55 protein-coding genes, 1 pseudogene and 1 riboswitch (2 of these 57 running past the window's edge) are annotated in these 57671 nt (G+C 66.6%); of the genes and pseudogenes, 32 read left to right on the forward strand and 24 right to left on the reverse strand.

Going from position 1 to position 57671, the window contains the following annotated elements:
* Positions 1-721: the 5' portion of a metal-dependent hydrolase gene (locus BST47_RS19135; protein WP_083127284.1), read on the reverse strand. 173 nt of this gene lie to the left of the window's left edge; 721 of the gene's 894 nt are visible here — the first part of the coding sequence; the start codon lies at positions 719-721; its stop codon lies off the left edge, out of view.
* A gap of 121 nt (positions 722-842) precedes the next feature.
* Here BST47_RS19135 and BST47_RS19140 point away from each other — a divergent pair, with 121 nt between their 5' ends.
* Together BST47_RS19140 and BST47_RS19145 are read left to right on the forward strand one after the other, a co-directional pair.
* Positions 843-1688 (forward strand): lysophospholipid acyltransferase family protein, encoded by an 846-nt coding sequence (locus tag BST47_RS19140; RefSeq protein WP_083127219.1) that lies wholly within the window; start codon positions 843-845, stop codon positions 1686-1688.
* Positions 1688-2122, forward strand: a complete 435-nt coding sequence (locus BST47_RS19145; protein WP_083127220.1) for an SRPBCC family protein — start codon at positions 1688-1690, stop codon at positions 2120-2122. Before BST47_RS19140 ends, BST47_RS19145 begins: the two co-directional genes overlap by 1 nt.
* Here BST47_RS19145 and BST47_RS19150 read toward each other — a convergent pair.
* The 3 genes from BST47_RS19150 to lysA form a co-directional block, all read right to left on the reverse strand.
* Entirely contained in the window at positions 2119-2541 is a 423-nt protein-coding gene (locus BST47_RS19150; RefSeq protein WP_083127221.1) for a hypothetical protein, read from the reverse strand. The two genes, BST47_RS19145 and BST47_RS19150, sit on opposite strands and share 4 nt — an antisense overlap.
* A gap of 93 nt (positions 2542-2634) precedes the next feature.
* Complete coding sequence (gene malQ / locus BST47_RS19155; RefSeq protein ID WP_083127222.1) at positions 2635-4767, reverse strand: 4-alpha-glucanotransferase; 2133 nt, start codon at positions 4765-4767, stop codon at positions 2635-2637.
* A 19-nt stretch (positions 4768-4786) separates the two neighbouring features.
* Entirely contained in the window at positions 4787-6064 is a 1278-nt protein-coding gene (lysA, locus tag BST47_RS19160) for a diaminopimelate decarboxylase (protein ID WP_083127223.1), read from the reverse strand.
* 77 nt (positions 6065-6141) lie between these two features.
* Between lysA and BST47_RS19165 the strand changes: the two genes are divergently transcribed.
* Together BST47_RS19165 and BST47_RS19170 are read left to right on the forward strand one after the other, a co-directional pair.
* A complete protein-coding gene (locus tag BST47_RS19165; RefSeq protein WP_083127224.1) occupies positions 6142-6759 on the forward strand; it encodes a TetR/AcrR family transcriptional regulator in 618 nt (205 codons plus the stop codon).
* Entirely contained in the window at positions 6756-7709 is a 954-nt protein-coding gene (locus BST47_RS19170) for an SDR family NAD(P)-dependent oxidoreductase (RefSeq protein WP_083127225.1), read from the forward strand. Before BST47_RS19165 ends, BST47_RS19170 begins: the two co-directional genes overlap by 4 nt.
* On the opposite strand, the gene BST47_RS19175 is transcribed toward BST47_RS19170, so the two are convergent.
* Both BST47_RS19175 and BST47_RS19180 read right to left on the reverse strand, forming a co-directional pair.
* Positions 7647-7943 (reverse strand): DUF202 domain-containing protein, encoded by a 297-nt coding sequence (locus BST47_RS19175; protein WP_083127226.1) that lies wholly within the window; start codon positions 7941-7943, stop codon positions 7647-7649. The genes BST47_RS19170 and BST47_RS19175 overlap by 63 nt on opposite strands.
* 3 nt (positions 7944-7946) lie before the next feature.
* Complete coding sequence (locus tag BST47_RS19180; RefSeq protein ID WP_083127227.1) at positions 7947-8288, reverse strand: YidH family protein; 342 nt, start codon at positions 8286-8288, stop codon at positions 7947-7949.
* Positions 8289-8337: 49 nt separating this feature from the next.
* Between BST47_RS19180 and BST47_RS19185 the strand changes: the two genes are divergently transcribed.
* The gene (locus BST47_RS19185; protein ID WP_083127228.1) at positions 8338-9537 is read left to right on the forward strand and encodes an MFS transporter; all 1200 of its coding nucleotides are present in this window, start codon (positions 8338-8340) and stop codon (positions 9535-9537) included.
* Here the strand turns inward: BST47_RS19185 and BST47_RS19190 are convergent.
* Genes BST47_RS19190 through BST47_RS19205 form a run of 4 tightly spaced genes read right to left on the reverse strand, consistent with a single transcriptional unit; the run spans position 9506 to position 11788 of the window.
* Positions 9506-9829 carry a DMT family transporter gene (locus BST47_RS19190; RefSeq protein WP_083127229.1) on the reverse strand — a complete coding sequence of 108 codons (324 nt, stop codon included), beginning with the start codon at positions 9827-9829 and terminating at the stop codon, positions 9506-9508. The genes BST47_RS19185 and BST47_RS19190 overlap by 32 nt on opposite strands.
* Positions 9829-10197 carry a DMT family transporter gene (locus BST47_RS19195; RefSeq protein WP_083127230.1) on the reverse strand — a complete coding sequence of 123 codons (369 nt, stop codon included), beginning with the start codon at positions 10195-10197 and terminating at the stop codon, positions 9829-9831. Before BST47_RS19195 ends, BST47_RS19190 begins: the two co-directional genes overlap by 1 nt.
* A gap of 23 nt (positions 10198-10220) precedes the next feature.
* Positions 10221-10850: a TetR/AcrR family transcriptional regulator gene (locus tag BST47_RS19200; protein WP_083127231.1), complete on the reverse strand. Its 630-nt coding sequence runs from the start codon at positions 10848-10850 to the stop codon at positions 10221-10223.
* A complete protein-coding gene (locus BST47_RS19205; protein ID WP_083127232.1) occupies positions 10847-11788 on the reverse strand; it encodes an oxygenase MpaB family protein in 942 nt (313 codons plus the stop codon). The genes BST47_RS19200 and BST47_RS19205 overlap by 4 nt, the downstream gene beginning before the upstream one ends.
* 87 nt (positions 11789-11875) lie before the next feature.
* On the opposite strand from BST47_RS19205, the pseudogene BST47_RS19210 reads away from it, so the two are divergent.
* The 6 genes and pseudogenes from BST47_RS19210 to BST47_RS19235 all read left to right on the forward strand — a co-directional run bounded on the left by BST47_RS19210 (position 11876) and on the right by BST47_RS19235 (position 18625).
* Positions 11876-13464: pseudogene (locus tag BST47_RS19210) on the forward strand (carboxylesterase/lipase family protein).
* 146 nt (positions 13465-13610) lie between these two features.
* Complete coding sequence (locus tag BST47_RS19215; RefSeq protein WP_083127285.1) at positions 13611-14495, forward strand: sterol desaturase family protein; 885 nt, start codon at positions 13611-13613, stop codon at positions 14493-14495.
* Positions 14496-14524: 29 nt separating this feature from the next.
* Positions 14525-15007, forward strand: coding sequence for a cation:proton antiporter regulatory subunit (locus tag BST47_RS19220; protein ID WP_083127233.1), 483 nt, complete (start codon positions 14525-14527; stop codon positions 15005-15007).
* A 2-nt stretch (positions 15008-15009) separates the two neighbouring features.
* Complete coding sequence (locus BST47_RS19225) at positions 15010-16191, forward strand: cation:proton antiporter (RefSeq protein ID WP_083127234.1); 1182 nt, start codon at positions 15010-15012, stop codon at positions 16189-16191.
* Between the two features lie 104 nt (positions 16192-16295).
* Positions 16296-17702 (forward strand): NAD(P)/FAD-dependent oxidoreductase, encoded by a 1407-nt coding sequence (locus tag BST47_RS19230; protein ID WP_083127235.1) that lies wholly within the window; start codon positions 16296-16298, stop codon positions 17700-17702.
* 242 nt (positions 17703-17944) lie between these two features.
* Positions 17945-18625, forward strand: coding sequence for an Rv1815 family serine proteinase (locus tag BST47_RS19235; RefSeq protein ID WP_083127236.1), 681 nt, complete (start codon positions 17945-17947; stop codon positions 18623-18625).
* Here BST47_RS19235 and BST47_RS19240 read toward each other — a convergent pair.
* On the reverse strand, positions 18622-19062 hold the full coding sequence (locus BST47_RS19240) for a nitroreductase/quinone reductase family protein (RefSeq protein ID WP_083127286.1): 441 nt from the start codon (positions 19060-19062) through the stop codon (positions 18622-18624). The two genes, BST47_RS19235 and BST47_RS19240, sit on opposite strands and share 4 nt — an antisense overlap.
* Positions 19063-19163: 101 nt before the next feature.
* On the opposite strand from BST47_RS19240, the gene BST47_RS19245 reads away from it, so the two are divergent.
* Genes BST47_RS19245 through BST47_RS19265 form a run of 5 tightly spaced genes read left to right on the forward strand, consistent with a single transcriptional unit; the run spans position 19164 to position 22884 of the window.
* Positions 19164-19841, forward strand: coding sequence for a TetR/AcrR family transcriptional regulator (locus BST47_RS19245; protein ID WP_083127237.1), 678 nt, complete (start codon positions 19164-19166; stop codon positions 19839-19841).
* 43 nt (positions 19842-19884) lie between these two features.
* Positions 19885-20232: an ArsR/SmtB family transcription factor gene (locus tag BST47_RS19250; protein ID WP_083127238.1), complete on the forward strand. Its 348-nt coding sequence runs from the start codon at positions 19885-19887 to the stop codon at positions 20230-20232.
* A complete protein-coding gene (locus BST47_RS19255; protein WP_083127239.1) occupies positions 20225-20863 on the forward strand; it encodes an SRPBCC family protein in 639 nt (212 codons plus the stop codon). Before BST47_RS19250 ends, BST47_RS19255 begins: the two co-directional genes overlap by 8 nt.
* Before the next feature lie 45 nt (positions 20864-20908).
* Complete coding sequence (locus BST47_RS19260; protein ID WP_083127240.1) at positions 20909-21406, forward strand: VOC family protein; 498 nt, start codon at positions 20909-20911, stop codon at positions 21404-21406.
* The gene (locus BST47_RS19265; RefSeq protein WP_083127241.1) at positions 21403-22884 is read left to right on the forward strand and encodes an FAD-binding protein; all 1482 of its coding nucleotides are present in this window, start codon (positions 21403-21405) and stop codon (positions 22882-22884) included. Before BST47_RS19260 ends, BST47_RS19265 begins: the two co-directional genes overlap by 4 nt.
* Here BST47_RS19265 and BST47_RS19270 read toward each other — a convergent pair.
* Genes BST47_RS19270 through BST47_RS19280 form a run of 3 tightly spaced genes read right to left on the reverse strand, consistent with a single transcriptional unit; the run spans position 22881 to position 28366 of the window.
* Positions 22881-24797, reverse strand: coding sequence for an ABC transporter ATP-binding protein/permease (locus tag BST47_RS19270; RefSeq protein WP_083127287.1), 1917 nt, complete (start codon positions 24795-24797; stop codon positions 22881-22883). The genes BST47_RS19265 and BST47_RS19270 overlap by 4 nt on opposite strands.
* Before the next feature lie 58 nt (positions 24798-24855).
* The gene (locus BST47_RS19275) at positions 24856-26754 is read right to left on the reverse strand and encodes an ABC transporter ATP-binding protein/permease (RefSeq protein WP_083127242.1); all 1899 of its coding nucleotides are present in this window, start codon (positions 26752-26754) and stop codon (positions 24856-24858) included.
* Positions 26755-26773: 19 nt separating this feature from the next.
* A complete protein-coding gene (locus BST47_RS19280) occupies positions 26774-28366 on the reverse strand; it encodes an FAD-dependent monooxygenase (RefSeq protein ID WP_083127243.1) in 1593 nt (530 codons plus the stop codon).
* Positions 28367-28386: 20 nt separating this feature from the next.
* Here BST47_RS19280 and BST47_RS19285 point away from each other — a divergent pair, with 20 nt between their 5' ends.
* The 12 genes from BST47_RS19285 (at position 28387) to gcvP (ending at position 41610) form a co-directional block, all read left to right on the forward strand.
* Positions 28387-30045: an acetolactate synthase gene (locus BST47_RS19285; RefSeq protein WP_083127244.1), complete on the forward strand. Its 1659-nt coding sequence runs from the start codon at positions 28387-28389 to the stop codon at positions 30043-30045.
* A 65-nt stretch (positions 30046-30110) separates the two neighbouring features.
* Positions 30111-32435, forward strand: a complete 2325-nt coding sequence (gene secA2 / locus BST47_RS19290) for an accessory Sec system translocase SecA2 (RefSeq protein ID WP_083127245.1) — start codon at positions 30111-30113, stop codon at positions 32433-32435.
* A 9-nt stretch (positions 32436-32444) separates the two neighbouring features.
* Positions 32445-33029: a CDP-alcohol phosphatidyltransferase family protein gene (locus BST47_RS19295; protein WP_083127246.1), complete on the forward strand. Its 585-nt coding sequence runs from the start codon at positions 32445-32447 to the stop codon at positions 33027-33029.
* Positions 33030-33046: 17 nt separating this feature from the next.
* Positions 33047-33946: a DUF881 domain-containing protein gene (locus BST47_RS19300; RefSeq protein ID WP_083127288.1), complete on the forward strand. Its 900-nt coding sequence runs from the start codon at positions 33047-33049 to the stop codon at positions 33944-33946.
* Positions 33947-33967: 21 nt separating this feature from the next.
* On the forward strand, positions 33968-34300 hold the full coding sequence (locus BST47_RS19305) for a small basic family protein (RefSeq protein WP_006243660.1): 333 nt from the start codon (positions 33968-33970) through the stop codon (positions 34298-34300).
* A gap of 4 nt (positions 34301-34304) precedes the next feature.
* Positions 34305-35126 (forward strand): DUF881 domain-containing protein, encoded by an 822-nt coding sequence (locus BST47_RS19310; RefSeq protein ID WP_083127247.1) that lies wholly within the window; start codon positions 34305-34307, stop codon positions 35124-35126.
* A 71-nt stretch (positions 35127-35197) separates the two neighbouring features.
* Entirely contained in the window at positions 35198-35593 is a 396-nt protein-coding gene (gcvH, locus tag BST47_RS19315) for a glycine cleavage system protein GcvH (protein ID WP_083127248.1), read from the forward strand.
* A 164-nt stretch (positions 35594-35757) separates the two neighbouring features.
* Complete coding sequence (garA, locus tag BST47_RS19320; protein ID WP_083127249.1) at positions 35758-36237, forward strand: glycogen accumulation regulator GarA; 480 nt, start codon at positions 35758-35760, stop codon at positions 36235-36237.
* Positions 36238-36296: 59 nt separating this feature from the next.
* Positions 36297-37037, forward strand: coding sequence for a transcriptional regulator FtsR (gene ftsR, locus BST47_RS19325; protein WP_083127250.1), 741 nt, complete (start codon positions 36297-36299; stop codon positions 37035-37037).
* 48 nt (positions 37038-37085) lie between these two features.
* On the forward strand, positions 37086-37580 hold the full coding sequence (locus BST47_RS19330) for a bifunctional nuclease family protein (protein ID WP_006243655.1): 495 nt from the start codon (positions 37086-37088) through the stop codon (positions 37578-37580).
* A 241-nt stretch (positions 37581-37821) separates the two neighbouring features.
* The gene (locus BST47_RS19335; RefSeq protein WP_006243654.1) at positions 37822-38445 is read left to right on the forward strand and encodes a MerR family transcriptional regulator; all 624 of its coding nucleotides are present in this window, start codon (positions 37822-37824) and stop codon (positions 38443-38445) included.
* Positions 38446-38513: 68 nt separating this feature from the next.
* A riboswitch (glycine riboswitch) is annotated at positions 38514-38612 on the forward strand.
* Between the two features lie 154 nt (positions 38613-38766).
* A complete protein-coding gene (gcvP, locus tag BST47_RS19340; protein WP_083127251.1) occupies positions 38767-41610 on the forward strand; it encodes an aminomethyl-transferring glycine dehydrogenase in 2844 nt (947 codons plus the stop codon).
* A gap of 77 nt (positions 41611-41687) precedes the next feature.
* Here gcvP and BST47_RS19345 read toward each other — a convergent pair whose 3' ends face one another.
* Positions 41688-42548 (reverse strand): haloalkane dehalogenase, encoded by an 861-nt coding sequence (locus BST47_RS19345; RefSeq protein WP_107529021.1) that lies wholly within the window; start codon positions 42546-42548, stop codon positions 41688-41690.
* 41 nt (positions 42549-42589) lie between these two features.
* Here BST47_RS19345 and BST47_RS19350 point away from each other — a divergent pair, with 41 nt between their 5' ends.
* Positions 42590-43459, forward strand: coding sequence for an alpha/beta fold hydrolase (locus BST47_RS19350; protein WP_107529020.1), 870 nt, complete (start codon positions 42590-42592; stop codon positions 43457-43459).
* Here BST47_RS19350 and BST47_RS19355 read toward each other — a convergent pair.
* The 9 genes from BST47_RS19355 to BST47_RS19395 all read right to left on the reverse strand — a co-directional run bounded on the left by BST47_RS19355 (position 43456) and on the right by BST47_RS19395 (position 55778).
* On the reverse strand, positions 43456-45591 hold the full coding sequence (locus tag BST47_RS19355) for a vWA domain-containing protein (protein ID WP_083127253.1): 2136 nt from the start codon (positions 45589-45591) through the stop codon (positions 43456-43458). The two genes, BST47_RS19350 and BST47_RS19355, sit on opposite strands and share 4 nt — an antisense overlap.
* A gap of 38 nt (positions 45592-45629) precedes the next feature.
* Positions 45630-47837 (reverse strand): malate synthase G, encoded by a 2208-nt coding sequence (locus BST47_RS19360; RefSeq protein ID WP_083127254.1) that lies wholly within the window; start codon positions 47835-47837, stop codon positions 45630-45632.
* A 49-nt stretch (positions 47838-47886) separates the two neighbouring features.
* Positions 47887-48861 carry a 3-methyladenine DNA glycosylase gene (locus tag BST47_RS19365; RefSeq protein WP_083127255.1) on the reverse strand — a complete coding sequence of 325 codons (975 nt, stop codon included), beginning with the start codon at positions 48859-48861 and terminating at the stop codon, positions 47887-47889.
* Entirely contained in the window at positions 48839-49903 is a 1065-nt protein-coding gene (locus BST47_RS19370; RefSeq protein ID WP_083127256.1) for a hemolysin family protein, read from the reverse strand. The genes BST47_RS19365 and BST47_RS19370 overlap by 23 nt, the downstream gene beginning before the upstream one ends.
* Positions 49903-51264, reverse strand: a complete 1362-nt coding sequence (locus tag BST47_RS19375; RefSeq protein ID WP_083127290.1) for a hemolysin family protein — start codon at positions 51262-51264, stop codon at positions 49903-49905. The genes BST47_RS19370 and BST47_RS19375 overlap by 1 nt, the downstream gene beginning before the upstream one ends.
* 200 nt (positions 51265-51464) lie before the next feature.
* The gene (locus BST47_RS19380) at positions 51465-52901 is read right to left on the reverse strand and encodes a GuaB1 family IMP dehydrogenase-related protein (RefSeq protein WP_083127257.1); all 1437 of its coding nucleotides are present in this window, start codon (positions 52899-52901) and stop codon (positions 51465-51467) included.
* 12 nt (positions 52902-52913) lie between these two features.
* Positions 52914-54374: an NADP-dependent phosphogluconate dehydrogenase gene (gene gndA, locus BST47_RS19385; protein WP_083127258.1), complete on the reverse strand. Its 1461-nt coding sequence runs from the start codon at positions 54372-54374 to the stop codon at positions 52914-52916.
* A 52-nt stretch (positions 54375-54426) separates the two neighbouring features.
* Positions 54427-55347, reverse strand: coding sequence for a M56 family metallopeptidase (locus tag BST47_RS19390; RefSeq protein ID WP_083127259.1), 921 nt, complete (start codon positions 55345-55347; stop codon positions 54427-54429).
* Positions 55348-55361: 14 nt separating this feature from the next.
* Positions 55362-55778: a BlaI/MecI/CopY family transcriptional regulator gene (locus BST47_RS19395; protein ID WP_083127260.1), complete on the reverse strand. Its 417-nt coding sequence runs from the start codon at positions 55776-55778 to the stop codon at positions 55362-55364.
* 237 nt (positions 55779-56015) lie between these two features.
* On the opposite strand from BST47_RS19395, the gene BST47_RS19400 reads away from it, so the two are divergent.
* From BST47_RS19400 to BST47_RS19410, 3 genes are all read left to right on the forward strand, one after another.
* Entirely contained in the window at positions 56016-56804 is a 789-nt protein-coding gene (locus tag BST47_RS19400) for an iron reductase (protein ID WP_083127261.1), read from the forward strand.
* A gap of 178 nt (positions 56805-56982) precedes the next feature.
* Positions 56983-57387 carry a PaaI family thioesterase gene (locus BST47_RS19405; protein ID WP_083127262.1) on the forward strand — a complete coding sequence of 135 codons (405 nt, stop codon included), beginning with the start codon at positions 56983-56985 and terminating at the stop codon, positions 57385-57387.
* Between the two features lie 54 nt (positions 57388-57441).
* Positions 57442-57671: the 5' portion of an urease subunit gamma gene (locus BST47_RS19410; protein WP_083127263.1), read on the forward strand. It continues 73 nt past the right edge of the window; the window shows 230 of its 303 coding nt (coding positions 1-230); it begins with the start codon at positions 57442-57444; its stop codon lies off the right edge, out of view.

The raw sequence follows: 57671 nt of genomic DNA on the forward strand, positions 1-57671 counted from the left end.
GCTGCATCTTCCACCACGACATGTCGTTGGCGGGATCGGACTTGAACAGGTACCACGTACCGCGCTGGAAGAACGCGAAGATCGCCGACGCGGACAGTGCCATGGCCCTGATACGGGCGGGGTAGCTGTCGTGGAAGTACACCGCCACGTCGTGCGCGACACTGCGATGCTCGACCTCCTCGCTGCCGTGCCACCGGAACAGGTCGACCATCGTCGGGTCGGCCCGGTGCTCGTCCCAGGTGGAGTTGAGCGCGAAGTCGCCGAGCACGGCGGTGTAGTGCTCGATGGCGGCGATGATCCAAAGACGCTCACAGAGATTGCTCAGCCGACGCTTCGGATTCGTGGAAGTCGTTGGTGCCAAGACCTTTCCGAACAGATACTCGACCATCTCGAGGATCGGCGCGGGGTCTACGCCGTTGCCGACGAGGAAGTCGCGGATCACGTCGTCGTGGGCGGCGGCATGCGTGGCTTCTTGGCCGATGAAACCGCGGATGTCCTCGGCGAGCTTGGGATCCTTGACCAACGGCAGCGCCTCGTTGAACGTCTCGACGAACCAATGTTCGGCGGAGGGCAGCACGACGTTGAAGAGGTTGATCATGGTGGACGCGACCGGGTGAGCGGGGATCCACTCCAGCGGGACCTCCGCGAGGTCGAACCGCACCTTGCGGGCCTGGATCTGTACCGGTCCCGGGTCGATCTCCCGAGCAGGCAACGTTGCCATGGCGGACTCCTTCACGAGAAGGTGGTGCATGGGAGCTTACCGGAAGTAGGTGGGAACGCCGGTATCGGGTTCTTGGCGGATTTCGAGTTTCAAGCGCCCGTCTGCGGTCAATAAGAGCGCTATGGCGGTGCTCGGCGACGTATTGAACTGGACCCGGCACCAGGTTGTCTCCCGGGTGCCCAGGGCCGACCTGGACCAACGCGATCCCGACTACATCCGCGAACAGCTGCCCGGGCTGTGGCTGCTGGCGTCGTTGTACTTTCGTGCCGACGTCCGCGGTCTGGACCGGATTCCGGCTGACGGCCCCGTGCTGATGGTCGGCAACCACAGCGGCGGCAACCTCCCGCCGGACACGTTCGTCTTCACGCTGGCGTTCTGTTCGTACTTCGGTGTCGAGCGACCGTTTTATCAACTCGCCCACAACCTCGTCGTGTCGATGCCGGGACTCGGCTCGCTGCGCAAGTTCGGCACGGTGGCGGCCAACCACGAAAACGCCGAGTTGGCTTTGAAGTCCGGCGCCGCGCTGCTCGTGTACCCCGGCGGTGATTATGAAGTCTTCCGGCCGTCGTGGCAGCGGCACGAGGTGGATTTCGGGGGGCGCAAGGGCTACGTCAAGCTCGCCCGTGAGGCCGGGGTCCCGATCGTGCCGATCGCAAGCGTTGGCGGACAGGAGGCGGCGCTGTTCCTCGACCGTGGGCAGTGGCTGGCCAAGCTGCTGATGGTCGACAAGATGGCCCGGTTGAAGAGCGTCCCCATTCTGCTGGCGCCGCCATGGGGTCTGACGGTCAGCGACATGGTGCCGCGGTTGCCCCTGCCGACGAAGATCGCCATCGAGGTGCAGGACCCGATCGAGCCCGACGACATCGCTGGCAGCGACGACGACGTCGTGCACGAAAAGGTGGAGGCCGCGCTGCAGGCCGGGGTGGACAGGCTCGCGGCCGAACGACGATTCCCGGTGCTGGGCTGATGAGGGTGCAACGGCAGTGCGTGGTCGACGCCGATCGCGAAGCGGTGTGGAAGGTCGTCAGCAGCCCCGACTGTTACCCGGAGTTCATGGCCAGCCTCGAACGGTGGGAGATCGCCGACGACCAGCCGGCCAGTCTCGGCGCCCGCTACACCGTGCATTGGAAGGTGGGGTCGGTGCCCATCGGCGGTGTCATCGAGGTCGTCGAGTTCGATCCGCCACGCGAATTGTCGTGGGTGGGGCTCACCGGTGTCTCACAGCGCGGACGGTTTCGGTTGCGCGAAACGGCCGACGGCCGCACAAAAGTCACCTTCCGGCTGGCCTATGAATCGGCGGGCAACGTCCTCGGGCTGATCGCGGACCGCGTGGCCGCCGGCCAAGTCGGCCGCAACATGGGTGAGACGCTGAAGAACCTGCGTCAGATGGTCGAAGGCTAGGCCGGCGGAGGCGCGGCCGGAGCACCTGCGCCGGGAGCGCCCTGGATCGGCACGACCGGCGTCGGGGTCACGGTGGTGACGCCGTTACCGCCGACCCGGGGACCGCCCGAGGGGCCCATCTGCTCGAGCTGCTCGGCTGCTGCCTGGCTGCAGTCCAGCATCAGCAGGATGCGACCGCCCGAGGTGACCTTCTGGCTGTCGACGAGGCAGTTGGCCTGGGAGAGCACGCTGCCGAATGATCCGCCGAAGTAGCCCTTGTAGCCCTGCGACTTCAAAATTTGCAGCGCCTTGTTATAGGGCTCACCGACGACGTTCATGTAGTTCGAGCCGCCCGGCTGGGACATGGCGATTCCCGCTCCGACCAGCGCGACGGAACCGACTGCCACGAGCCCTCCGCTCAGCACAACGAGCTTCTTCACGTGAAATGTCTCCCTATGTCGATGCGGTGCGAACATATCGCAGACGTGACAAATGTGAAACCGGAGAAGAAGCGCTCCGTGTTACATCTGGGGTTACCCCTGGGTGTTCGCCGCGGCGCGCATGACCTGGCCCAACGCGGCCGCCCGCGGATCGACGAAAACGTCCTCCAGCAGCATTTTCTTGCCGTCCGGGCCCGTCAGCGGCACTCTCCAGTTCGGGTATTCGTCCGTCGTACCCGGCTGATTCTGGGTGCGCAGGTCCCCGACCGCGTCGGCCAGCGAGAGCGTCAGCAGTCGCGACCGCGTCCGGCCCAGGTACTTGTAGAGCGCGCTGACCACCTGATCGACTCCGACCTCGTCCAGCTCGCCGCTCAACAACCCGACCCGACGCAGCTCGTCGAGCCACGCGGCCTGCTGGCGACGATCGGCGGCCAGTTCCTCCTCGGCGGGCCGCGTCAGCAGCCCGAGCTCGTCGCGCAGCCGGACATGTTCGCCCGCGAGGTAGCCGGGGGTCGGGGGGAGGTCGTGGGTGGTCACCGAGGACAGGCAGAACTCACGCCAGCGCTCGGCCCGCAGCGGCGCGCCGTTACCGTCTCGGTCGAACTCGAACCACAAGATCGATGTGCCGAACAACCCGCGCTCGCGCAGATAGTCGCGCACCCAGGGTTCGACGGTGCCTAGATCCTCGCCCACGACGACGGCGCCGGCTCGGTGGGCCTCCAGCGCGACGATCCCGATCATCGCCTCGTGGTCGTACCGCACATAGGTACCCTCCGTCGGCGGGGCGCCCTTCGGAATCCACCACAGCCGGAACAGTCCGATGATGTGGTCGATCCGCACGCCACCCGCATGCCGAAGCAGCGTGTTGACGAGCGCGCGGACCGGCTCGTAGGCCTGGTTCGCGAGTTCGTCGGGTCGCCAGGGCGGCTGTGACCAGTCCTGGCCGAGCTGATTGAACTCATCCGGCGGCGCGCCTGCGGTGACGCCCAACGCCAGCACGTCCTGCAGGGCCCATGCATCGGCCCCGTTGGGGTCGACCCCGACGGCGAGGTCATGCATGATGCCCAGCCCCATGCCCGACGCCACCGACGTCGCCTGCGCCGCGGTCAGCTGATCGTCGAGTTGCCATTGCAGCCAGCGATGGAAATCGACGGCCGCCGCGTTGTCGGCGGCGAACCGGGCGACGGCCGGGCTTTCGGGGTGACGCACCTCCTCGGGCCACTCGTGCCAATCGCCGCCGTGTTTCTCGGCCAGGGCGCACCACGTCGCGAAATCATCGAGGTTGCGACCCTGCCGCTCGCGGTAGGCCTGGTATGCCAGTTCCCGGCCCGCGGATCGCTGCACACGGTAGACGGCCTCCAGGGCGGCGCGCTTGTACTTCCAGACGCGGTCACGGTCGATGAGGCGCGACTTGTGTGCGCGCGCCTGCGCATTCGCCCGGGCCTTGACGATGCGGCCCCGGTTCTCGACGTACGCGAACTCGGGGATCGCCTCCACCCGCAGGTATATCGGGTTGACGAACCGCCGTGAGGTCGGCAGGTAGGGCGACGGCTCCATCGGCGGGGTGGGCGAGGCGGCGTGCAACGGGTTGACGAGGACGAAGCCCGCACCGTGCCGAGACGCCGACCATACGGCGAGATCGGTGAGGTCGGTCAAATCGCCGATGCCCCAAGAGGTTCGCGATCGAACGCTGTAGAGCTGGGTGGCCAGCCCCCACGTCCGTCCCGTCGGCGGCTCCAACGATGCGGGGGAGACGACGATCGGTGAACTGATGTCGGACGTTCCCAGTTGCAGATGCAGTTCGTGATAACCGAGCGGCAGGTCGGCGGGTAACTCGAAGCTTGCTTCGCCGACCAGTCGGCCACCGAGATCATAAGGGGGACGGTTGTTTTCGAGCTGGCGCAAACCCGTCCGGACGGATCCGTCCTCGAGCCGGATCCACAACCTCACCGGATCGCCGTGTGTGACGTGTACCCAGAACGACGACGTCGACCCGGCGCGGCCGACGATCACCGGCGGCAGCGGGCGAGACCAGTGGTCACGATCGTGTTCTGCCAATGCCGCGGTGCGCCGATAGTCGGTGGTGGCCTGCACGCCGAGGGCGTCGAGCACGCCGACCAGTGTGGATTCGGAAACCGTGATGCGCCTTCCGGTCCAGTCTTCGTATTCCGTTGCGACGCCGTACCGTCGCGCCAACTCGACGAGCGACTCGGGGAGTTCGGTCATGCGACTATCTTGCCCGCAATCACTCGACGTCACGCATCAGCAGGTCATCCCAGGTGTCGCGGCGGACCACCAGCCGCGCCGCACCGGCGCGGGTGAACACCACCGGAACCCGGCGGGCACCGTTGTACTGATTGGACATCGTGTAGCAGTAGGCCCCGGTGACGGGCACCACGAGCAGGTCGCCGATCGATGGTTCTCGTAGTGCGACGCCGTCGACCAGTTGGTCGCCCGATTCGCAGTGCCGTCCGACGACGCTGACGGTTTCGCCGCCACCGACCCGGTTGACGATCGTCGCCTCGAACCGCTGACCGGTGAGTGAGACCTCGAGATTGTCACCCATGCCGCCGTCCACCGCGACGTGCGTGACGACGCCGCGTTTGAGGGTCGTGATGCGGTAGATCGTGCACGCGCTGTTGGCGACCATGCTGCGGCCGGGTTCGACGATGATGCGGCTGCCCGCCGGTAGCAGCGCCGTCGCCTGAGTCACCATCGCGTCGGCATAGTCGTCGAGGGTCGGCGGGTGCTCCGCGTAGGTGTAGCGCACGCCGAGCCCACCGCCGAGGTCATACACCTCGAAGGTGCCCAGCTTGGCGATCGGCTCGACCGCCTGCGCGAGCTGCTCGACGTTCAGCAGCTGTGAGCCGACATGGGTGTGCACGCCATCGAGGCGCATCTTGGCGCTGCGCTCGATCCGTGCGATCGCGGCACGGGCATCGTCGGGCGCCAGGCCGAACTTCGACCCAGCGTGCCCCGTCGCCTGCGAGGCATGTGTGGCGGCCTCCACGCCCGGGATGACCCGGACCAGGCACGGCTGCTGATGTCCCGTCGGAACGATGCGCTCGAGGCGGTCGATGTCGTCGAAGTTGTCGACGACCACCAGTCCGATTCCGTGCTTCACAGCCATGCCGAGTTCGTCGTCGGATTTGGCATTGCCGTGCAGCAGAATCCGGGCCGGGTCGACGCCCGCCTTGAGAGCGGTCCGGATCTCGCCGCCGCCCGCGACGTCGAGGTGGAGACCCTCATGGGCCATCACCCGCTGAACGGCCGTGCATGGGAATGACTTCGACGCGAACGCCACGTCGCAGCGCGGCCAGCGACTGCGGAAGGCGCTGAGGTAGTCGCGGGCCCGCTGACGCAACGCGTCTTCGGAGACGACGATGGCCGGCGTGCCGAACTGCGCGGCCACGTCGTCGAGGCGGCATCCGCCGACCACGAGGGTTCCGTCGCTGTCGGTGCGGGTGCCCGGTGGGAAGAGGCCGACCAACTCGTCGGCCGTCGCCTCGGTGTGGATCGTCATCGCCCCAGCGTCTCACCGCGTGTGCGCGCGTGAATGCAGTCGACAAAGTTCGCGAACTCACCTATGGTATGTCTGTAATGATCCTTACAGAGCGAACGCCGACGAAAAAGCAGCAGCAGGGCGAGCAGTCCCGCGAGCAGATCCTCGACGCGACGGAAAAGCTGATGGCCTCACGCGGCTACGCCGCGACGTCCATCAGTGACATCCGCAAGGCCTGCGGCCTTCCGGCGAGTTCGATCTACTGGCACTTCGCATCCAAGGATGGCGTGCTGGCGGCCGTCATGGAACGCGGTGCCCAGCGGTATTTCGCGGCCATACCCGCCGACGCCACCGTCGAACGACAGCTCGACGCGGTGATCAACCAGCAGTCACAGCATCCGGACTTCCTGCGGCTGTTCCTGCTCCTGTCACTGGAGCGCAGCGACGATCCCGCGGTCGCCGAAGTGGTGCGACGGGTCCGCGACACCGCGATCGCGCGGTTTCGCGACGCGATCGCACAACTGCTTCCCGACGACATTCCCGACCGCACGGCGCAGCGCGTCCTGGATGAACTCGCCGCGGTGGCCGTCGCACTGTCGGACGGCATCTTCCTCGCGGTCCATCTCGAGCCCGAGACCACCGACGTCGACCGGATGTACCGGCGGCTGCATCAGACCGTAACCGCCTTGATCCCGGCTCTCTTGGAGGAGAAGTGACCGCAACACCGAACAAGACAGCGATCATCACCGGTGCCAGCGCCGGTCTCGGATTGGAATGCGCGACAGCGCTTCTCGCGAGTGACCCAACCTGGCACGTCGTGTTCGCGGTGCGCGACGTGGCGCGCGGCGCGCACTCGGTCGAACAGGCCGGCCACCCGGCGCGGTGCACGGTTCTCGAAATGGACCTCGCGTCGCTGACGTCGGTCCACGCCTTTGCCGACGACTTCGGCGGCCGCGGACTGCCGCCGCTGCATGCGATCGTCTGCAATGCCGGCCTTCAGGTGGTGTCGGGCACCGAACGCACCGCCGAGGGCGTGGAGATGACGTTCGGAGTGAACCATCTCGGACACTTCGCCCTGGTGCGGGACCTGCTCGCGGACCTGGCCCACCCGGCGCGCATCGTGGTCGTCGCCAGCGGTACCCACGATCCGGCGAAGACCACGGGTATGCCCGCACCGCGGTACACCAGGGCCGCCGACCTCGCGCACCCCGCGGATGACGAACCGGTCGACGGCCGCCGCCGGTACACCACGTCGAAGCTGTGCAACGTGCTGTACACGTACGAACTCGATCGCCGGCTCGGCTGCGGCGTCAACGGTGTCACGGTCAACGCGTTCGATCCCGGCCTGATGCCCGGCTCCGGCCTGGCCCGCGATTACTCGGCGATCGGGCGGTGGGCCTGGCGGTACGTGTTCCCACTGCTGCGGGTGCTGCCGAATGTCAACAGCGCCCGGGCCTCGGGCGCGCGCCTGGCGGCGCTGGTCTGCGATCCCCGGTTCGACGACGTCACCGGCTCGTATTTCGAAGGGGAGCGGCCGATCGCATCGTCGGCCGACTCCTACGACCGTGCAAAGGCGCTCGACCTGTGGGAGACGAGCGAGCGACTACTCGAACGCACCGAACATCAGGATCAGCCCGGCGAACCCCGCGGTCGCGCAGCCAAGTAGGACGATCTCCGTCTTCGCCGCGACCGTGAAACGGTGCGCCCGTCGGCGGGCCAGCCAGACGACAAGGACCGCCAACAGGGCTCCCACCACGGGCAGTGCGATCCGCCCGTCATCCAGTGGACCCCGACCGAACAATGGCAGCGCTCCGGCGACCAGGAAGCTGATCGCGGTTCGCTCCCAGGACAACTGGGTGCGTTCGGCCTGTAACCCTGGCTTCTCCGGTCGAGGCGGCATGGTTTACGGCTGCACCGCGATCACGACGATCAGTGCGATGGTCAGTACGACGATGGCGCCGCCGAGCAGCGCCGGCATCCGGGATCGGGGCAGTTCGCCGCCCTCATGCATGGCGGTCTGCACAGCACGCCAACGCAGAACCGCCAGCACCGCAAGGACGCCGCCAGATGCAGTCAGCACCATCCCGAGGCCGTGGCGCACTCCGGGAATGGTCAGGGCAGGCACCAGTTGCACGACCGCGACGCCGCCGGCGATCAGTGCCAGCGCGGTGCGGATCCACGCGAGGAAGGTGCGCTCGTTGGCGAGCGTGAAGCGATAGTCCAGATCCTCGTGATCGTCGGTCACTGCCACGACCAGTCAGCCTAGAGTCCGGGGGTCGGTAGTGTCGCCGGACATGGCGCCTGAATCGGTCGACGTCGTTGTGGCGCAGCACCGAAGGGCCAGAATCGCGGTCGCGGCCCTGTTCCTGAGCAACGGAGCGTTGTTCGCCAACCTGTTGCCCCGCTACCCGGAGATCAAGACCGACCTGCAGTTGTCCAACACGATGTTCGGAATCGCGATCGCGGCGTTCTCCGCGGGCGCGTTGGTGGCAGGCCTCTCCGCGGGGGCGTTGATCCGCAGGTACCGATCGTCGCGCGTGGCGGTCGTCAGCACCCTCGGCCTCGCGGGATTCGTCGTCGCTGCGGCCCTGGCAGGAACCCCGTTGATTCTCGCCGCCGCGTTGTTCATGGCGGGAGCGTGCGATGCGGTCACCGACGTGGCGCAGAACGCGCACGGGCTGCGGTTGCAGCGCAATTACGGCCGGTCGATCATCAACTCGCTGCATGCGGTCTGGGCGGCGGGAGCCATCATCGGCGGTGTGATGGGTGCCGGCGCGATCGCGCTGGGCATTTCCCGGGCAACGCATTTGGCGATCGCGGCGGTCCTGTTCGGCGGCGTCGTGCTGATCGCCTACCCGTACCTGTTGAAGGGGGCCGATCACAGCGACCATCCGGCGCGGCCGGCAGGGCAGGGATCTGGTGCGGGTTTGGCGGTGTACGGGACACTGGTCGCGCTCGTCGTGCTCGCCATCGCGGGAGCGACCGTCGAGGATGCGGGAAGTTCCTGGGCGACACTGTATTTGCGTGACAGCCTCGGTGCGCCCGGGGCGGTCGCGGTGTTCGGCTATGTCGCGCTGGTCGGATTCATGTTCATCGGCCGGCTGATCGGGGACCGTCTTGTCGACAGGTTCGGCGAACGCGCGGTGGTTCGCGCCGGTGGCGTCCTCGCGGCCGCGGGAATGGGGGCGGCGCTGACCTTCCCCTCGATTCCAGGCACCATCGCGGGGTTCGCTGCGGCGGGCTTCGGAGTGGCGACCCTCATCCCGGCGGCGATGCACCGCGCCGACCAGCTGCCTGGCCTGCGCCCGGGCAGCGGATTGACGGTGCTGACGTGGCTGATGCGGATCGGTTTCTTCGGCGCGCCCCTGATCGTCGGCGTCATCGCCGATGCGACGAGCCTTCGGATCGGCCTGCTGTCCGTGCCTGTCGCCGGGCTAGTGGCGATCGCACTGGCCGGAGCGCTCAGTGCGCGACCCCGACCATCTCGATCGTGAGCACGCCGCCGATGATGAGCACGATGCCCAGCCCCATCATCGGAGTCAGGGCTTCGTTGAACAGGAACCGCGCGATGACCGCAACCAGCGCGATGCCGCACGCCGACCACACGCCGTACGCGATGCCGACCGGCATGCCCAGTCCCAGCGACACGTACAGCAGATAGAACGACAGTAGGTAGCCGGTGATGATCGGTGCGATCCACGCCTTCTTGCGGAAACCGTCCGACGCGCGGAGCGACAGGGTCGCGACGACTTCGACGAGTATGGCGCCGGCGAGCGCGAGCCACATCACCGAGCCGCCCCGGCGGCGACATCCGGTTCCGGCTCGGCGGTCGCGGCGCGATGCGAACCGAACTCGATCAGCAGCACCCCGGCGATGATGAGCCCGATGCCCGCGACGATCGGCCAGGTGAACGGGTCGCCGAAGAGTACGGCGGCCAGGACCGCGGTGACCGCTGTGCCCAGCGCGCCCCAGATTCCGTACGCGATGCCGACGGGTACGCCGGCGCGCAGCACCATCGTCAAGAACACGAACGAGGTGAGGTAGCCGGCGACCACGACCGCGAGCCACGCCGAATGATCCTGGGAGGCACGCAGAGACAGCGTGGCGGCGACCTCGGTCGAGATTGCGCCCGCAAGTAGCGCCCACTTCAGCACGGCACCAAGCTATGCCATGGGCCTCAGACCGCGCGTTCGACCATGGGTGTGAGCACCTCGTGCGCGAACTGCCGGAGTTCGGCGTCGTCGCTGAAGTCGGGGTCGTCCGGCGGCATCGAGATATAGGTGATGAACAACCGGGCGAACACGTCGGCGACCCAGCGGACCTGCCGTGGCGGCGTGCCCGGCATGTCACCGTGAATGCAGTTGGCGATGAACGCCGACCCCATCTTCAGCAGTTCCGCCGAATCGATCGGTGCGGGTTCGACGTGACCGGCGCGGCGCAGCATCGGATGCTCGCGGGCGAACGTGACCGCGGCGATGAACGCCGCGGCCACCCCTTCGTTCGGATCTTCGGTGGCATCGATGGCATCGGCGACGGCGCCGAGGAACCGTTGCGTCTCACGGCGAACCAGCGCTCCCACCAGATCGTCGCGACGGGGGTAGCGGCGGTAGGCCGTCATCCGTGACACACCGGCGCGGCGCACCACGTCCTCGACCGTAATCCGTTGCAGCCCAACTGCGGCCGCCTCCTGCAGGGCGGCGTCGAGTATGCGTTGGCTGGTCCGGTCGGCCGCTTCGCCCACGTTGCCGCCCGCCTTGGCGGTGGACGCGGCGCCGCCGATGACCTCGATGAGCTGGGCGTCGATCACGACACCGCGACCTTCGGACGCGCACCAGCCGCACGTTCGCGGGCGAGCTCGGCGTACCGCGGTGTCCCGAATGCCCACCGCAAGTGCCGGGCGTCGAGGTGCAGGGCGGGCTCGATGAGCCGGCGGGTCAGCGCGGACGGGCGGTCATAGCCGATGAGCTCGCGTGCCCACGCCGGGGCGCGGCTCATGCCCGCGTAGATCGCGAACCGGTGCAGTTGCCGGTCCACCGGCCCTGGCAGGTCGGGGAAAAACGGCGAAGTCGCCAAGAAATCGATGAACTCACGCGTCTGCGCGTTCACGCTCAGCCTCGGTCGCATGGTCTCGACGTAATCGAAGAGTTCGGCGGCCGTCGTCGGCACCCAGTCTGCGCCGCCCAACTTGCCGATCACCGCCTGTTCGGCCAGATACCGGTCTTGCTCCTCGCGGCTCAGCGGGCGTTTGGTGTGTTCATAGGTCCGCAGAATCATCCACGGGATGCACGTGTGCACCCAGGCGATCAGCTCGGGATCCAGGGCGCGGTACGGCACGCCGTCGGGGCGAGTGCCGTTGACGAACGAGTGCACGTGCTTGACGCGTTCGATGACGCGGGTCGCGGCCTCGGTGTTGCCGAACGTCGTGGTCAGCACGTAGCCCAGGGTGGCGCGGGCCCGCTGGAATGGGTCTTCGCGGTAGTTGGACAGATCCTGAACACCCGCCACCACCGACGGATGGAGGATCTCCAGCACGATCGCCGGCAAACCGGCCTGCGAGACGGATGCGAGGTCGGCGTTGATCTCCCACGAAATGCTGCCGGGCCCGATCAGCCCGGGATCGCCTGGTGGCCCACCGTAGACCGCCGGATCATCATGACGACCAGCGCTCTTCTCGAAATCCTGCACGATGCGGTTGCGAAGCTTCTCGGCGGCGACGACCCGCTGCGGTACAAATGTGACACTCACACCACCATATATACCAGCTGGCCGCGGAGGGATGCGGTACGCGCGCGTACTGTGGAGTGGTTGTTTTCCCATCGAGGAGGTCAATCGGTGACAGCAGAGGCCAATACGCGACGCGCTGCCGACGACCGGCGACCGGCGGTGCCGGCAGTCGAGCCCATCGTCGTCGACACCAGCTACGGACCCGTACGCGGCGTCGACAACGGAATTGTCAAGGTGTGGAAGGGCATTCGCTATGCCGCGGCGCCGACCGGCGACCTGCGGTGGCGGGCACCCCAGGCGCCCCAGCGGTGGTCGGAACCGGCCGATGCGACGCGGGTGGGACCCGTCTGCCCCAGCCCACCGATCCGAGGATCCCGATCGACCTCGGCGCGCTGCAGGGTGACGACTGCCTGACGTTGAACGTGTGGGCGTCGTCGGATACCGAGGCCGGCGACGGCAAACCGGTGATGGTATGGCTGCACGGCGGCGCCTACATCCTCGGCTCGTCGGCGCAATCGCTGTATCACGGTGCTGCACTGGCGAGCGGCGGCGACGCGCTGATCGTCACGGTCAACTATCGGTTGGGCGCACTGGGGTTCCTGGACCTGTCCTCCTTCGGCGCCGGGTTCGATACCAATCTCGGCTTGCGCGACGCGCTGTTCGCACTGCAATGGGTGCGCGACAACATCGCCGGATTCGGGGGCGACCCGGCCCGCGTCACATTGTTCGGCGAGTCGGCCGGCGCAGGCATGGTGACCACGCTGCTGGCGAGCCCCGCGGCCGCGGGACTGTTCTCGGCGGCCATCGCCCAGAGTTCGCCGGCAACATCGATTTACGACTCCGAGCGCGGCCGTCGCTTCGCCGAACTGTTCCTCGATGCGCTGGACATCGGGCGGGGCGAAGCCCGACGCCTGCCCGCCATTCCGATTGACGCCGTGTTGGCGGCCTCCAAGAAGGTTTTCGACGAAGTGCCGGCCCGCTGGCCGGGAACACTGGCCTTCGCCCCGATCATCGACGGTGACATCATCCCCGCGCACCCGGTGAAGCTGGCCCGAGAAGGAGGCACGCATCCAGTCCCGTTGATCATCGGCACGAACAAGCACGAGGCCGCGCTGTTCCGGTGGATGAAGTCGCCGTTGATGCCGATCTCGCCGCAGGCGCTGCGGGCGATGTTCACCGAGATCGCCGCCGAGCAGCCGGCGCTGCAGCTGCCCGATGAAGCGCAGATCCGCACCGCATACCGGGGCCGGCCCAAGACGATCGGCATGGGGGTGGCCCGCGACATCGGTTTCCGGATGCCGTCGATCTGGTTCGCCGACGGCCACCGGAAGGTCGCACCCGTCTACCTCTACCGGTTCGACTTTGCGCCTCCGATGCTGCGCCTATTGCGCCTCGGCGCGGCGCACGCCACCGAGTTGCCGTATGTATGGGGCAACCTGGTCGGCGGGCCCAAGGACCCGACGTTCAAACTGGGTGGGCTCAAGGCCGGCAAGACGGTGTCGGCGCGGCTGCGCAGGCGCTGGGTGAGCTTCGCGGTGGACGGCACGCCGTCCGCCTCGGCCGGGGATCCCGAGTGGCGTCCGTACCGCAAAGAGGATCGGGCGTCGCTGATCATCGACGCGTCCGAACGGGTGGTCGACGATCTGGACCGTGACCTGCGGCTGGCCTGGGGCGACGAGGTGCTCAGCTTCCGCTGAGTATCTCCGAGTTCCCTTCGTCCCCTGCCCTTCGGGCGTGGGCCCATCGCCCGCCCCGCTTCGTCGTAAACTTTCCCACCGGAGGTGTCACCTTGGACGTGAACGTGGCCTGGACTCCGAATTTGACCGACGTGCTACCGCCGCTGATGCACGACCCGGTGACGTTCGCGATCCCGTTCTTCCTCATCATGCTGATCATCGAATGGGTCAGTGCGGGAAAGCTGGTGCATGACGAGGCGGAACGGGCACCGGCGGGCGCCTATCTGAAGCCCGACGCGTGGGCGAGCATCAAGATGGGGCTGGTCTCGATCGTCACCAGTGGCGTCCTCAACGCCGCCGCCCTGCTGGCCTACGCCGCGCTCTACGTTTACGTGGCACCGTGGCAGCTCCCGTCCACCGCCTGGTACACCTGGGTGATCGCCATCGTCGGCGTCGACGTCCTCTACTACTTCTATCACCGGATCGCCCACCGCGTCCGCCTGATCTGGGCGACCCATCAAGCACATCACTCCAGCCAGTACTTCAACTTCGCGACCGCGCTGCGCCAGAAGTGGAACATCAGCGGCGATGTGTTCCTGCGGGCGCTGCTGCCACTGCTCGGCGTGCCGCCGTGGATGGTGTTCGCCAGCTTCTCCATCAACCTCATCTACCAATTCTGGATCCACACGGAGCGCATCGGAAAGCTCTGGCGGCCAATCGAATTCGTCTTCAACACACCGTCGCATCACCGCGTTCACCACGGCATGGACCAGCAGTACCTCGACAAGAACTACGGCGGCATCTTCATCCTTTGGGACCGGCTGTTCCGCAGCTTCAAGGAAGAGAACGTGCGCCCGAACTACGGGCTGACCAAGCAGGTCGACACCTACAACATCTGGACGCTGCAGACCCACGAGTACGTGTCGATCTTCCGCGACGTCCGGCGGGCCACGCGGTGGCGCGACAAGCTGGGCTACGCCTTCGGCCCGCCGGGGTGGGAACCCGCCCGGCGGCGACTTATCGTCGACGAATCGCCCCAAGTTCGCATATAGATCGGCGCTCGACCCCGCAGTATTGACCCATGGATGTCAGAGAGGTTCTGCTGCCCGGCGTCGGGTTGCGCTACGAATTCGACAACCGTGACGGCGACCGCATCGGCGTGGTCGCACGACGCACCCGTGACTTCGAAATCGTTGTGTACCCCAAAGAGGATCCCGACCAGGCACGGCAGGTCTTCCGGTTGACCGAAGACGAGGCAGAAGCCCTCGCTCAGATCCTGGGTGCACCGCGTATCGCTGAACGATTCGCCGACCTCACCCGTGAAGTCCCGGGCCTCGATGCCGGACAGGTTGTCCTCGAGCCCGGAAGTCCCTTCGTGAACCGCCCACTGGGGGAGACCCGGGCTCGGACGCGCACCGGCGCATCCATCGTCGCGATCGTGCGCAACGACGCGGTCATCGCTTCGCCAGGTCCGGCCGAGACTCTCAGCGCCGGTGACGTTTTAGTGGTGATTGGCACCGCGGAAGGCATCCTGGGCGTCCAAGACATCGTGGCCAGAGGCTGACGGTGCAGATTTCCGCGACACTGCTGCTGGAGCTCGGCGTCATCCTCACAGTGCTGACCGTCCTGGGCAGCGCTGCGCGTCGGTTCGCACTGTCGCCGATTCCGCTGTATCTCCTGGTGGGCCTGGCGCTCGGGGACGGCGGCGTTGCACCGATACCGGCTGCCGGGGAATTCGTCCAGGCCGGGGCATCTATCGGTGTGGTCCTGCTGCTGCTGGTGTTGGGTCTGGAGTTCTCGATCGGCGAGTTCGCCAGCAGCTTGCGCAGACACCTGCCGTCGGCGTGGGTGGATCTGCTTCTCAATGCGATACCCGGAGCGATCGCGGGCTGGCTGCTCGGCCTCAACCCCGTCGGGATCCTCGCGTTGGCCGGCGTTACGTATATTTCGTCGTCGGGGGTCATCGCCAGGCTGCTCTCCGACCTACGTCGGCTCGGCAACCGCGAGACCCCGGCCGTCCTGTCGATTCTCGTGCTTGAGGACTTCGCAATGGCGGCATACCTGCCACTGCTGGCGGTCCTGGCGGCAGGCGGAACCTGGTGGCAGGCGGTTCTCGGCGTGACGTTCGCCGTCGCTGCGTTGGGTGTGGCGTTCACCGCCTCCCTTCGCTGGGGACATCACCTCGGCCGGCTGGTCGCGCATCCGGACAACGAGCAGCTCCTACTCCGCATCATGGGCCTGACGTTGATTGTTGCTGCGCTGGCCGAGTTCGTGCACGCGTCGGCCGCGGTCGGTGCGTTCCTGGTGGGCCTAACGTTGACCGGTGAAGCCGCGGACCGTGCGCGGATCGTGCTGAGCCCGCTGCGAGATCTGTTCGCGGCAATCTTCTTCCTGGCCATCGGGTTCTTCGTAGACCCCGCCGAATTGGTTCCGATGTTGCCTGCGGCGGTGGCGCTCGCGGCGGTGACCGCCCTGACAAAGGTATTGACCGGCCGGTTCGCCGCCCGTCGCGACGGGGTGGCCGGGCCTGGACAGTTGCGTGCGGGTATGGCATTGATCGCTCGCGGTGAATTCTCACTGGTCATCATCGGCCTGGTCGCGACGTCGATCCCACAGGTCGGTGTGGTGGCGACTCCCTACGTATTCATCCTCGCGATAGTCGGGCCGGTGCTGACCCGCGTCAGCGGAAGCGGCCAACGCACGGCGTTGCGGCAGATCGGCGAAACACCGGCGACCGACCGGCAATAGCGTCGCCGGTCGACCACAGACAGCGGACCCGTCTCTGCCACCCACGCGGGCCCGGCACTAGGTTTTTCCGACGCCGTAGCCCGCAGCCCCGTAATGTCCGCCGTGTGCACACGGTGTTCGATGCCCCCGTAGATCCCCGGTTGATCGAACATTCCCTTGCGGCAAGCTCCTTCGGTTCGATGTGGCTGGACATTCCCCGGCCCGCCTACCCCCAGCTGAGCGCACCGATCACCTGCGACCTGCTCGTGGTCGGCGGCGGCTACACCGGGCTCTGGACGGCACTGCATGCCGCCGAGCGCAATCCGGACCGGCGCATCATCCTCATCGAGGCGAACCGCATCGCGTGGGCGGCATCGGGACGAAACGGCGGATTCGTCGACGCGAGTCTGACTCACGGAGCCGAGAACGGAAAAGCGCGCTGGCCCAACGAGATCCACGCTCTGGACGAGATGGGCATCCAGAACCTCGACGGCATGCAGGCCGACATCGAGCGGCTGAGGCTGGATACGGAGTGGCAGCGCACCGGGATGCTCTCCGTCGCCACCGAACCGCATCAGGTCGACTGGCTGCGGGACGCCGCGAACGGGGGAGAGGGCCGCTTTCTCGACACGGAGCAGGTGCGCGCCGAGGCGAACTCACCGACCTACCTGGCGGGGCTGTTCAGTGCCGACACGTGCGCCATCGTCCACCCGGCCAAGCTGGCGTTCGAGCTCGCCCGCGCGTGCACGGATGCGGGCGTGCAGATCTACGAGCGCGCCAACGCCACCCGGTTGGAGTCCGCGTGCCCTGCGCTGCGCGTACACACCGCCGCCGCGGCCATCACCGCGCGCCAGGTGGTGCTGGCGACGAACGTCTACCCGAGCCTGTTGCGCCGCAACCGGTTGCACACCATTCCGGTCTACGACTACGTGCTGGCGACCGAGCCGCTGACCGACGCGCAGCTGGACCGCATCGGGTGGCGAAACAGGCAGGGAATCGGCGACTGCGCCAACCAGTTTCACTACTACCGGTTGACCGTGGACAACCGCATCGTGTGGGGCGGTTATGACGCGGTGTATCACTTCGGAGGCAAGGTCGATCCGGCCTACGAGGACCGGCCCGACACGTATCAGCGCCTCGCCGCGCACTTCTTCATCACGTTCCCTCAACTCGGCGACGTCCGGTTCTCGCACCGCTGGGCCGGTGCCATCGACACCAACACTCGCTTCTGCGCGCACTGGGGTCTGGCCCACGATGACCGCGTCGCCTATGTCAACGGGTTCACCGGTCTTGGCGTGGGCGCGGCGAGGTTCGCGGCCGACGTGTGTCTGGATCTGCTCGACGGAATCCCCACCCCGCGCACCGAGTTGGAGATGGTGCGCCGACGCCCGTTGCCGTTCCCGCCCGAACCGATCGCGAGCGTCGGCGTCCAGGCGACGCGATGGTCTCTGGACCGCGCCGATCATTCGGCGGGGCGCCGCAACGTTTTTCTTCGGACACTCGACGCGCTGGGCCTCGGCTTCGATTCCTGACGGCCCCTTGGCGAATCGGGCGCGCGTATCAACCGGGGCGGTCGATATGCGCGCCCGATTCGCCAAGAATGGCCGCCGTTGCCACTCTGTAACGCTTCTGTGATCCTTGCCGATGGGCTGAAGTAGGTACGCCAGTTGGGTGATTGCTCCTGGTCGGGCGCGGGTGTCACTTCTCGCACTCGGCCTGTGGGCATCTCTTGACGCCGGTACCCTTTACACACTTGAGACCCAAGGGGGCGGCGATGCGCCGACGATCGTTACGCGTATTCGCGACAGTGGCGGCGTCACTCGGCGCGCTCGTACTCCCCGGTGTGCCGGTGCAAGCCGATCCGGGCGTTGTCGTGTTCCCTGGCATGGAAATCATTCAGGGCACCAACGCGTGCACATTGGGATTCGTCGACCCCGGCGCGCGCGTCGCCTACACCGCGGGCCATTGCCGCGGCGACGGCACCGTGCAGGACGGTGGCCGCAGATACATCGGGCAGCAGGCGTCGTTCCGCGACAACACCCCCGACGGCGCGACCATCGACACCAACCATCAGATCACCGACTGGGAGGCGATCAGCCTCGCACCCGACGTCGCTGTCAACAACGTTCTGCCGCGCGGCCTGGTGCTGGTGTCCGATCCTGGCGTCGTGCCCACACCCGGTCTGCCGGTGTGCCACTTCGGTGTGGTCACGGGCGAGAGTTGCGGGAACATCCAGGCGGTCTACAACGGCTGGTTCACGATGGCCAACGGTGTGGTGAGTCAGAAGGGCGATTCCGGCGGGCCGGTCTACTTCATCACCCCCGACGGCAGGGCCGCGATGATCGGGATGTTCAACAGCACCTGGGGGCAGTTCCCCGCCGCGGTGTCCTGGCATGTCGCCAATCAGCAGGCGGGCCAGGACGTCATCTCCGCGGCATCGGCTCCGGTGCCCTAACGCAGGAGTTCGAACACGGGAATCGACGGCGCTGTCGCGCTCATCTCCGCGTCCGAGGATTCGGGTGTCAGTCCGCCGACATGTCCCTTCACCTCCCAGAACCACCGATCAAGATAGTGCCGCAACAGTTCCGGCTTGGCGACGTCGGCGACCTCGGTGATGCGCACCTCGTGGCTGCGCCAGCGCGGACCCATCTCGATGGCGCCCGCCGCCCGCGCGTTGCGAACCCACTGGGTGGTGCCGCGCGGTGAAACCAGGTAGTCGCGGTCGTCGACGGTCAGCAGATTGACGACCACTCCGCGACGCTTTCCGGTCTTTCGGCCCCGGACCCGCACCGCCACAGTGCCGGCGATGCTGATGCCGGCCTCGGCGAGCAGGCGGAACAGTTCGTTGAAGGCGCGGGCAGCGGGTGTGGGCTGGTCGTAGCGCAAGGACATCACATTCTCCTTCATTTCGAGAGCGGTGCTCTCTCTCGAGGGTGGCACGCGGTGGCGGGGAATGCAAGAGCAGTGATCTCGTTTTGTGCGACACTGGCGGCATGGGCAAGCGGCAGGACGCGCGCGACCGCATCGAGAGCCAGATCATCGAGCTGGGCCGTCGTCACCTGGTCACCGAAGGTGCCGCCGGGTTGTCGCTGCGCGCCATCGCACGCGACCTCGGCATGGTGTCGTCGGCGGTCTACCGGTACGTGGCCAGCCGCGACGAGCTGCTGACGCTGCTGCTCGTCGACGCCTACTCGGAGCTGGCGGACGCGGTGGACGACGCGGGCGCTGCCGAGGCGGCGTGGTGCGACCGGCTTTTCGTCATGGCGCAGGCCGCCCGGCGGTGGGCCGTCGATCACCCGGCGAGTTGGGCGCTGCTGTACGGCAGCCCGGTGCCGGGGTATCGCGCTCCGGCGGACCGAACCGTCGGCCCGGGCACGCGAGTTGTCGGCGCGCTGTTCGGCGCCGTTGCCGCGGGCATCGCGGCCGGCGATATCTCGACCTCGGAAGTCGCTGTGGGGCAGCGGTTGTCGTCGGATTTCGACCGGGTACGCGAGGAGTTCGAATTTTTCGGCGACGACTCCGCGGTGGCCAAGTGCTTACTGCTGTGGGCGGGGCTGATCGGGGCGATCAGCCTGGAGGTCTTCGGCCAGTACGGGGCGGACACGCTCACCGACCCGGGGGACGCCTTCGACCTCCAGGTCAACCTGTTGATCGAGATGCTCACACGATAATTCAGTATTGACTTATATAAGGCGTTACTTTAATTTAGGGAGCGTGCACGCATTCGACGTCCTGGGTGACCCGGTGCGTCGGCGCATTCTCGAACTACTCGCCGAGGGCGAGCAGTCGGCTGGGACCATCGGTGCGCAGATTCAGGGCGAGTTCACGATCAGCCAGCCGGCGGTGTCGCAGCACCTCAAGGTGTTGCGCGAGAACGGATTCACCTCGGTACGGCCGGACGGGCAGCGCAGGCTCTACGCCGTCAACGGCGCGGCGCTACGCGACGTCGACGAGTGGCTTGACGGTTTCCGCCGGTTCTGGGCGCCGCGACTCGACGCCTTGGCGACCGAGATCGCACGAGGTAAACGACAACGCAGAAGCCAAGGAAGGCAACATGACTGAGGTCGACATCGAGCATCAAATCAACGCCGTCGAGCGCAAGTTGGGATCGCGCATCATCGATGCCAAGGAAGCGCACGTCGTCACCATCAGCCAGACCTACGACACCGATCAGAACGACCTCTGGGACGCCGTCACCAACATCGAGCGTATTCCCCGGTGGTTGATGCCCATTTCCGGCGACCTGACCGTCGGCGGTTCCTACCAGTTGGAGGGTCAGGCGGGCGGCACCGTCCTGACCTGTGATCCGCCCAAAAACTTCACCGCGACTTGGGAATTCGGCGGAGGTGTCAGCTGGATCGATGTCACCGTCAGCGCCGACGGCCCGGACCGCTCGCGCTTGGTGATCGAGCACATCGCCCACGTCGACGACCACTGGGACCAGTTCGGGCCCGGCGCGGTCGGGATGGGCTGGGATTCGATGGTGCTCGGGCTCGCGATCCACGTGGCTACCGGGGAGGCCATCGATCCGTCCTTCGGTGAGCAGTGGATCGTCACCGACGACGGTCGGCGGTTCCTCACGCTGTCCGGCGAGAGGTGGTGTGACGCGAACATCGCGTTCGGAACCGACCCGTCGACAGCGCGCGAGATGGCACAGCGATGCCTGGCGGCGTACCTCGGCGAGGAAAACTAGAACACGTTCTAGCCATCTGGGGCGGCCGGGGATATCCTCGACCCGATGCATGCCCAGACACCTGTCCAGATTGCGTGGGTGACGCGGGACCTCGACGCCACCGAAAAGGCGCTGACCACCATGTTGGGCGCCAAGAAGTGGGTGCGAATACCGGACGTCCACTTCGCGCCCGACACGTGCACCTTTCGCGGCGTGCCCGCCGACTTCACCGCCGATATTTCGTTCAGTTACGCCGGTGACACCCAGCTCGAGCTGATCGCACCGGTCAGCGGTGGCCAGAGCGTGTACACCGAGTTCCTCGACGCCTGCGGACCCGGTCTGCACCACATCTGTGTCGAGGCACCCGACTTCGCCGCGTTCGACGCTGCGCTGCGCGACGCAGAAGCCAACGGGACCCCCGTCGTGCAGCAGGGGATCATGCCCGGCGGGATGAGGTTCGCCTACCTGTCGGCCGCCGACGCCGGCGCCCCCTACATCGAGATCGCCGTCATCCCCGACGAGATCAAGTCATTTTTCGACTATGTGAAACAGGAGCAACAGTGAGCGCTCTCGACATTCCGGACGCTGTCGATGCGGCCGATGTTCAGTCATGGTCTGACGAGGTCGACGTCCTGGTCATCGGCTTCGGTATGGCCGGCGGCTGCGCAGCGGTGAGCGCCGCGGCGGCAGGAGCCAACGTTCTGGTGCTGGAGAAGGCGGCCGCGGCCGGCGGCACCAGCGCGATGGCCGGTGGCCACTTCTATCTGGGCGGCGGCACAGCGGTGCAGCAGGCCACCGGACACGACGACAGCGCCGAAGAGATGTACAAGTATCTCGTGGCCGTCTCGGCCGCCCCGGATCTCGACAAGATTCGCCTCTACTGCGACCAGAGCGTCGAACACTTCGATTGGCTTGAGGCGCTTGGCTTTCAGTTCGAACGCAGTTTCTGGAAGGGCAAGGTCGTGGTGCCGCCCGGCACCGAGGGGTTGTCCTATACCGGTAACGAGAAGGTATGGCCGTACTGCGAGCAGGCCAAACCGGCGCCGCGCGGACATTCCGTTCCGGTTCCGGGGGAGTTGGGCGGTGCAGCCATGGTCATCGACCTGCTGGTGAAACGTGCGACCGATCAGGGCGTGCAGATCCGTTATGAGACCGGCGTGACCAATCTGGTGGTCGACGACGGCCGCGTGGTCGGGGTCCGCTGGAAGCACTTCGGCGAAGCCGGGACGATCAAAGCCAAGGCAGTCGTCATCGCCGCCGGCGGATTCGCGATGAACGCCGACATGGTCGCCGAGCACACTCCGGCCCTCGGCCAGAAGCGGAAAACCAAACACCACGGCGAGGTGGAGCCCTACATCCTGGGCAACCCCTACGACGACGGAGTCGGCATCGCCCTCGGCGTATCGGCCGGTGGCGTGGCGGAGAACCTCGACGGGCTGTTCATCACCGCCGCCGCGTACCCGCCGGAGATTCTGCTGACCGGTGTCATCGTCAACAACCGGGGCGAGCGGTTCGTCGCCGAGGATTCCTACCACTCACGCACATCGGCGTACGTCCTGGAACAACCCGACCAGCAGGCATACCTGATCGTCGACGAAGCGCACATGCAGATGCCCGAGATGCCGCTGATCAAGTTCATCGACGGATTCGAAACGGTCGCGGAAATGGAAGAGGCGCTTGGCATTCCGGCGGGTAAGCTCGCCGCCACCCTCGACCGCTACAACGAGAATGCCGCGCGCGGTGAAGACCCGGACTTCCACAAGCAGCCGGAATACGTTGCGGCACAGGACAACGGCCCGTGGGCTGCGTTCGATCTGTCACTGGGCGTGGCGATGTACTCGGGATTCACCATGGGTGGTCTCGACGTGTCCATCGACGGACAGGTGCTGCGCTCCGATGGCAGCGTCATCGAAGGCCTCTATGCCGCGGGCGCCTGCGCGTCGAACATCGCGCAGGACGGTAAGGGCTATGCCAGCGGCACCCAGCTCGGCGAAGGTTCGTTCTTCGGCCGCCGTGCGGGTACACACGCCGCACGGGCCTAGACCGGCGCGGGTTCCTCTCCTCCGACCAGGCCGAACCGCCATTCACCCTCGCCGAGCAGCTCGAGTTCATGGGTGTGATGCTGTTCGAGCGCCTTGCGGTGGCTGACGCTGACCAGAATGGTGTCGGGCAGCTCTTTGCGAATGAGGGTGTACAGCAGGTACTCCAGACCTTCGTCGAGTGCCGAGGTCGACTCGTCGAGGAACACGGCCATGGGCTTGGTCAACAGAATGCGGGCGAACGCGATGCGCTGCTGTTCGCCTGGGGAGAGCACCTTGGCCCAGTCCTCGACTTCGGCGAGCCGATCGACCAGGTGCGGCAGTGCCACCTGTTCCAGCGTGCGCTTCAGGGTCGGGTCGTCGATGTCGCCTTCCTCGCTCGGATAGCTGACGACCGCGCGTAGATTGCCGAGCGGAACGTAGGGCATCTGGGACAGGAACATGGTCTCGTTGGGTCCGCAAGGCCGGGTCAAGGTGCCGGTGGTGAACGGCCACAACTCGGCGAGGCTGCGCAACAGGGTCGTCTTGCCGGAGCCGGATTCGCCTTTGACCGCCAAGGTGTCGCCCACCTCGAGGCGCAAGTCGAGTGGTTTGACGAGCTGTTTACCGTCGGGGGTGCGTACTTCTATGTCCTTGAGTTCCACGGTGCCGTCCTTGCACGCGGTGGTGGTGATCTCGGGGAGCGCCCTGCCCTCTTCGTTCGCGGTGAGCAACCCGTCGAGGCGGATGATCGACGCGCGGTAGCCCGCGAACGCGTCGTATGCGTTGCGGAAAAAGGACAGTCCATCCTCGATGGTGCCGAAGGCCGAAGCCGTCTGCGTCATGGCGCCGAGCGTGATTTCACCCGCGAAGAACCGGGGGAACTGAAACAGGTACGGAGGCACGACGATGATCTGGCTCATCGACAGGTTCCAGCCGTAGAACCCCAGCATCCGGTTGATCCAGCGCTTGTAGTTGGCGACGATCGGCGCGAAGAGTTTGCGCAACCCGGTGCGCTCGGCGGCTTCGCCGCGATAGAACGCAACGGCCTCCGACGCGTCGCGCAGCCGCACCAGCGCGTAACGGAACGCTGCGTTGAACTTCTCGTTGCGGAACGACAACCAGATGATCGGCCGGCCCACCCAGAACGCGATGGCCGATGCAAAGAGCACGTAGGCAATCAGGATGAAGAACATCGCCTTGGGCAACTCGTAGTTCACGATCGGCAGCGTGAGCGACCCCGAGAGGTTCCACAGAATCGCGGTGAACGAAATCATCGAAGCGATTGCGTTGACCCCACCGAACAGCAACGTCGATGTCGACGCGTTCCCGGGAGTGTTCGGAAGCCCACCCACGCCCGCGGTGAAGATGTCGATGTCGTACTGGATTCGCTGATCCGGGTTGTCGATCGTGTCGTCGATGAAGCGACCGCGGTAGTACGCCTTACCGTCGAGCCAGTCGCCCGTCAGCCGATCGGTGAGCCACGCGCGCCACGCCAGCATGAAGCGCTGGGTGATGAACAGATCGAGCATGATCCGCGCGACGTGCAGGAACGCCAGCACCGAGAACACGATCATCGACATGTAGAAGCCGTCGCGCCCGGAATTCTTGACCTCGTCGTTGCCCGTCGCCAACCCGCCCGCGACGGCCTGTAGGGCGGTCATCATGTCGTTGCCCTGGAAACTGAACAGCACGGTCAGCCGAACGCCGACCATCACCGACAGCAGAATCACCGCCAGCCACAGCCACACCCTGACACTGTCCGGGCCCTTGAAATAGTCGCCGGTGATGCGCCAGAACTGCCTACCCCACACCGTGTACTTGGCGATCAGGACACAGATCAGCAGCGTCGCCACCGCAGCGATCAACCATGCCTGGCCGATCCACTGCAGCGACGTCAGGAGCTGATTGCCCCAGTCCATCGTGGGGACGAACATTCCCTCTTCCACTGTGGCAAGGTACCTCCCCAGCCTGTTACAGGCGTTACCAGTGGTCTCAAGTCTCGGTGGCGAGGCTGTCGAGCCGCCATTCGCCGTCGCCCATCAGTTCCAGTCGTCGGCTGTGGAACTGTTCGACGGTGGTGCGGTGGCTCACACTCACCACGATGGCGACGGGGAGCTCGGCACGCAGCAACTCGTAGAGCATCGACTCCAGACCCTCGTCCATCGCGGAGGTCGACTCGTCCAGAAACACCACCGCAGGCCGATTCACCAGGATGCGGGCGAACGCGATGCGTTGCTGTTCGCCCACGGAGAGCACCTTTGCCCAGTCCTGGGCGTCGTTGAGGCGGATCGCGAGGTGTGACAGTGCGACCTTCACGAGAGCCTCTTGGATCTCCCGGTTGTCCACCCCGTTCGCGAGGGGATAGGACGTGATGGCCCGCAGGTCGCCGAGCGGCAGATAGGGAAGTTGCGGGACGAACATCGCGCCGGCACGGCCGGCGGGAAACCGGACGCTGCCCGAGGCGAAGGGCCACAAGCCGGCCAGGCTCTGCAGCAGGACCGTCTTGCCGATCCCGGACCGCCCGCTGATCAACAGCGAATCGCCCGGATCGAGCCGCAGCCCCAGCCCGTGCACGAGCAAGTCGCCGCTAGGCGTGCGGACATCGACATCGTCGATCTCCAACGAATCGTCCATCGACCCCGTGGTGTCCACCGAAGTGAACATCCCCGCTCGCGAGTTCTGGTCGGCCAACCCGTCCAGCCGGATGATGACCGCGCGATAGCTCGCGAATTGGTCGTAGGCGTTGCGGAAGAACGACAGCGAGTTGTGGATCTCGGTGAACGCAGTCGACGACTGCCACACATCTCCGAACGAAATCCGTTGTGCGAAAAGCGCTTGCGCTTGCACTATCCACGGAAGGGGATTGATCGCCTGACTCATCGTCACGTTGAAGCCGAAGAACAGCATCATCCGGTTCAACCAGTTGCGGTAGTTGCGCATGACGTCGGAGAGTCGCCCGTCGAGCAGTTTGCGTTCCGCATTCTCGCCGCGATACAGACCCACGGCGGCACCGGTATCGCGCAACCGCACCAACGCATACCTGAAGCCGGCGTTGCGCAGTTCGTTGAAATAACTCAAGCGGATCAGCGGACGGCCGATGACGAAGGCGACGATCGTCACCACCAACACGTAGGCGATCACGATCCAGAACAGCGCCTTGGGCAGCACCATGCCGCCGACGGTGACGGGTTCGGACAGCCGCCAGAGAATCGCACCGAACGACAGCACCGACACCACGGCGTGCACCGCGCCGAACAACAGGGTGTTGCCCGAGTTGAAGATCGGGTTGTTCGGGTCGCCGCCGACGCCGGCGGTGAAGCTGTCGATGTCCTGCTGGATTCGCTGGTCGGGGTTGTCGATTGGCCGACGGGTGAACTGGGCACGGAAGTACGCGAAGTCGCTGAGCCAATCGCCGATGTAGCGGTGGCTCAACCAGATTCGCCACCGCATCATGAATCGCTGGGTCACGTACATGTCGATGAGCAGGCGCACGAGATAGCACCCGGCGAGGATGCCGAACACCGCGATCGACGCCCAGAAGCCGTCGATACCGGATGCCCGTGCCGCGCCGTCGGAACCGCCCTGAAACGCGATCTGAATTGCGGTGAACAAATCGTTGACGTAGTAGGTGAGTAGCACGTTGATGCGCACCGAAACGATCGTCGACAGCAGCAGGAATCCGACGACCGCCCACGTCGACGCGCTCTGCCTGCCGGTGAAATAGCCCGCCGTGATGCGCCAGAACTGGCGCCCCCACTCCGTCATACGGCCGAGGAGAACGAAGACCACGACGAGGCACACCGCGGTGATGACGAATGTCTGCGCAATCCAGATCGCAGAGTTGCCGAGTTCGCGGCTCCAGTCGATGGACGACTCGAACTGTGAGTTCAAGCAGCGCCACCCCCCGCGCTCAGTTGAACGTCTTCCGCAGGTGCGCCGTCAAAGCGTCGACATCATCGTGCGCAGCGGCGAATCCGAGGTATCCGTCGGGCCTGACGAGGAAGCTGGAATGACCGGTCGTCGAGTACGCCGTTGCGAAATTCGACTCCGCATCGCGCACCAACGGCAGTACCGTGCCTGCGACGTCGGCGCCCGGCGCGGCGACCAGATACACGTCGAGATGGCCGCCGGCGATGGCCGCCGCGGCATCGGCGGTCCGCTCGAACTGCTCCACGTCGGCGGATCCTGCGCGGCTTTCCGCGTACAGCAGCAGCGTGTGCCCGGGCCCGAGCAGCGAGAACAGCCGCAGCGGCCCGGTGACCGCGGCGCGCGTCAGACCCGTCGCATCGGGCGCCCGCCCGCCGGTGTTGGCTCCCACGATGGGGCTGTCTGCGTAGTTGATGAGCAGCTGAGCCTCGCGACGGATGACGTAGTCGACGTCGGTGGAGTCGGCGCCGATGCCCGCACGCGCACTGCGCACCGTTCGGCCCACAACCTCCTCGCCGACGGGGCGCCGCTCGGCGTCGTAGCTGTCGAGCAGATCGGGCGCCGCACGTCCGGCTGCCGCGAGCGCGAGCTTCCACGCCAGGTTGTGCGCGTCCTGAATTCCGGTGTTCATACCCTGCGCACCCGTCGGGGGGTGGATGTGCGCGGCGTCACCCGCGACGAACACCCGCCCCCGGCCGTAGGCGTCGACGATGCGGTGGCTGATCCGAAAGACCGAGGACCAGCGCATGTTTCGTGTTGTTGCCGGCTCGGGGGAGAGCCTGTCGAGCACCGCCTGCACATGGCTCAGCTCGGGCTTGCGGTCGCCCTCGAAGCCGTGCGCAATGCCCTGCGACGGCGCCGCGGACAGCTCGGGCGGCACGAGCATCGACATGCGGTACCGGCCTCTGCCCGGCAGCGGAATGCACACCAGCAGATCGTCGGTCGCGCCGTCGGTTTGATGCATTGCGCGCAGCGCCCAGCCTCGTGGCAGGGACCAGTCCACCTCGACGTCGCCGAGCATGTACTGCTCCTCGAACGCTGCACCCTCGAACGCCAGGCCAAGGGTCTTGCGAACGATGCTGTGCGCACCGTCGGCACCGATGAGATAGTCGGCGGCGACGGTGCGCTCACCACGGTCGCCGGACAGTGTCACGCTCACACCGTCCGTGTCGTGCTCGAACCCGGCGACGCTGACCCCCCGCTCGACCTCGACGCCACGCAGGGCCAGTTCCTCGCGCAGGATTCGCTCGGTGGCGTACTGCGGTATCGCGATGAACCCGAACGGCACGTCGGACGGAATCGCGAACTCGACCTGGCCGACCTTCTCGCCGTTGACGTACACGATCTGCCCGTGCATCTCGATGGCCGCGTCCAGAATGCGTCCCAACAGACCCATCGATTCGAAGACTTCGAGTGTACGTGGTTGCACACCAACGGCTTTCGCATACTGCACCGGTTCCAGCAGCGGATCGACGATGCGGCAGTCGACACCGCGGCGCCTCAGCTCGATGGCCGCGGTGAGTCCGACAGGGCCGGCGCCGGCGATCAGTACTTGCGTTTGCGAAGAGTTCGGCACGCGCTGATTATGCTGCCTTCATGAGCAACGACGCTCCCATATCCGATGCCTCTTCCGTCAACGCCGGACACCTCATCGCCCGGCGACTGCGGGCCAGCGGAATCGACACCATCTTCACGCTGTCCGGTGGACATCTGTTCTCCATCTACGACGGCTGCCAGGCCGAGAACATTCGCCTGATCGACACCCGACACGAACAGACCGCGGCGTTCGCCGCCGAGGGTTGGTCGAAGGTGACCCGCGTACCCGGCGTGGCGGCACTCACCGCCGGACCCGGCGTCACCAACGGGATGAGCGCAATGGCCGCCGCTCAGCAGAACCAATCGCCACTGGTGGTGCTCGGTGGCCGCGCACCCGCGGCGCGCTGGGGTCAGGGTTCCCTGCAGGAAATCGACCACGTGCCGTTCGTGGCGCCGCTGACCCGGTTCGCGGCGACCGCGCAGTCGCCGGACGCCGTCGGCTCGCTGATCGACGACGCATTGCGCGCCGCGGCGGGAAGCGGCGGCCAGTCGACCGGGGTGTCGTTCGTCGACTTCCCGATGGACCACGTGTTCGGCACCGCTCATGACGATGGCGCACCTGGCGCGCTGGCAGGTCCGTCCGCGGCGGTGCAGCCCGACGCCAATGCCGTCGACGTGGCCGTCCGGCTGCTCAGCGAGGCCCAGCGACCCGTGATCATGGCGGGCACCAACGTGTGGTGGGGCCATGGCGAGACCGCACTGCTGCGTGTGGCCGAAACCCTGCGTATCCCGGTACTGATGAACGGCATGGCGCGCGGCATCGTGCCCGCTGATCACGACCTCACATTCTCGCGAGCGCGGTCGAAAGCGTTGCGGGAGGCGGACGTTGCCATCGTGATCGGTGTGCCCATGGACTTCCGGCTGGGCTTCGGCGCCGTGTTCGGACCCGAGACCACCCTGCTCGTGGCCGACCGCGTCCAACCCGACCGACCGCATCCTCGCGAGGTCGCCGCCGAAATGTACGGGGATCTGACGACGACCCTGGCCGCGCTGGCGGGCGCGACGCGATCCGATCACGAGGCCTGGATCGCCGATCTGCGCACCACAGAAGCCGCCGGGCGGGCAACAGAGGCCGCCGAGCTGGCCGATGACCGCACGCCCTTGCACCCGATGCGGGTGTACGCGGAACTGAGCGCACTGCTGGACCGCGACGCGATCGTCGTCATCGACGCCGGTGATTTCGGCTCCTACGCGGGCCGGGTCATCGACAGCTATGTGCCCGGCGCCTGGCTGGACAGCGGTCCGTTCGGCTGCCTGGGGTCGGGACCGGGTTATGCGCTGGCCGCGAAGCTGGCCCGGCCCGACCGGCAGGTCGTGCTGCTGCAAGGCGACGGTGCGTTCGGGTTCTCCGGTATGGAGTGGGACACGTTGGTGCGGCACGGAGTTCACGTGGTGTCGATAATCGGCAACAACGGAATCTGGGCGCTGGAAAAGCACCCCATGGAGATGCTGTACGGCTACTCGGTGGTTGCGGAGTTGCGGCCCGGCACCCGCTACGACGAGGTCGTCACCGCACTGGGCGGCCACGGTGAACTGGTGGCGACGCCGGCCGACCTGCGGCCGGCGCTGGAGCGCGCCCTCGCCGCCGGATTGCCCGCGGTCGTCAATACGCTGACCGATCCGACGGTGGCATACCCGCGCCGCTCCAATCTGGGCTGATCCTCGGCGCACCGACGGCCGACGTGTGGTCATGCCCGCCGAGGCGGGCCGCGTACCGTAAAGCTGTGGCGAAGACCAAAACCCGCACCTCAGGTCGTGTCAGCAGTCGGTTCTGGCGGATGCTCGGGGCGAGCACCGACAGGGATCAGGCCTCGTCGATGGCCCAGGTGAGCGACTCGGCGGAGTTCGACGCGAAGGCCGCTGACCTCGACGACGAGCAACTGCTCAAAGCCGCCAGACTGCTGAATCTCGACGACCTCGCCGATTCCGCGGACATTCCGCAATTCCTGGCGATCGCGCGCGAGGCATCCGTCCGGACCACCTCACTGCGGCCGTTCGACGTGCAGCTGCAGGCCGCCCTGCGGATGCTTGCGGGCGATGTCGTCGAGATGGCCACTGGTGAAGGCAAAACCCTCTCGGGCGCCATAGCCGCAGCGGGATATGCGATCGGCGGCCGGCACGTGCACGTCGTCACGATCAACGACTACCTGGCTCGCCGCGACGCCGAGTGGATGGGCCCGCTGATCGAAGCGCTGGGCCTGACCGTCGGCTGGGTCACCGCCGAATCGACGGCCGACGAGCGGCGCAAGGCCTATAAATGCGACGTCACCTACGGCTCGGTCAACGAGATCGGGTTCGACGTCCTGCGGGACCAGCTGGTCACCGACGTCGACGATCTGGTGTCGCCGAACCCCGATGTCGCGGTGATCGACGAGGCCGACTCGGTGCTCGTCGACGAAGCATTGGTGCCGTTGGTATTGGCGGGCACCACGCACCGCGAGACCCCCAAAGTCGAACTGATCCGGATGGTCGGCGAACTGACCGAGGGCAAGGACTACGAGACCGACTCCGACAGCCGCAACGTGCACCTCACCGAGAGCGGTGCGCAGAAGCTCGAAGCCAAGCTCGGCGGTATCAACCTGTACTCCGAGGAACACGTCGGCTCCACCCTGACCGAGGTCAACGTCGCGCTGCACGCCCACGTGCTGTTGCAACGCGACGTGCACTACATCGTTCGTGACAATGCCGTACACCTCATCAACTCCTCGCGTGGCCGCATCGCCCAGCTGCAGCGCTGGCCCGACGGACTGCAGGCCGCGGTGGAGGCCAAGGAGGGCATCGAGACCACCGAGACCGGTGAGGTGCTCGACACCATCACAGTGCAGGCCCTCATCGACCGGTACCCGACGGTGTGCGGCATGACCGGCACCGCGTTGGCGGCCGGCGAGCAGCTACGCCAGTTCTACAAGCTCGGTGTGTCGCCAATTCCGCCGAATACTCCCAACATTCGCGAGGACGAAGAGGATCGCGTGTACGTCACTGCGGCGGCCAAGGCCGCCGCGATCGTCGAGCACATCGTCGAGGTGCACAAGACCCGCCAGCCGGTGCTGGTCGGTACTCGCGACGTCGCCGAGTCCGAGGACCTGCACGAGCGACTGGTCAAGGCGGGGGTGCCCGCCGTCGTGCTCAACGCGAAGAACGATGCCGAGGAAGCCGCAGTCATCGCCGAGGCCGGCGCGCTCGGATCGGTGACGGTGTCCACCCAGATGGCCGGTCGCGGAACTGACATCCGGCTCGGCGGGTCCGACGAAGCCGACCACGACGACGTCGCCGAGCTGGGCGGGCTGCACGTCATCGGCACCGGCCGCCACAACACCGAGCGGCTGGACAATCAGCTGCGTGGACGCGCCGGACGTCAGGGCGATCCCGGCTCGTCGGTGTTCTTCTCCAGCTGGGAAGACGACGTGGTGGCCGCGCACCTCGATGCGAACAAATTGCCGATGCAGACCGACGAAGACGGCCGCATCGTCAGCCCCAAGGCGGCCAGCTACCTGGACAGCGCGCAGCGCATCGCCGAAGGCCGCATGCTCGACGTGCACGCCAACACGTGGCGCTACAACCAGCTGATCGCTCAGCAGCGCGCCATCCTGGTGGAGCGCCGCGACACCTTGTTGCGCACGCCGACCGCGCGTGACGAGCTGCAGGAGCTGTCGCCGGACCGCTACGACGAGCTGGTGGAGCAGGTCGGCGAGGAGAAACTCGAGAAGATCTGCCGCCTGATCATGCTCTACCACCTCGACCGCGGCTGGGCCGATCACCTCGCGTTCCTCGCTGACATCCGGGAGAGCATCCATCTGCGGGCACTCGGCAGGCAGAACCCGCTCGACGAATTCCACCGGATGGCCGTCGACGCGTTCGCCTCGCTGGCAGCCGACGCGATCGAGGCCGCACAGCAGACCTTCGACACTGCGCCCTCGATCGAGGACGAACCAGGCGTCGACCTGTCCAAGCTGGCCCGGCCGACCTCGACGTGGACGTACATGGTGCACGACAACCCGCTGGCCGACGACACCTTGTCGGCGCTGAGTTTGCCGGGGGTATTCCGCTAGGTTCTATCCATGCAGGAGCAGCGCGACCGGGTACTGACGGTGCCCAACGTGCTCAGCGCGCTACGTCTGGTGCTGGTGCCGGTGTTCCTCTGGCTGCTGCTGGTGGTGCACGAAAACGCATGGGCCGTGGCCGTGCTCATGTTCAGCGGCTTCTCGGACTGGGCCGACGGCAAGATCGCGCGCCTGGTCGATAATCAGTCGTCGCGGCTCGGCGAGCTGCTGGACCCGGCAGTGGACCGCATCTACATGGTCGCCATCCCGATCGCGTTGGCCATTCACGGATCGGTGCCGTGGTGGATCGTGCTGACCTTGCTCGGTCGCGACCTCGTGCTCGCCGCCACGCTGCCACTGCTGCGCACTCGGGGGCTGACCGCGCTGCCGGTCACCTACATCGGCAAGGCGGCGACGTTCGCGCTGATGTCGGGGCTTCCGCTGATTCTGCTCGGACAGTGGGATGCGTTGTGGAGCCGGGTGATTCTCGCGTGCGGCTGGGCGTTCCTGATCTGGGGTCTGTTGATGTACCTGTGGTCGGGCGTGCTGTATCTGATCCAGGTGTCGATGGTGATGCGTCAAATGCCCAAAGTGGGGCGTTGAGGCCACCGGAGGTGATGATGAGTCAGCTCGGCGGCTACGACCCGGAAGCCGGACGAAGCGCCCACGTGGCGAATCGGCCGACGTTGATTCCGGTGCCGTCGTTGCTGCGCTCCCTGCTGTCGGACCATCTGGATCCCGGCTACCAGGCGGCCGCGGATGCGAAAGGACAGGGGCAGCAGCGCAAGCGGTGGCAGTCGTGGGCGTGGCAGATCACGGGCGCGGTGTTGATTGCGCTGGTGTTCGTCGCCGCGGTCGGCCAGGCCCGGTCCACCGCACCCGGCGTGCGGGAGACCCAGCACGTGCTGTCCGGCAGCGTGCGTTCCGCCGAGGCGGCGGTGGCCGACGCCTCGAGCCGACGCGATGCCCTGGCCGCCGAGGTGGATACCGAGCAGCGCCAACGCCTCGAGGGCGACGCGCGCGGTCAACAGCTGCTCGGCCAACTCGACGAATCGAACCTCGCCGCCGCGGCCACCGCCGTGATCGGGCCCGGTCTCGAGATCACCGTCACCGATCCGGGAATGTCGTTGGACCTGTCCGACGTGTCGAAGGAGCGGGTGCCCGGCAGCCAGCAGGTGATCCTCGACCGCGACCTGCAGCAGGTGGTCAACTCGCTATGGCTCAGCGGCGCGGAGGCGGTCTCGGTGGGCGGTGTGCGCATCGGGCCGAACGTGACGATCCGCCAGGCGGGCGGCAGCATCCTGGTCGACAATCAACCGATCAGCAGCCCATACGTCATTCTCGCCGTCGGACCGCCGCACGCGATGCAGGACATCTTCGATCGCAGTGCCGGACTGCACCGGCTTCGGCTGCTGGAAGCGTCGTACGGTGTCGGAGTCCAGGTGAGCACCTCCGAGGCGCTCACCCTGCCGGCGAGTCCGATTCGGGAAGTCAACTTCGCCAAGGAGATTGGGCAGTGATCAGCAGATGAAGCCACAGTCGTGATCGGGATCGCCGCACTCGTCATCGGCATCGTCCTCGGGTTGGTGTTCCACCCGGACGTGCCGGAGTTCGTCCAGCCGTATCTGCCGATCGCCGTCGTCGCCGCTCTCGACGCCGTGTTCGGCGGTCTGCGCGCCTACCTGGAACGCATCTTCGACTCGAAGGTGTTCGTAGTGTCCTTTGTGTTCAACGTTTTGGTCGCCGCGCTCATCGTCTACGTCGGAGACCAGCTGGGGGTCGGTACACAGTTGTCCACCGCCATCATCGTGGTGCTCGGCATCCGAATCTTTGGCAACGCGGCCGCGTTGCGGCGCAGACTGTTCGGCGCGTGACCCCTTGACCGACGACACGCCTGCACACTCGGCCGAGCCCGATCAGCACGGCCGCCACGAACTGCCGCCGGATGCGCCGTCGCCCGAGATCGGCGAGCTGCATCGCGGTGGGGTTGTCGGCGTCGTGGCGCGCGGTCGGTCGCAGATCGTGTTCGGTGCACTCGCCGTGGTGCTGTGCGTGCTGCTGGGGCTGGCGATCATCACCCAGGTGCGGCAGACCGAATCGGGCGACTCGCTGGAGACCGCCCGCCCCGCCGACCTGCTGGTGCTCTTGGACTCCCTGCAGCAACGCGAGGCGGCGTTGAACACCGAAGTGGCCGACCTGCAGCGCACGCTGACGCAATTGCAGGCCTCCGGCAGCAGCGATCAAGCGGCGATCGAGAACGCGCAGGCCCGGCTGGCCGCCCTGTCGATCCTGATCGGCACGGTGCCCGCGACCGGCCCGGGCGTGACGCTGACCATCACCGACACCACCCCGGGAGTGCCGGCCGAAACGATGCTCGACGTGATCAACGAGCTGCGCAACGCCGGCGCCGAAGCGATGGAGATCCGCGGGGGAGGATCGGCGGTGCGCGTCGGCCTGGACACCTGGGTCGTCGGGAGCCCCGGTGCGCTGGTCGCCGACAGTGTGACGCTCAACCCGCCGTATTCAGTTCTGGCGATTGGTGATCCGCCGACACTGGCTGCGGCGATGAACATTCCCGGCGGCGCAAAGGACAGCGTCGAGCGGGTCGGCGGCTCGATGGAAGTGCAGCAGTCCGACCGAGTGGACATCACCGCCTTGCGGCAACCAAAACCTCGCCAATACGCTCAGCCAGTCAAGTGAGCTGAGCGCGGCAGCAACGAACCCGCGGAGACAAACACCGCGGTGAACCGCGAATGAGAATAAGGAGCGCCGTGAGCGAAATCCCAGCCGACCTGCACTACACCGAGGAACACGAGTGGGTGCAGCGCACCGGTGACGACACCGTCCGGGTCGGAATCACCGACTACGCGCAGTCGGCGTTGGGCGACGTCGTTTTCGTCCAGTTGCCGGACGTCGGCGCCGACGTGACCGCGGGCGAGTCGTTCGGCGAGGTGGAGTCCACGAAGTCGGTGTCGGATCTGTACGCACCGCTCAGCGCGAAAGTCCTTGCGGTGAATGGTGATCTGGAGGGTAATCCCCAGCTCGTCAACTCCGACCCCTACGGCGCAGGTTGGCTGCTGGACCTGCAAGTCGACTCCGGTGCGCTGGCCGACGGCCTTGGCAAGCTTCTGGACGCCGACGGCTACCGCGCCACAGTGAGCGAATGACGGGTTGTTAGGGTTCTGCAGACCGGATAACCAACCAGAGGCGGATCCGGCGGTGGTGGACACAACGACGTCCGCCTCGCGGTACGGTCGACACAAGACGAACTTTCGGCTGAGGGTTGGCCTGATATCGCCATATCGCCACAGCGGCCAGTGAGGAGCAGCGGGTGACGGACAAGGACCAGAATTCCGGGGCGGACCAGACGTCTGACGATGTCACCGTGGAAACGACATCAGTCTTCCGCGCGGACTTTCTCAACGAGTTGGACGCCCCGGCAGCGGCGGGCGCCGAAGGAGGGGTCACGGGGGTCGAGGGCCTGCCCGTCGGTTCTGCCCTGCTGGTCGTCAAGCGCGGGCCCAACGCCGGTTCACGATTTCTGCTGGACCAGCCCACTACGTCGGCGGGTCGACATCCCGATAGCGACATTTTCCTCGATGATGTGACGGTGAGCCGTCGTCACGCCGAGTTCAGGCTCGAGAGCAACGAGTTCCAGGTCGTCGACGTCGGCAGTCTCAACGGCACCTACGTCAACCGGGAGCCCGTGGATTCCGCGGTGCTCGCCAACGGTGACGAGGTGCAGATCGGCAAGTTCCGCCTGGTGTTCCTGACCGGGCCCAAGGGCGACGACGAAGGTGGGCCCGGCTAGTGGTCGATGAGCGCTTGCGCGAAGAGCGTGACTCCGATGAGCGCGCTCGCGACGAGTAAATGAGTCAGCCCGACACCCCCGCTCTGACTGGGATGTCGATCGGAGCGGTCCTCGATCTGCTGCGACCGGACTTCCCGGACGTGACCATCTCCAAGATCAGGTTCTTGGAGGCCGAAGGACTGGTCACGCCGGAGCGCACGGCATCGGGCTACCGGCGGTTCACCGCCTACGACTGCGCTCGTCTGCGGTTCGTCCTGACCGCCCAGCGCGACCAATACCTACCGTTGAAAGTCATCAAGGCGCAGCTGGACGCCCACCCCGACGGCGAGTTGCCGCACGCCGGATCCGCTTACGGGGTACCGCGTTTGGTGCCGGTGTCGGGCGACGACCCAGACTCCAGCGCCGGAGTATCAGGCGTCGCGCCGACGCAGGTGCGGCTGTCACGCGAGGACCTGCTGAACCGCTCTGGCGTCGACGACGAACTTCTCACGGCGCTGGTCAAGGCGGGCGTGATCACTCCCGGCCGGGCCGGCTTCTTCGACGAGCACTCCGTGACCATCGCCCAGTGCGCTCGCGCGCTGGCGGAGTACGGCGTCGAAGCGCGTCACCTCCGCGCGTTCCGATCGGCGGCCGACCGTCAGTCCGACCTGATCGCACAGATCGCGGGGCCGGTGGTCAAGGCGGGTAAGGCAGGTGCCAGGGACCGCGCCGACGATCTGGCGCGTGAGGTGGCGGCGCTCGCCATTACGTTGCACACGTCATTGATCAAGTCGGCGGTGCGCGACGTTCTTGATCGCTGAGGATTAGACTCAAATTTTGCAGGCTATCGGCGCGAAGGGCGGACACAGATGGGTGAGGTTCGTGTGGTCGGCATTCGCGTGGAGCAGCCCCAGAATCAGCCGGTGCTGCTGCTGCGCGAGTCCAACGGCGACCGCTACTTGCCGATTTGGATAGGTCAGTCGGAGGCCGCGGCCATCGCACTCGAGCAGCAGGGCGTGGAACCGGCGCGACCGCTGACCCATGACTTGATCAGAGATGTCATTGGGGCCCTTGGCCATTCGCTCAAGGAAGTGCGCATCGTCGACCTGCAGGAAGGCACCTTCTACGCAGACCTGATCTTCGATCGGGACATCAAGGTGTCGGCGCGGCCGTCGGATTCCGTGGCGATCGCACTGCGGGTCGGGGTGCCGATCTACGTCGAAGAGGCGGTGCTCGCCGAGGCCGGCCTGCTGATACCCGATGAGAACGACGACGAAGCAACCGGTGCGGTGCGTGAGGACGAGGTCGAGAAGTTCAAGGAGTTTCTCGACAGCGTGTCGCCCGACGACTTCAAGGCCACCTAGCGTTTTGGGGACGCTCTCCGTGGGCATTTCGGTGAGCTTTGTCACGGAAGAGTCTCGTAGTCCTCGACACGCGGCGCGGGTTTCTTCAAACCGTTAATCGGGCAGCCATACTTTGGTGGTCGGACCTGCTGATGGGCAGTCGCGGGCCCGGCGGAAGCGTATGCTCGACACATTCGGGCTTGGGCAAACGTGCTGCCATGCAGGTCACAGACGCGAGTTCGACCGGCGAGAGGATTCGAAAGTGGGAGACACGCCACGTCAAGAGGAGTTCGATCTGTCCTCGACCAGCGGTCCCGCCGAATCGGGAATCACCGTTACCAGCGCACCCGTCCAGGGTGGTCTTTTCCCCGATGACTCGGTTCCCGACGAGCTCGTCGGATACCGCGGTCCGAGCGCATGTCAGATCGCCGGCATCACGTACCGGCAGCTGGACTACTGGGCCAGGACGTCGCTGGTGGTGCCGTCGATCCGCAGCGCTGCCGGTTCGGGCAGCCAACGGCTGTATTCGTTCAAGGACATTTTGGTTCTCAAGATCGTCAAGCGGCTGCTGGACACCGGGATCTCGCTGCACAACATCCGGGTCGCCGTCGATCACCTGCGTCAGCGCGGTGTTCGGGATCTGGCCAACATCACGCTGTTCTCCGACGGCACCACGGTTTACGAGTGCACCTCGGCCGAAGAGGTGGTCGACCTGCTACAGGGTGGTCAGGGCGTCTTCGGTATCGCGGTGTCCGGCGCGATGCGCGAGCTGACCGGTGCCATCGCCGACTTCCCAGGTGAGCGGGCAGACGGCGGCGAGTCCATCGCCGCACCCGAGGACGAACTGGCGTCACGGCGTAAGCACCGCGACCGCAAGATCGGCTGACTTTTCTCTCGAGTACCCGCAGTCGCGGCGTGGGTATGAAGCCTGTCCCGGTAAACTCGTGAGCGCATCGCCCTTGTGCGGGAGAGTTCCGTAGCTGCCAGCCACGGACGCCGAAGGAGCAACACCTCTCCGTCAACCTCTCAGGCACCCAGGACCGCGCATGGCCCCGATGCCTCTGGAAAGTGGTAGGTCCACGCCTACCCGCCCATGGGGAAAGGCATTTCTCGCGTTCAGCGGGGTCGCCGAATCTCTCAGGCACCGACGACAGAGGGAGGGGAACCCAACGGTTCGTCAACCCTCACGCGTCTGGAGCAATCGCAGGTGTCCGACTCCGAGAACTTCACCTTTGCCGCACGTCACATCGGACCTGATGCCGACGCCGTTGCCACCATGCTCGCGACCATCGGCGTGGGCTCGCTGGACGAACTCGCCAAGAAGGCGCTGCCGGCCGGCATTCTCGAGTCGCTGGATACAGACCAGGTGGCACCGGGACTGGATCAGCTGCCGCCGGCCGCCACCGAGGACGAAGCTCTGGCGGAATTGCGCGCGCTCGCCGATACCAACACCGTCGCGGTGTCGATGATCGGGCAGGGCTACTTCGACACCCTCACGCCACCGGTGTTGCGGCGCAACATACTTGAGAACCCAGCGTGGTACACCGCCTACACGCCTTACCAGCCGGAGATCAGCCAGGGCCGGCTCGAGGCGTTGCTGAACTTCCAGACCATGGTCTGCGACCTCACGGGACTCGAGGTCGCCAACGCCTCGATGCTCGACGAGGGCACCGCGGCCGCCGAGGCGATGACCCTGATGCACCGCGCGGTCCGCGGATCGTCGAACCGGCTGGTCGTCGACGTCGACGTGTACCGGCAGACCGCCGCCGTGTTGGCCACCCGTGCCGAGCCGCTGGGCATCGAGATCGTGCAGGCCGACCTCACGCAGGGCCTGCCGGAGGGTGCGTTCTTCGGAGTCATCGCGCAGCTGCCGGGGGCCAGCGGCGCGATCGTCGACTGGAGCGAGATGGTGGCGCAGGCGCATGACCGCGGCGCGCTCGTCGCCATCGGCGCCGACCTGCTCGCCATGACGCTCACCACGCCGCCCGGTGAAATCGGAGCCGACGTCGCGTTCGGCACCACCCAGAGATTCGGCGTCCCAATGGGATTCGGCGGACCGCACGCAGGATATCTCGCAGTGCACGCCAAGCATGCCAGGCAACTTCCCGGCCGCCTGGTCGGAGTCTCGCTCGACGCCGACGGGGCACCGGCGTACCGGTTGGCGCTGCAGACCCGCGAACAGCACATCCGGCGCGACAAGGCCACAAGCAACATCTGCACCGCACAGGTGCTGCTCGCGGTGATCGCGGCGATGTACGCGAGCTACCACGGCGCGGACGGGTTGTCCGCGATCGCGCGGCAGGTGCACGGGCGTGCCCGCGCGATCGCCGCGGGGTTGACCGCCGGCGGTGTGGAGGTCGTACACCGCGCGTTCTTCGACACCGTGCTGGCCCGGGTTCCCGGGAGGGCGGCGGATATCCGCGACGCCGCCAAGGCTCACGGTGTCAACGTCTGGCTGGTCGACGACGACCACGTGTCGGTGTCCTGCGACGAGGCCACCACCACGCAACACGTCGACGCCGTGCTGTCGGCTTTCGGAGCAGCCCCGGCGGACATGTTCGAGGGACCGGACATCGCGACCCGCACCTCGGAGTTCCTGACCCATCCCGCGTTCACGAAGTATCGCACCGAGACGGAAATGATGCGATATCTGCGGTCGCTGGCTGACAAGGATATTGCGTTGGACCGCAGCATGATTCCACTGGGATCGTGCACGATGAAGCTGAACGCGGCCGCCGAGATGGAGCCCATCACGTGGCCGGAGTTCGCGCGCCAGCATCCGTTCGCACCGGCATCCGACGCACCCGGGCTGCGGAAGCTGATCGCCGACCTCGAGACGTGGTTGGTCGCGATCACCGGCTACGACGCGGTGTCCTTGCAGCCCAACGCCGGATCGCAGGGGGAGTACGCCGGACTGCTGGCGATCCAGGCGTATCACGCCGAGCGCGGCCAGCCCGACCGTGACGTGTGCCTCATCCCGTCGAGCGCGCACGGCACCAATGCCGCATCGGCGGCGCTCGTGGGGATGCGGGTCGTCGTGGTGGCGTGCCGGGCGAACGGCGACGTCGACCTCGATGATCTGCGCGCGAAGGTGAACGAACACGCGGATCGGTTGTCCGCGTTGATGATCACCTATCCGTCGACGCACGGTGTGTTCGAGCACGACATCGCCGACATCTGCGCCGCCGTGCACGACGCCGGCGGTCAGGTGTACGTCGACGGCGCCAACCTGAACGCGCTCGTCGGCCTCGCCCGGCCCGGCCGGTTCGGTGGCGACGTCAGCCACCTCAATCTGCACAAGACGTTCTGCATTCCGCACGGCGGCGGGGGGCCAGGTGTCGGGCCGGTCGCGGTGCGCTCCCACCTGGCCAAGTACCTGCCCGGCCATCCGTTGGCCGACGAACTACCGGACAAATATGCGGTGTCCGCGGCGCCGTATGGTTCGGCGTCGATCCTGCCGATCAGCTGGGCCTATATCCGGATGATGGGCGCCGGCGGTCTCCGTGCCGCGTCGCTGACCGCGATCGCCTCGGCCAACTACATCGCCCGTCGGCTCGGCGAGCATTACCCCGTCCTCTACACCGGCGAGAACGACATGGTCGCGCACGAGTGCATCCTCGATCTGCGGACCATCACCAAGGAGACGGGCGTCACCGTCGACGATGTGGCGAAACGGCTGGCGGACTATGGCTTCCACGCACCGACGATGAGCTTCCCGGTGGCGGGAACATTGATGGTCGAACCGACGGAAAGCGAGAGCCTGGCCGAGGTCGACGCGTTCTGCGAGGCGATGATCGCGATCCGTGGCGAGATCGATGCCGTCGCCGCGGGCACCTGGCCGGTGGACGACAACCCGATGCGCGGTGCGCCGCACACCGCAGAATGCCTGTTGGTGTCCGACTGGGACCATCCCTACACCCGGGAGCAGGCGGCCTACCCGCTTGGCAAGAACTACCGCCCGAAGGTGTGGCCGCCGGTACGTCGCATCGACGGTGCGTACGGCGACCGCAATCTGATGTGCTCGTGCCCGCCGGTGGAGGCGTTCGCCTAGCTGACACTGGGCCGAGTGTGGGATTGACGCACTTCTTTCGGCGAAAAGTGTGCGGGTAACCCACGTTCGCGTGAAGCTCACGCGAAGCGGTCGATGATCGCTTCGGCGATCTGTCCCGGTGCGTCCTCCTGCATGAAGTGGTTGGCCTCCGCCAACTCCACGACGACGTGATCGGGGAATGCCTCGCGCATACGCGGAAGGTTGGGTCCGGGCCGGAACGCGAAATCCTTCATGCCCCAGACGAACAGCGCCGGTTTCGATCCGAGTTTGGCGGGCACGTCGCGGCTGAGCCTTTCGAGCAGCGGACGGGCCGCCAGGATCTCCTTCGGCATGCGCGCCACCCCGGCACGGTCCTGTGGCGTCGGCTGGACCCCGCGGTAGTGCTCCATCACCGCGTCGTCCAATGATGTGCTCGTGCCCGCCGGAATCATCCGCTCCACGAAGAAGTTCTGCTTGGTGATCGCCCATTGCATGGGCGGACTGCCCATCACAACGCTGAAAACCTTCGTGGACAACTCAGAGGTGGGCCAGAACCAGGTGTTGCCGAGCACGACACCGCGCACCCGATCGGCGCGGTCGGTGGCGACCGCCATGCTGATCGGTCCGCCCCAGTCCTGGCCCATGGTCAGATACTTATCGAGTTCGAGGTGGTCGACGAGCTCACCCATCACGGAAGCGTGCTCGTCGATTCGATACGTGAACTCCGATGGGCGCTCGGAGAGCCCGAAGCCGAGGTAGTCGGGCGCGATGCAGCGGAAGCGATCGCGCAACCCGGCGATGATGTTGCGGTAGAGGAAACTCCATGTCGGATTGCCGTGAAAGAACACGATCACCGGACCGGTACCTTCATCGATGTAATGCACCCGGCCGCGTGAACTGTCGAACCATCGCGGAGAGAACGGGTACAGCTCAGGGTCAGGTGTGAACTCGCTCGGCAATTTCGGTCCCTCCGCAGACGCCATTGATTACGGTTCGTCAGGTGTTACCCCCCAGCGTGACAGAGTGGCGCGACGGCGGCAGCTCGATGAACACGCCCGCCGGTCGGGTGTTCGTCCGCTCGGCGCCGGGCGAGGGCCCGACCATCCTGCTGCTGCACGGCTACCCGTCGAGTTCCTACGACTACCACCGGGTGGTGCCGCACCTGGGTGACCGGGCCTGGGTGACGCTGGACTTCCTCGGCTTCGGACTGTCGGACAAGCCGCGTCCACACCGCTACAGCCTGCTCGAGCAGGCTGACATCGTGCAGACCGTGGTCGCTGAGACCGCCTCGGGGCCGGTGGAGTTGATAGCGCACGACATGGGCACCTCGGTGGCCACCGAACTGCTGGCGCGAGATCTGCAGGGGCAGTTGCCGTTCGAACTGCAACGCGCCGTGATCGGCAACGGCAGCGTGATCCTGCACCGGGCCAGCTTGCGCCCGGCCCAGAAGCTGCTTCGCGGTCCGTTGGGTCCGATCCTGAGCCGGCTTTCCAATGCATCGTCGTTCCAGCGCGCCTTCGGCAGGTTGTTCAGCGCCGAGCATCCGATGAGCGAACAAGAGGGGCAGGCGCAGTGGGCGCTGTGGTCGGCCAACGACGGGCACCGCATCGCCCATCTGTTGATCGCGTATCTCGACGAGCGGGTGAAATACGCGGCGCGATGGCACGGTGCCGTGCGGGACTGGCCCAAACCGTTGAGCTTCCTCTGGGCACTCGACGACCCAGTCGCGACCGCGAATGTGCTCGACGGGTTACGCGAGCTGCGCCCCGCCGCACCGGTAATCGAGCTTCGCGGCGTCGGCCACTACCCGCAGGTGGAGGTGCCGGAGGAGTTCACCCGGGCCGCGCTCAGCCTGCTGGCCGCGCATTAGCTCACGAAGGTCGCGACGGCCGACGTCAACTCCGGGCCCGTCGAGCCGGCCAGGTTCTGATAGCTGCCGCCGCTGATCTCGGCGACCGCCTCCCATGTGGCGCGGTCGGAGTCGGAGCCGAAGTCGATGATGTTCACCTTGACCGGCCGGGTCGGGTCGACCGCTCCGCGGATGAACTGCTCGAGCCCCGGACCGTTCAACGACTGGTCGGAGTGCGGACCGGTGGTGATGACCAGGACCGAGTTGCTCTGGCCGGCACGGAAATTCTGCTTGGCCTGGTCGTACACGAGCCGCAACGTGGTGAAGGAAACGGCACCGCCGTTCGATGCCGTCTGTCCGTCCAGCTCCTCGGTGAGCGCCGCTGACCGGGGCCTGCCGTCGACCTGATCCGACAGCGGACCCATCGGAATCTCCGAGCGCCCCTCGACACCGTCGAACGTCCAGAGGCCAACCGCGGAATTCGGCGGCAGCGCCTGCAGCCGGGCATTGAGCGCCGCCGCCACATTCCCCAGTCGCGATTCGCCGCCCTCGTCGGTGGGCATCGACTGATCCAGCATGATCGTGACCGCGGGGTTGGTCACCGGTGCGGTCAGCGAGTCGGCGAGCGCGACGCGCTCCGCGTTGTCACCCACCGACAGTGGGGCGCCCAGCGGTGCGAAGTCGGTGACATCGCTGTCCGGCGGTGTAGCGCCTTCGGTACGGAAGCCCGCTTTGGACAGCTCGGACAGTTGTTCTGGTTCGCGCATGAACCGGGCGAACTCGCTGGCCGCGGACACCTGTTCCTGCGACAGCCAATCGCCTGCCAGCAGGGCCGTGGGGTAGTCCGCCATCGCCACCGGTCCCGGCGGCAGCCACGACGCCAACACGTTCTTCGCATCGGGCAGTGCGGCGGCGCGCTGGAAGAGTTGCTGTTCGGTGGCGACGACCGCATGCACCGGCGCGGCCGCGGGATCGTCGGCGTTCAGCAGCGCGTCCATGGCCGTCGAGGCCTTCTTGTCGGCGAGTTTGGGCTGGCCTGCAACCAACGAGTTCACCGCGCCGATACCGGAATTGGGGGGTGCCCCAGCCGGTGCGGATGCCGCCGCCACCGCCTCGGCCGCCAGATATGACGCATCGCTGTCACCGGACAGCGGTAGCGCCAACCGCAACGGACCCCACCCCGGAAGGCCCAGCCCGTCCAACGCGCTGGGGTTGGTTTGCAGCGTCGGTAACGAGGCCCAGTTCTGTTGACCCAGAGCGGATTTGAGCTGTGGTCGCATCGCCAGCACCACAGGGGAGGTGATCAGCGAGCGACTGTCGCTGATGATCTTCTCGCCGGCACTGGCCTCGAGGCGGGCGGCCGAGATCGAACTCGCCGGGATCCACAGGGCTGGCCGCTCGCCGAGTTCGGCGGGCCATTGGCCGATGAATCCGTTGACGACCTGATCCGAATCTGCGGGCGTGACCCCGACTTTCACGCAGCGATCACCCACCGGCGCAGCGCTGCGGTTGTAATTGTCCGCCAGGATCTTTATCTGGTCCGACACCGAGGGGTCGGCGACCACAGCGACGGCGAGTTCACCGTTCACGCACCGGGCGGCGGCGACATCACTGCGATCGGACAGCGCATCGCCGAAGAAACGCCACAGGATGACCGCGCCGACGACCACGACGACTGCGACCAGGGCAGCGATCACGCTGATACTGACGCCCCGCCTGCCGGGGGTCACCGCGCGGTGACTGCCCGTCCATTCGCCGCCTTCCCACTCACCGCCGTGCGCCGGGCCCGAGCGGGGACGACTGGGCGGCGGTGGGGTTGACGAACCGACGCGCTGCAGGCCGAAGCCGTCGGTCGGGTCGGCGTCTTCGTAATCGGAATTGCGGTAGGCCGGTTCGTCGAAGGTGTACTCGTCGGGGTCCGCGCGCGAGAATTCGGCGTCGTCGAAATCCTCGCTGCGATAACCGGGGTCGGAGAACCCCGGTGCATCCTGCTCGGACTCGCGGTATTGCGGTGCGTCGTACTCCGGTTCGCGGTAGCCAGGACCGAAATCCGGCTGGTAGTCGCCGGACTGGCCGAAGCGCGTGGTCTCCGGTTCTTCGTGCTGCTCTTCGCCGGCCGAATCCTCGGGGTCGGGAATGCTATGCCTGCCCACGGAAGCCCTTGTGCTCGCTACGTCGACGGGTCATCGGATCAACCACCGTTGTTTGCTGCTTTGAACTCTCGGCGCTTGCGGTGGAGGATCGGCTCGGTGTAACCGTTCGGCTGAGCCCCTCCGGCCAAGATCAGCTCCTGCGCGGCGGCGAACGCCACGCTGCCGTCTGGGTCTGGTGCCATGGGCCGGAATTCCGGATCTTTTTCGTTCTGCTGATCCACCACCGCGGCCATCCGCCGCAGGCTGGCCTTCACATCGTCCTCGGTGATGACACCGTGGCGCAACCAGTTCGCCAGCAGCTGACTCGAGATGCGAAGGGTGGCACGGTCTTCCATCAGCGCGACGTTGTGAATGTCGGGCACTTTGGAGCAGCCGACGCCCGCGTCGATCCAGCGCACCACGTAGCCGAGGATCGACTGGCAGTTGTTGTCGACTTCTTCGCGGATCTCCTCGGGCGCCCACGCGAGTTCCTTACCCAGCGGCACGGTCAGCAGCTCATCGACAGTGGTCCGCGTCTTGCCCTGCAACTCCTTCTGCACGGCGAACACGTCGACCTCGTGATAGTGCATCGCGTGCAGAGTGGCCGCCGTCGGCGACGGCACCCACGCGGTCGTGGCGCCGGCCTTGGGCTGACCGATCTTCTGCTCGACCATGTCGGCCATCAGGTCCGTCATGGCCCACATGCCCTTGCCGATCTGTGCGCGCCCGGAGAACCCCGTGGCCAAGCCGACGTCCACGTTCTGGTCCTCGTAGGCCAGGATCCACGGCTGCGTCTTCATGGCGCCCTTGCGGATCATCGGGCCGGCCTCCATCGACGTGTGGATCTCGTCGCCGGTGCGGTCCAGGAAGCCGGTGTTGATGAACACCACGCGGTCGCGTGCCGCTTTGATGCAGGCCTTCAGGTTGAGGGTGGTGCGTCGCTCCTCGTCCATGATGCCGACCTTGATGGTGTTCGGCGGCAGACCGAGCACGTCCTCGACCCGGCCGAACAACTCGACGGTGAAGGCCACTTCGTCGGGCCCATGCATCTTGGGCTTGACGATGTAGATCGAGCCGGTGCGGCTGTTGACCATAGGGCCGTTCTTGGTGGCGCCGTCTTCGTCCGCCTTCAGACCGTGCATCGCGATCAGGCTGGTGAACAGCGCGTCCTGGATGCCCTCACCGATCTCATTGCCATCGACGTCCACGATCGCGTCGTTGGTCATCAGATGACCGACGTTGCGCACGAACATCAGACTGCGGCCGGGCAGCGTCAGCTCGCCCTCGCCGTCCGGTGTGGTGTAGGTGCGGTCCTCGTTGAGCACACGGGTGAACGTCTTGTCGCCCTTGGCCACCTCTTCGGTGAGGTCGCCGCGGTTCAGGCCCAGCCAGTTGCGGTAACCGAGCACCTTGTCGTCGGCGTCGACGGCGGCCACGGAGTCCTCGAAGTCCATGATCGTGGTGATCGCGGATTCAAGGACGACGTCCTTGATGCCGGCTGCATCGGTGGCGCCGACGGGGGAGTCCGGGTCGACCAGGATCTCGACGTGCAGGCCGTGGTTGCGCAGCAGCACCGACCAGGAGGGCGAACCGAGTTCACCGGTGTAGCCGACGAACTGCTCGGGCGTCGCAAGGCCGGTCGATTGCTCGTCACCCAGCTCGACGATCAACTGCCCTTCGTCGATCTTGATGCCGGTCGCATCGCTCCAGGCGCCGTTCGCCAGCGGGGCCGCACCGTCGAGGAAGCGGCGGGCGTACGCGATGACCTTGTCGCCGCGGACCTTGTTGTAGCTGGTGCCTTTCTCGGCCCCGTCGTCTTCGGCGATGACATCGGTGCCGTACAGCGCGTCGTACAGCGAACCCCACCGGGCGTTCGCGGCGTTCAGCGCGAAGCGTGCGTTGAGGATCGGGACCACCAGCTGCGGGCCCGCGGTCGTGGTGATCTCGTCGTCGACGCCCGCGGTGGAGATCGTGAAGTCGTCGGGCTGGGGCAGCAGGTACCCGATCTCGGTGAGGAACTGCCGATAGGCCTCGGGATCGATCGGCTCAATGACCCGCTGGCGGTGCCACTTGTCGATACGTGCCTGCAGATCGTCCCGGTAGGCGAGCAGTTCCTGGTTCTTGGGTGTCAGGTCGGCGACGACCTTGTCGACGCCCGACCAGAAGGTGTCGGGATCGAGGCCGGTGCCGGGAAGTGCCTCATCGTTGACGAAGTCGTACAGCACCTGGGCAACACGCAGGTTGCCCACTTTCACGCGATCGGTCATATTTCCTCCCTCGCCGCAAAGGCGTCGAACGCAGTGCCGTCGATCCAGCTTACCCGCGGGTAACGGCGCCTAACTCTGATGTCGCCGCCGAGGCGGCTCCGGTTCCCTCGTGCACCACGCCGGTGCCTTCCGCGGCGAGCAACTGCTCACACGCCTTGGTCAGGCGCTCTCGGAGCGGTGCTGCCTGCTCGGCAACGTGCTGCTGGATACGAACGTATTCGGAACGCCCGGCGGGCGTTTCGATCGCGATCGGCTCGAATCCGTAGTCGCGAAGATCATAGGGACTGGCGCGCATGTCGAGCTCACGGGCTTGGGTGGCGAGCTCCAGACAATCCATCACCAGCGCCGAGTCCACGAGGGGTCCCAGCTTGTAGGCGAACTTGTAGCAATCCATGGCCGCGTGCAGACAGCCGGGTTGCTCGGACCCGACCTGGCCATCCCGGGTCAGTTGCTCGCTGTTGCGTTCGGTGGCCGGCTTGGTGAAAAAACGGAAGGCATCAAAATGGCTGCACCGCAACGGCATTGATTCAACGACCGCATCTGTTCCGGCGGCGCCGAGTCGCAGCGGGACGCGCTCGTGGCGCACCGTGGGCGCGCGGTAGACCATTGCCCACTCGTGCAGCCCGAAGCAGTTCAGCCGCGCCGGCCGCGACGCCGTCGCGCGCAGCAGCCCGGCGATGAAGCGCACCGTGTCGGCGCGGCCGGTCAGGTACTCACGACTCACCGTCACACCGGCGCGGGTACGTCGATAGCCGCTGCGACCCAGGTAGCGCGCCGCCGAATCGCCGGCGAGCGCCACACCGAACCCTGGGTGCCACGTCCGCAATTGCCGGGGACGCAGGCTGTAGTAGGTGAACAGGAAATCCCAGACGGGATGGGGCTCGGAGGCCGGTGTGCGCAACGACCGCAGGAATCCGTCGACCCGTTCACGATGACGCTGCTCTCGGCGGGTCCAGTCGTGCTCGTCGAGCACCCGATAGCGGGTGTCGGTGTGCGCAGACTCACACACGGTGTGTTCCGTCACGCACGGTGCCGACCAGGTCTTCCACCAGGTCCTCCAGTGCCACCATCGCCGAAACGCTGCCGTCGGGCGCGGTGACGAGTGCCAGGTGCGCGTTGTCCCGCCGCAGCCTCGACAGCGCGTCGGGCAGCGACATCGATGCCGGCACCCGTGGCAGCGGCCGCACCATCGAGGCGTCCAGCACCTCCTGTTCGTTGGAGGGGTCGTGGACCAACGGCAGGACGTCCTTGATGTGCAGGTACCCGACGTAGTCGCCGGCCGGATCGCTGACCGGGAACCTCGAATAACCGGTTTCGGCGAGTGCTTCTTCGATCGCACCCAGGGTGGGGCCGAACCCCGCGCGCGCGACCGGAACGGCGCGGATCTTGCTCAGGGGCATGGCGACGTCGTTGGCGACGCGATCGCGGATCTGCAGTGCGCGGGTGAGCCGCCCGTGCTCCTCCTGGTCCAGCAGACCCTCGGATCGCGATTCCGCGATCATCTCGGAGAGCTCGACCGTCGAGACCGCGACGTCGAGTTCGTCCTTGGGCTCCACGCCGAACGACCGCAGCGTGGTGTTGGCGCACCAGTTGTAAAAGGCGATGAACGGCCGGGCCAGCCGGATGTAGACCAGGTACACCGGGATCAGCAACATCGCCGACGATTCCGGTCCTGCGATCGCGATGTTCTTCGGCACCATTTCGCCGAGCAGGACGTGCAGCGTCACCACGATGGCGAGCGCGACGAAGAAGGACACCGTGTGCAGCACGGTGTCGGGGATGCCGACCAGCCCGAACGGCTTCTCCAGCAGGTGAGCGACCGCCGGTTCGCCGACGCGGCCCAACAGGATCGAACAGATCGTGATGCCCAGCTGCGCGCCGGCCAGCATCAGCGACAGGTTCTCGCCGGCGCGGATGACGGTCACCGCGCTCTTCTTGCCCTGCTCCGCCAGCGCTTCGAGGCGGTCGCGGCGCGCGGAGATCAGCGCGAACTCCGAGGCGACGAAGAACGCGTTGGCACCGAGCAGCAGGAAGGTCAGTAGCACACCGAAGATGTCGCCACCCATCAGTCGTCATCTCCTGAGTTGTGGCGGCCCAGTTCGGTGAGCTCGAGCAGGTCGATACGCCTGCCGTCCATGCGGATGACCGTGGCCAGCCATCGGATGGGATCGTCGAGCGCGACGCCGTCGGGGTCGAATGCCGTCAACTCGACCGACTCGGATTCATCCGGAATGTGCCCCAGCTTTTCGAGCACCAGTCCGCCGATCGTTTCGTAATCCCCCTCGGGCGCACGGAAACCGGTGGCGTCAGCGACCTCGTCGATGCGCAGCAACCCGGACACCTGCCAGCCGCGTCCCGCGGGCACGACATCGGGCGGCTCGACGTCGTGCTCGTCGCGCACGTCGCCGACGATCTCCTCGATGAGGTCCTCCATGGTGACCATGCCAGCGGTGCCGCCGTACTCGTCGACGACCAGCGCGGTCTGTAGGCCGTTGGCGCGGATCTGGGCCATCACCGCGTCGCCGTCGAGCGTGGAGGGCACCGTGGCGACCGGCAGCGCGAGGCGGGCCAGGGGGGTGGTGGCCCGCCGCTCCGGCGGCACTTCGAACACCTGCTTGACGTGCGCGATGCCGATGGTTTCATCGAGGTCGCCCTCGATGATCGGGAAGCGCGAGTAGCCGGTCTTGATGGCTGCGGCGACCAGGTCGGCGGCGGTGTCGTCGGATTCCAGCGCCTCGATCTTGGATCGCGGAGTCATCAATTCCTCGGCGGTGCGCTCGCCGAACTGCAGCGAGCGGTCCACGAGCACGGCGGTGACCGGGTCCAGTGCGCCGCTGCGCGCGGAGCTGCGCACCAGCGACACCAGCTCCTGGGGTGAGCGGGCAGAGCGCAGTTCCTCGGCGGGTTCGATACCCAGCCTGCGCAGAATCCAGTTGGCGGTTCCGTTCGTTGCGCGGATCAACGGCGTGAACAGCGCGGAGAACAGCAGCTGCGGACCCGCCGACCAGCGCGCCGTCTGCACCGGCCGGGCGACCGCCAGGTTCTTGGGCACCAGTTCGCCGAACACCATCGACAACGACGTGGCGATCAGGACGGCGCCGAACAGGGACAGCCCACCCACGAGACCGTCGGGCACACCGATCGCCTCGAGACCGGGCCGGATCAGCCGCCCGACAACGGGTTCGGCCAGATAACCGGTGGCCAGCGTGGTGATCGAGATGCCGACCTGGGCGCCGGAGAGCTGGAACGACAGCGTTCGGTGGGCCCGTCGCACCATCTGGTCACGGCGGGCGCCACTGCGCGCATTGGATTCGACCGTGCTGCGCTCGAGCGCGGTCAGGGAGAACTCCGCGGCGACGAACACCGCCGTTCCGGCGGTCAGCAGCACGATCGCGCCGATGGAGAGCAAGGACATCGTGAGGGTCATCGAGAACTCAGCGTCCACACCGATGGGGCGCCGGGCCTGTTGCCCGGCCGACTAGGGGATGGCTCGGCGTCGTTCGGCTCGTCGCCCGGCCGCTCTGCCCCCAAGCTCGCGGCCTCAACGGGTGCCTGCGGCACAGGGTCCCTTTCGAGTAGACACGTGAGAGTGGGTCCATGTTAGCCGTTGGTGACCGGCCGGTGGATTCACCAGCCGGTCGGCAGTGGATGACCCTCGGCGAACCCCGCGTGGGACTGCACACCCAGCACAACCTTCTCGTGTAGCTCGGCGAGGTTGCCCGCGCCCACGTAGGTGCACGTGCTGCGCACCCCGGAGGTGATGTGGTCCAGCAGGTCCTCCACCCCGCCCCTGGACGGGTCCAGCCCCATCCGCGACGTGGAGATACCCTCCTCGAACAACGACTTGCGGGCCTGGTCGAACGGGTCGTCGGCGGCGGTACGCGCCGCGACGGCGCGCTTGGACGCCATGCCGTAGCTCTCCTTGAACGGCCGATCCTCGCGGTCGCGCATGAGGTCGCCCGGCGATTCGTAGGTGCCGGCGAACCACGAGCCGATCATGACGTTGGAGGCGCCTGCGGCTAGGGCCAGCGCGACGTCGCGGGGATGACGGACACCGCCGTCGGCCCACACGTGACCACCGAGTTGTCTTGCCGCCGAAGCACATTCGAGCACCGCCGAGAACTGTGGCCGGCCCACGCCGGTCATCATCCGGGTGGTGCACATCGCGCCGGGCCCGACGCCGACCTTCACGATCGACGCGCCCGCCGAGATCAGGTCGCGGGTGCCTTCGGCGGACACCACGTTGCCCGCCACCAGCGGCAGCCCCAGGTCCAGTGAGGCGACCGCCTTGATGGCGTCCAGCATCCGCAGCTGATGTCCGTGCGCGGTGTCGATCACCAGCAGGTCGACGCCCGCCTCGGCCAGACCGCGCGCCTTCGCGCCCACGTCACCGTTGATGCCGACCGCCGCGGCGATCCGCAACCGGCCCGTCGCATCCACGGCAGGTGTGTAGATGCCCGCACGGATGGCGGCGGTCCGGCTGAGCACACCGGCCAGGGTGCCGTCCGGTTCGGTCAGTACCGCGACGTCCACGGGCGCGTGTTCGAGCAGGTCGAACACCTTCCGTGGGTCGGTGCCGGCGGGCGCGGTGACGAAGTCCGTGATGGCGATGTCGCGGACCCGGGTGAACCGGTCTACGCCCACGCAGCCCGCCTCGGTGACCAGGCCGATGGGCCTGCCCTCGAACAGCACCACCGCGGCACCGTGCGCGCGCTTGTGAATCAGCGCCATCGCGTCCGACACCGAGTCGTCGGGGGAGAGCACGACCGGGGTGTCGACCACCAGGTCGCGACTCTTCACGAAGTCGACTGTCTGCTGCACCGCGGAGATCGGGAGATCTTGCGGCAGAACGACAATGCCGCCGCGACGCGCGACCGTCTCGGCCATCCGCCGACCCGCTACCGCGGTCATGTTCGCCACCACCACCGGAATCGTGGTGCCCGAGCCGTCCGACGTCGAGAGGTCGACGTCCATCCGCGACATCACATCGGAGCGTCCAGGGACGATGAAGACGTCGTTGTAGGTCAGGTCGAACGCGGGCTGGTGGCCATTGAGAAACTTCATGTCAGGCCAATTCTAGGCCTCGACCTCGCTGCGGTCTCCGCTCCACAGCGTGTGGAACCGCGCGGACGGATCGGCGTCGATGCGGCCGTAGGTGTGGGCGCCGAAGAAGTCGCGCAGGCCCTGGGTGAGCGCCGCAGGCAACCGTTCGGTGCGCAACCCGTCGTAGTAGGACAGCGCCGAGGAGAAGCCTGGGATCGGGATGCCCAGCTCGGTCGCGGTCACCACGACGCGGCGCCAACTGTCGATCGCGGCCTCGATCGCCTCCCGGAAATACGGGGCGACGATCAGCGACGGCAGATCTGGCGTCTCGTCGAACGCTTCCTTGATGCGGTTGAGGAACTTGGCCCGGATGATGCACCCGCCACGCCAGATGGTGGCCATATCACCCGGGGTGATGCCCCAGTCGTATTCCGCGCTGCCTGCCTGAATCTGGTTGAAGCCCTGCGCGTACGCGATGATCTTGGAGGCATACAGTGCCTTGCTGACGTCATCGATGAATCGTGCTGCATCGCCGGGCTTTTCGCCGAGATCGCCGGACGCCAGACCAGTGGTCGCCTTGCGCTGCGCCACCGAACCCGACAGCGCGCGGGCGAACACCGCCTCGGCGATCCCGGTCACCGGCACCCCGAGATCCAGCGCTGACTTCACCGTCCACCGTCCCGTGCCCTTCTGCTCGGCCTCGTCGAGGATGAGGTCGACAAGCGGTTTGCCGGTCTTGGCGTCGGTCTGCCGCAGCACGTCGGCGGTGATCTCGATGAGGAAGCTGTCCAGGTCGCCGGAGTTCCATTCGGCGAAGACGTCGGCGATCTCGGGTGCGCTCAGTCCCAGCGCATCGCGCAGCAGCTGGTAGGCCTCACCGATCAGCTGCATGTCGGAGTACTCGATGCCGTTGTGCACCATCTTCACGAAGTGCCCTGCGCCGTCGGGTCCGATATGCGTGCAGCACGGCACCCCGTCGACGTGCGCGGAGATCTCCTCGAGCAGCGGGCCCAGCGACTTGTAGGACTCGGCCGGACCGCCGGGCATGATCGACGGGCCCTTGAGCGCGCCCTCCTCACCGCCGGAGATGCCGGCGCCGACGAAGTGGAGCCCGCGCTCGCGGATCGCCTTTTCGCGGCGGATGGTGTCGGTGTAGAGCGCATTGCCGCCGTCGATGATGATGTCGCCTTCCTCCATCGCGTCGGCGAGCTCGTTGATGACGGCGTCGGTCGGGTCGCCCGCCTTGACCATGATGATCACTCGGCGTGGCTTCTCCAGCGCGGCAAGGAATTCGGGGATGGTCTCGCTGCGCACGAAATTGCCCTCGGAGCCGTGTTCGGCCAGCAGCGCGTCGGTCTTGGCGACGGACCGGTTGTGCAGCGCCACGGTGTATCCGTGGCTGGCGAAGTTGCGCGCGAGGTTGGATCCCATGACCGCGAGGCCGGTGACCCCGATCTGAGCCGTGCCGTTCGTGGGATTTTCAGACGAGCTCATTCGGGCAGCCTTTCGTTTTGGTCGTGCAGGGATGGCCTACTACACAGAAGCGCTATGCAGTGAACAAACGATTCAACTCGGTCAACCAGGGCAGGACCACCGCGACGGTGGGCACCACCAGAACGGCCGCGGCGGCCACGTAGGCGCACGCAGCCACACCCAGGCTGTTGCCGCGGCCGCCGAGACGGCGCACGCGGGTCACGGTCGTGGGTCCGCCCGCGGCCAGCGCGCCCGCGGGTGTGGGGCCCGTGGCGCAGGCGACCAACGCGCGAGCCAACGGAGTGGGACCGGCCGCACGCACCGCGGCGTCATCGGCCAGCATCTCGATGAGCAACCGCACGGCATCCAGCGCGCTGGCACTACGGACGAAACGTGGGAACGCGGCATGTACCGCGGTGAACATCTCGAGCACCAGGTCGTGCCGGGCCCGCAGATGTGCGCGCTCGTGCGACAGGATCGCGGCGATCTCGTTGTCCGCCAGTGTCGTGAGGGTGCCCTCGCTGACCACCACGCGACTGCGCACGCCCGGCAGACAGTAGGCAAGGGGTTCCTCGACGTCGAGAATGCGCAATCCGGACTTGTGGGACTTGCCGACGAGGTCGACAACCATCCGGTGGTGTGCGCGCCTGCGCCGCGTCGCTATCGCGACCTGGACGACCGCCACCGCAAGACGCGCCCCCACCATCAGCGTGAGCGCGAACACCGCCACGTAGGTGATCCACAGCGGCCAGCCGAGCGCGTCGATCTCGCCGGCCAACGTCGACGTCGGCCTGCCGTCGGGTCCGGGCGCGAAAAGCCTGCTCGCGATGGCGATTCCGGCGGAGAAGGCCGAGAGTACGGCGGCCAGCGCGATGGATTGCCACAGCACGATCGCGGCCCGCGGCGCCCGCGACGGCCACTTTGCCCGCGCCAGCATCGCCGGCACCGGTCCCGACAGGACCAGCGCCATGATGGAGAAGGCCAGCGCCGACACGCTGTAAGTGTCTCTCAGCCGGTGCCCGGCTCGCCAGCGGGTGGCGATATCCGGTGCTTGCTCTCCAACTCGGACAACGCGCGACGCAGCGCCGCCGCCTCGTCGGCGTTGACGCGCTCGACGAAATGCACGAGCGCAGCCTCGCGGTCACCCGAGTCCGCAGCTTGGTCCAGGGCATCGACCATCAACCCGGCGACCAGTTCGTCGCGCCCGTGGGTCGGGGCGTAGCGATGCGCCCGGTCATCGCGGTGCTGGACGACGAGATTCTTCTTCGCCAGCCGCTGCAGGACGGTCATGATCGTTGTATAGGCGAGGTCGCGCTGGGCTGCGAGTGCCTCGTGGACCTGGCGCACGGTTTGGGGCTCGCGCGTGGACCACAGGTGGTCCATCACAGCGCGCTCGAGCTCCCCTAGACGCGTCAACTTGGCCATCTTCCTTCATCTCCTAGAGACGGTAGGTCCAGCGTACTACGGGTTTACTACCGTGCGTCGTATCGCGCAGGGCTACCCGTTCGGCGCGTTGTCGCGCACGCCAGACGGAATGTTCCGGCTTGGTTCGTTCCAGGTCACCGCCCCTTCGCCTGCCCTTGTGAGTCGAGTCACAGGGTATGGCTCCAACGGTCGACCTGACTATAGTAAGGCTATCCTAAGTCAATATCGGGAGGTCCCATGACGGTTGTGGTCGACGACCCGCTCATCTCGAGCATGGCCATCGCGCAGGCGCTGCCATTGCACGAATCGAGCCGCCGATTGCGCGAGCTGTATCCCGAATGTCCACGTGTCTACGGTGTCGCGGTGATCGGCGATCTGTCACGCCGCCGCTGGTGGCCGTTGACGCAGGCGCTGACGACCGACCGGCTGCATTCGATGTTCAAGCTCGCCGCCGAGGAGACCGAAAGTCGTGCCGCGGTGGCCCAGCAGCTCGCCGCGACCCTGGCGCACGTGGTCGTCGGGCGAGTGGTGCCGCTGCTAGTGCTCGAGGGTCGCGCCTGGGACACGGGCCTGGAGAATCTGTGGGTGCACGTGGACTCCGAGGGCGCGATCGACTGGGTTGGTGTCGTCGACCCCACGCTGCGCGCACTGCCCGACGACCCGTTCTTCGGTGACCGTCCGAATACCCGGTCACACAGCGCCATCCGGGATGGAATCGTCGCCCTGCCTAACGAGGCCGCGCTGACGACGTGGATCGCACACCGCAGTCATCGCACTCTTGCTCCGTTGTTCGGCAAGCTTGCCGAGGTCAGCGGTTCGGCGATCTCGATCGCAGCCATGTGGCACATCGTCGGCGCCGCGGTGGTGGGCGCCGCGACGCAGGTGCCGCTGCTGGCGGGCTCCAGCGAGCTCACGAGCATGCGTCGCGGCCAGGCTGTGCTCGACGCGCTGGTCGGATTCGGGCTGCCCGTGCGGGGTGCTACAAGAATTCCGCCAGTAGCGGCAGCGAAGGTATTGCTAAATTAGGGCAGCCTTGCCTATGCTCTTGACAGAACGAACTTGAACCACCGGACCGCACCGGAGTCCTGAGGGCTGCAGAGACTCCCGGTCCACACGAAGGAAGGGCCCCGCACACTGTGCGGGGCCCTTCCGCATTTCAGGTCTCGACCACAACAGTCCGACCATCACCGTGTAGACAATCTGCGTGAGCACAGACATCCCGGCCGGCCTTGGTGCCGGCTTCGACTCGGCGATCGGCCTTGAATTCCTCGAGCTGACCCCCGACGGCGGCACCGCCCGTCTCGAGATCAACGACAAGCTGCTGCAACCGTGGGGGATCGTGCACGGTGGCGTGTACTGCTCGGTCATCGAGAGTCTCGCCAGCGTGTGCGGGCAGGTCTGGCTCGGCGAGAACGGCGGCGGTCACGTCGTCGGCGTCAACAACAACACCGACTTCCTGCGCGCCATCTCCGCGGGCACGGTGACGGCGGTGTCGGTTCCGATCCATCGCGGCCGACGCCAGCAGCTGTGGCTGATCACCATCACCGACGACACCGAGCGCGTCGTGGCGCGAGGCCAGGTGCGGCTGCAGAACCTGCCTCCCGAGTAGCCGCCGCTTTCCTCGCGCTGCTGAGGGGTGCGGGGCGTGGCAGTATCCCCGACTATGCGATTAACGCCGCATGAACAGGACAGGCTGCTGCTGTCGTACGCCGCGGAGCTGGCGCGCAGGCGCCAGGCGCGCGGGCTCAAACTCAACCACCCCGAGGCGGTCGCCTTGATCACCGATCACCTCCTCGAAGGGGCGCGCGACGGTCGCACGGTCGTGGAGTTGATGGCCAGCGGCCGCGAGGTTCTCAGCCGCGACGACGTGATGGCGGGCGTTCCGGAGATGCT

The organism is Mycolicibacterium tusciae (assembly GCF_002086795.1).
In the GTDB taxonomy this organism is placed as follows: Bacteria; Actinomycetota; Actinomycetes; order Mycobacteriales; family Mycobacteriaceae; genus Mycobacterium; species Mycobacterium tusciae.

Coding starts and splice junctions, on each gene's coding strand:
- BST47_RS19145 (WP_083127220.1), top strand. CDS start 1,688: ATGAGGGTGCAACGGCAGTGCGTGGTCGACGCCGATCGCGAAGCGGTG.
- BST47_RS19235 (WP_083127236.1), top strand. CDS start 17,945: ATGCGCCGACGATCGTTACGCGTATTCGCGACAGTGGCGGCGTCACTC.
- gndA (WP_083127258.1), bottom strand. CDS start 54,374: ATGAGCTCGTCTGAAAATCCCACGAACGGCACGGCTCAGATCGGGGTC.
- BST47_RS19190 (WP_083127229.1), bottom strand. CDS start 9,829: ATGTGGCTCGCGCTCGCCGGCGCCATACTCGTCGAAGTCGTCGCGACC.
- BST47_RS19255 (WP_083127239.1), top strand. CDS start 20,225: ATGACTGAGGTCGACATCGAGCATCAAATCAACGCCGTCGAGCGCAAG.
- BST47_RS19260 (WP_083127240.1), top strand. CDS start 20,909: ATGCATGCCCAGACACCTGTCCAGATTGCGTGGGTGACGCGGGACCTC.
- BST47_RS19285 (WP_083127244.1), top strand. CDS start 28,387: ATGAGCAACGACGCTCCCATATCCGATGCCTCTTCCGTCAACGCCGGA.
- BST47_RS19245 (WP_083127237.1), top strand. CDS start 19,164: ATGGGCAAGCGGCAGGACGCGCGCGACCGCATCGAGAGCCAGATCATC.
- BST47_RS19270 (WP_083127287.1), bottom strand. CDS start 24,797: ATGTTCGTCCCCACGATGGACTGGGGCAATCAGCTCCTGACGTCGCTG.
- BST47_RS19165 (WP_083127224.1), top strand. CDS start 6,142: ATGATCCTTACAGAGCGAACGCCGACGAAAAAGCAGCAGCAGGGCGAG.
- BST47_RS19240 (WP_083127286.1), bottom strand. CDS start 19,062: ATGTCCTTGCGCTACGACCAGCCCACACCCGCTGCCCGCGCCTTCAAC.
- BST47_RS19330 (WP_006243655.1), top strand. CDS start 37,086: ATGGGTGAGGTTCGTGTGGTCGGCATTCGCGTGGAGCAGCCCCAGAAT.
- ftsR (WP_083127250.1), top strand. CDS start 36,297: ATGAGTCAGCCCGACACCCCCGCTCTGACTGGGATGTCGATCGGAGCG.
- BST47_RS19395 (WP_083127260.1), bottom strand. CDS start 55,778: ATGGCCAAGTTGACGCGTCTAGGGGAGCTCGAGCGCGCTGTGATGGAC.
- BST47_RS19400 (WP_083127261.1), top strand. CDS start 56,016: ATGACGGTTGTGGTCGACGACCCGCTCATCTCGAGCATGGCCATCGCG.
- BST47_RS19380 (WP_083127257.1), bottom strand. CDS start 52,901: ATGAAGTTTCTCAATGGCCACCAGCCCGCGTTCGACCTGACCTACAAC.
- lysA (WP_083127223.1), bottom strand. CDS start 6,064: ATGACGATCCACACCGAGGCGACGGCCGACGAGTTGGTCGGCCTCTTC.
- BST47_RS19360 (WP_083127254.1), bottom strand. CDS start 47,837: ATGACCGATCGCGTGAAAGTGGGCAACCTGCGTGTTGCCCAGGTGCTG.
- malQ (WP_083127222.1), bottom strand. CDS start 4,767: ATGACCGAACTCCCCGAGTCGCTCGTCGAGTTGGCGCGACGGTACGGC.
- BST47_RS19370 (WP_083127256.1), bottom strand. CDS start 49,903: ATGGGTGGCGACATCTTCGGTGTGCTACTGACCTTCCTGCTGCTCGGT.
- BST47_RS19215 (WP_083127285.1), top strand. CDS start 13,611: ATGCACGACCCGGTGACGTTCGCGATCCCGTTCTTCCTCATCATGCTG.
- BST47_RS19375 (WP_083127290.1), bottom strand. CDS start 51,264: ATGACCCTCACGATGTCCTTGCTCTCCATCGGCGCGATCGTGCTGCTG.
- BST47_RS19175 (WP_083127226.1), bottom strand. CDS start 7,943: ATGCCGCCTCGACCGGAGAAGCCAGGGTTACAGGCCGAACGCACCCAG.
- BST47_RS19300 (WP_083127288.1), top strand. CDS start 33,047: ATGAGTCAGCTCGGCGGCTACGACCCGGAAGCCGGACGAAGCGCCCAC.
- BST47_RS19140 (WP_083127219.1), top strand. CDS start 843: ATGGCGGTGCTCGGCGACGTATTGAACTGGACCCGGCACCAGGTTGTC.
- BST47_RS19295 (WP_083127246.1), top strand. CDS start 32,445: ATGCAGGAGCAGCGCGACCGGGTACTGACGGTGCCCAACGTGCTCAGC.
- BST47_RS19220 (WP_083127233.1), top strand. CDS start 14,525: ATGGATGTCAGAGAGGTTCTGCTGCCCGGCGTCGGGTTGCGCTACGAA.
- BST47_RS19185 (WP_083127228.1), top strand. CDS start 8,338: ATGGCGCCTGAATCGGTCGACGTCGTTGTGGCGCAGCACCGAAGGGCC.